Here is a 43,906-nt window from a genome sequence, read left to right as displayed (position 1 = left end):
TTAACTTTTTTTGATAATTACAGCCAGCGGGTTAAATAATATATTTTTTTACCTAAAAGCGTTTGCGAAAGTGAACGCTTTTTTTGTTTAAATCACTTCAATTTTAAAAAGTTAAAAAAAATTATTCGAATTCACATCCTTTTATTTTTTTTATTAAAATTTGGTCTATATTAGCAAAAAAAACAGGCCCCTGTTTTTTTTCAAAAACTCTAAAAACAATTAAACCTACGTAGAATGAAAAGTCTAAAAGCATTACTTTTTATCTTATTTTTTATTACGGTAAAATCGCAAGCACAAGTTCAGGTCGATAAAATTTTATACCGATCAAAAGAGCATTATATCACTACTTCACTTCCCTATCATATCGCGGGAACTTTTTTACCTCCGGACAAAAAAGAACCGAGCACGGTTTTAAATCCAGACGGAACGGGCGTTATACAAAACGAAGATTTAACCAAGCAAAAGATTAACTGGGGAATAGAATGCAACTGGGAAGGGACTCTGGCTTCAAAAGAAGGTTTTAACAGTGCTTCTTATACATTTTGGTACAGAACAAACGACAGTGACGAATGGAATTACAGCCAGTTTTCTATTCATTTTGCCAAGAAGAAAATGTTTTTGATGGGAGAACGAGTTAAAATGTACGAAGATTTCAATGTACAATAGAGTTTAAAATTCCATCATATTAAACATTTATAGCATTTTTTGAAATTTCACAGCAAAAAAGAAAACGTTTTCGTTGAAATTCAATAGTACTTGCAATTTTGCTATAAAATTTTATAAAATTTAAAATAATACCTATTTTTTATTTAATTTGCGGTAAAATTCAACATATTAAATATGGTTTCAATCACACGCCTTTTTGATTTTCCTTATTATCAACAAGAAACTTACAACCTACAGGTTGCCTTAGCTACTAAAAAAAATGGAGCGTGGGAAAAAACATCTACTGAGGAATACATCGCAAAAGCAAATGCTGTCTCAAGAGCGTTATTGCGCATGGGCGTTCAGAAAGATGATAAAATTGCATTAATTACTTCTAATAATAGAACTGAGTGGAGTATCATGGATATTGGTATTCTGCAGACTGGTGCACAAAATGTACCTATTTACCCAACAATTGCCGAAGAAGATTACGAATACATTTTAAATCATAGCGGCAGTATTTACTGTTTTGTTTCTGATGTTGAAGTACTTCAAAAAGTAAATGCGATAAAAGCAAATGTCCCTACTCTTAAAGAAGTTTATTCGTTTGACGAAATTCCGGGTTGTAAACATTGGTCTGACTTACTATTGGCAGGAGAAGACAACAGCAATCAATCTGATGTTGACGCTTTAAAAGCAGGCATTCATGAAAATGATCTTGCTACTATAATTTATACTTCCGGAACTACCGGAAAACCAAAAGGAGTTATGCTTTCGCATAAAAATATCGTATCAAATGTTTTAGACAGCGCACCGCGAATTCCGTTTGATGCAGGAAAAAGCACAGCATTGAGCTTCCTGCCTATCTGCCATATTTTTGAAAGAATGATTTTATACATCTATCAATATTATGGTGTTTCGGTTTATTTTGGTGAGTCTATTGACAAAATCAGTGATAACTTAAAAGAAGTACGTCCAACTGTTATTACAGCTGTTCCAAGACTTTTAGAGAAGGTTTACGATAAGATTTATGCTAAAGGCGGAGAACTAACCGGAATCAAGAAAAAATTATTCTTTTGGGCTATCGATTTAGGTTTAAAATATGAACCTTACGGAGCAAACGGATTTTGGTATGAATTTCAGTTAAAAATTGCCAGAAAACTTATTTTCAGTAAATGGAAAGAAGGTTTAGGGGGAAATTTAGATTTAATGGTTTCTGGAAGCGCTGCGTTACAGCCGCGTTTAACAAGAGTTTTTGCTGCTGCAGAAATTCCGGTTATGGAAGGTTACGGTTTGTCTGAAACATCGCCAGTAATCGCTGTAAACGACCAAAGAAATAAAGGCTTTAAAATTGGAACTGTCGGAAAAGTAATTCGTAATGTTGAAGTTAAGATTGCTCAAGACGGAGAAATTCTTTGCAAAGGACCAAACGTAATGTTAGGTTACTTTAAAGATCCTGAAAAAACAGCCGAAGCTTTGCAAGACGGATATTTTCATACGGGAGATATTGGAGAAATTGACAGCGAAGGTTTCTTAAAAATTACCGATCGTAAGAAAGAAATGTTCAAAACTTCGGGCGGGAAATATATTGCACCTCAATTGATCGAAAATGCAATGAAACAATCTCGTTTTATTGAGCAGATTATGGTTGTTGGCGAAGGCGAAAAAATGCCCTCTGCTTTCATTCAGCCGAACTTTGAATTTGTAAAAGAATGGGCAAAAATCCATAAAATTACTTTAGGAAATTCAACAGCTGAAATCGCTTCTAATCCAGAAGTAATCAAACGTATCGACACTGAAATTGAGGAAATCAACAAAAAATTTGGACACTGGGAACAAATCAAACGTTTTGAGCTGACTCCAGATGTTTGGTCTATCGACGGTGGACAGCTTACGCCTACTTTAAAACTTAAACGTAAAATCATTAAAGAAATTTACAAAGATCTTTACGCTAAAATCTACGGAGAACATTAATAATCCAAAATAATAAACCAAACGAAAAGGGCTGTCTTAATCAAGACAGCCCTTTTTTTTATAACCCGTTATTTCTTTTTTGCTCTGAGTTTAAACTTCAATACATCTTTAATTATTGATTTATTGCTTTTATTAAAATTAATTAATTCTGATGCAACGTTTGGATTCTCTTCTATTTTTTCTGCTGCAATTTCGTACGCAATGTTTCTGGTAAGCTCTTCAAGCTCTCTGCCTTTTTTAAATTCAGTTTTCAACAAATGGAAAAAAACCATATTGTTTTCGCTTGTCACGTCGTGTTTGTACACATGAGCAATAGCCTGCGAGAGTTCTTCATTTGAATCTATGTTGGCAAAATAGTTATTAAGGCACTTCCCTCCATCTTTATTGGTTTTCCATCCGTCCAGCAGCAATTCCTGAGCCTCGGTTACATCTCCAATTTTGTTTTTATAAATTAAAGACGCTTTTACATATTGAAAATTCTTTACGTAATTATCGATTACGATTGTAAAATATTTGTCAGCTTCTTTTTTATTTTTTAAAATCAAATACAAATCTCCTACTTTTTCATCCTCCCCCATTTCTTTATAAAGTGCTATGGCTTCATTGTAGGCATGACCTTTTTCATAACATTCTGCTGCTTTCTTTTTGTCCTGAAGGTATTTTAAATAAATAACTGCAGCTTCACGATACAATTTACCGTCTTCTAAAACTTTAGCCGCTTTATGATTATTCTTTAAAAGCTTTAGATAGATATGCGCCGCTTTCTCGTATTCTTTTTTTACAATGTAATCTACTGCCAGTTTCTCATACCTGCTTTGCAGCGTATTAAACCTGTTGGAATCTATTAAAAAAGAGCCTCCGCCTGCACCTGAAGGACTGCCCCCAGATTTGGATAATAAGGTAACTAGAAAGACTACAAGAAGTACGATACCGACAAAGACTAATATTGGAGTTAAATTTGCTTTTAACTCTGCGCCTTTGCAGCTTCTAAACAAAACGACCAATAATAATACAAAACCGTATCTAAAAAATCCAGTAGAATTATTTCCGTCAGACGAAAGACGATCAAAAAATCTGCGAATCCAGGAAAAATTAAGTCTGCTTCTGACACCTGTATTAAAAGAAAAACTTCCTGTATTGGCGCCTCTTCCAGTTCCAATTGTATCGAGCGGAATTGCCATTCTCATTGCCATTTCGGGATTCTTTTCTAAATAAGCCAAGAATTTATCCATTTCTTTATTGTTACCGCTCAGTAACTTTTTCATGTTAAATGGCAGGTTTTCTGTTATTTCTTCTTCAGAAAGCGGATTTTCGATTTGTTTTAAAAGTTCTTCCTGATCAACTTCAATCCTTAGAGACGAAATCAATTTGGGAATGGCTACACTTTTTCTCGGTTCTAAAATCTCAACGTCTATCAGATTGGGTTTGGTTATAAAATTGGACCAGACTAACTCGTCTTCCAATTCGACAAAACCAATTTCCGGATGCATAAAATGATATTTTTCCGAAAACAACACATTCCATTCCTGAGCTGTCAATTCCGGAAAAACAATTGTGTTTTCCGGAATAAACAACTTATTTTCTACAAGCTGGCAAAAATTATTCTTACCAATATCCTTTACAGACTTAACGCCCGAATTTAGAAAGACAATGCAGCCATAAAGTTCGTTGGCAGTTTTTCCGGGAACCGGGAAAACTTTTACATGTTCCAGCGATAAACCCATATTCTGAATCTCCTGGAGCCAAAATGATATTAAGCTGCTTTTAATAAAAACTCCTTCTTTTGGAAAAGAGTTTTTTGAGTGCATTTTTAATTTTAATTCCATGGTTGCATATTCAAAATAAAAGGTTTTATATACTTCGTGTAAAACAAAGCTTTATCAATACTTTCCTGCGAATGTTCTTCTGATATAAAATAATCATTCCCGGCAAACTCGGTATCACTGACCATCGCCGTCATTATAGCAGTAACAAAAGGAATATAAAAAACCGGAAGCTGTTTGTCACTGCTTTCAAAAACGAGTATGCCGTCTTTGATTAGAATTCTGCTTCCATCTCCAGATTCAAAACACTTGGTTTCGATATAACAGATTGCTCCCATATTCTCTATTATTATTTTTAATTTTTGAGCATCTTCGGGCAAAGCATTTTCCAAAATCAATCCTTGATTTTCATCTACAATACTTTTGGCTTCTGCCAGTGTTTTATTGGTATTTTCTTTAATCAGATTAATGATGGATACCGGCTGTCCGCCTGTATTTTTTAAAACCAGATTTACTCTTGGCTTTAACTCCATAATTTGATCTGATCTATATCTTCCCGCTTTTCTAAATCCGAGATGAGTGGTTACGTCCAGCTTAAAATTATTTATCTCAAATTGATTATTTACAAGAGAAACGCTTTCTAATCTTTTTATTAATGTATATTTTGAAAGATTATTTCCTTTATAATTTCTTACAAAAGCAGATTTTTTGGCAAATTTTTCATCAAAAGCCTTAACAAGCTCATTATCAAAATCAAATTCAATATAACAATTGTGTGCAACCTTCCAAAAATCAAAATTGTTTGTTAAGTAAAACTGATGCTGGTACTCAAAAAAGCTGAGTTTTGTATACTCATCACCATCAGAAAAAACTTTATGGCCTTGGGACTGATTGGTTGCTAAATTTACAATACTAATAATCCGTGATTTATAATCATAGTTCAATAGTAAAAGTTCTCCTTTAGAATTGCTTCTTATCGCAAATTCTCCATTTTTATACGGAAGATTTGAGGCTGTTTTTTTAAATCCTTTCTGAAATCCTTCTTTATGAAACATGAATAAATTTCCGCCTGAATATAAATAATGATTGTTACTATCATTAAAAATAGTCGTATAGTCGCGCTCTGCCGGAAACAGGAGAGGAATACTGTTATCGATAATTACATTAACATTATTCTCCTTTTTTACAGTATTCTTTTTCCATAATTCATCTAGAGGCATTATAATTTGCTGCAACAGTTTTCTACCTTTATTTTGATTTTTAAAAATGCTGATACTTCCTCCTACTTTGGTAACAAAAACATATTTTATGCTGTTAAAATAATCACTCATGGCTTTTTGCATGAGCTGCAGCTTTAGACTTTCGTCTGATGAAATCAGAAAAACTTCCTGCTGTTTTGGATTTATCTGATTTTCTGAGAAAAACAGATCCAATCCTTCAGAACAGCATAATTTACCGCTCAATTCGCTCAAAGCATTGATTACCTGATCTACATTTTCCAAATCTATTTTCTGATACGTATGCCCAACAACAAAAATTTCACATTCAATATCTGTTTTCGGATGTGACGCTATTGCAATTGCCGACGCAAACGCCAGAATTTTAGGATTCCCCCAATTGATCAAGGTTGTATCTATAAGTAAGGTTCTCCGAAATTTATCTGCTTCGGGCGGTACTTCTCTTTGAATATATAAGGCTTCATTGTTGGCAATTCTGGACATAAAAACGTCATCATCGTTGGCAAACTCAGAAATTACAAGTTTATCAAAGTCTCCTTTATTAGTCAAATCCGAGATGCCTCCCAATGGCTGAGCACTGGGCATATTGTGGTGCAGTGGAATATTTAATCCTGACCAAATACGCTTAACGAGACTTCCTACCTGAAATGTTTTTTCTTCTTTTATTAATTCTTCAATAAAATCACCAGGCGTATCGGAGGACTGCACTTCAAAAACATCATCACTTAATTGTTTTTGAATTTCCTGATCAGGCAGATTTTCCATCGCTTCAATAATAGATTGAACCGTTGGAAATTTTACCAGCAGTAATGCTATAGTCCTAAAATCTTTTACAAAATTTGCTGCATTAAAATCGTCTTTAACAGAAGCGCGTACTAAATGATGTCTGCGTTGTTTATATTCTTCGAGAATCTTTTTTGCTTTATCAGATGCCACTCTTTTATGACTGCCGTGAAATATAGTTTGAAAAAGGCGTAAACGTTTTTCTCCAGTTTTGTATTCTTCTGGAAGAGAAGACAATATCTTTAGAAAAGCAAATGCTCCGGCACCTTTAAAAGAATTATCTGCAGGCGTATTTTCGGAACTCAATTTTGTCCCGACAATTTGATTTACGATTTGATTCACCATTTCCAGAGCGTCCCCACTTTCATGATTTGTAGCAATAACTGCCAGCAAAAGCGATCCGAAAGGCGGGAGACTGTCATCTGAAAGAAATTCCAGAATTTCGAACACATATTTCTCGTAAGCAATTGTTTTTCCATTTGGAATGACGATTGCTTCAAAGACTTCATCTTCAGAAAAAAGCTGATTGTCCCATTCCCAAAAATAATTGTGATACGATTGAAAATATCTTTGAAATTCCATTTTGTTTTTATGAAAAAGTTAAGCGAAACGAACTAATAGACAGCGGTTTCATTTTGTTTTTAGCAATTACAATGCTGTTGTTGTTTTTATTCCAGATAATGATGTCTTCTCCCAAAGGATTCAAATCCTGCTGAAGGGTTTTAGACAATGCAGACCATTCAAAATCATAACCGGTTGGAAGCAGAAAATCATCTTTAAGCCAATACGTTTCACCTTTTACAGGCAGTAACGGATTTCCGAAAATCAAAATTTTCTTTTCCAGAATTACCCAGCTCAGCGGTTTTAAACGAAAATCCGGAGCTTTTTCTATATAATTCACCAGCTCACTGTAGTCCGTAAGAAGAGCATAAGGTTCTCTTACGGCTTCCGACGCTTTTAAGTGTATTTCAAGCTTCTGATCGATACCAAAATAATTATGATTGAAACTGGGCAGTGCAACCGGAAGTGCACGCACAATTGGTGTCCACAATAATCCCGAAGGAAGCTTTTTTGTTGGCAGTAAACTTCCTTTTTTAAAAAGCAGATTGTTTTTTAATTCATAAATAACATGAAATGGAATCTGCTGAATTTCTACTGCGCTCAGCTGTTCAAACAAAAAATCTTTTACCCAGACAGACTGCTCATCAAAAGCTGCTTTTACATTGTCCCAGTTTCTGATCGCGCCCAAAAATTCGATATGTTTTTTATTAATTTCTAAAAAATACATTTTAAACGGTTTGAAGTATTTTTTGCCATAAAGCTTCTATTTCTTTCTGAATATACTGCTTCTGATCGTTATTTTTAATCCAATCGCATCGGCTCTGCAGATATCTTAATTTATCTTTAATCACGTTCTGCTCTTCAAAAGAAAGAGATTCGTCCTGCCATCTTTCGGTAAGATGCTGCATTTCCTTCATCACTTCTTCAGGATTTGGTGTTTTATTATACAAAGCCTGAGGATGCTGTGATTCTGAATCGTCTTTTTCGATAATATGATTTATAATTCCTTCCAGAATTTCTATTTGTTCTTCGTTATCCCAGATGTATTTTAAAACCCATAAATCAGACACTACAGCTTCCTGACGCCCGCACATTAAAGCACTTGCCGCAATCAAATTCTGAAGTTTTACCGCACGCCTGTCTGATACTTTTATTCCAGTATTTCTAAGGTTATGCACGATATCTACATATTGTTTACGTATTCCTGTTAAATCTACGGTTCTGCAAAGCGACTGAAGTTCTACAATTTCATCTGCTGTAATTGTCGGCGTTTCATCAGTTCCTCTGCTTTCTATTTTCCAACCGGCCAGAAGTACTTCATGAAGTAAATCCGGATCTACATAATCGCATTTTACGCGAATAAGAAAACGGTCCAGCAATGCATTTAGTGCTTCATCTTCTGGCAGAACGTTGCTCGCGCCAATAAACATTAATGCAGGAAGTTTTTTGGTTTCTCTTCCTCTTCGGAATATCTTTTCGTTTAAAGCCATCAGCAAACTATTCAGAATTGCAGAATTGGCATTAAAGATTTCATCAAGAAAAATCATCGAAGCTTCTGGCATCATACCTTCTGTATTGGTAATCAGCTCCCCTTCTTTTAATTTACGAATATCAAACGGCCCAAAAATTTCATTCGGTTCGGTAAAACGTGTCAAAAGATATTCGAAGTTTTTTCCGCCTTCAATTCCGTTTGACAATGCTCTTACCAAAGCACTTTTTGCAGTTCCCGGAGGTCCTAATAAAAAGGCATTTTCTCTTGCCAGCAATCCAATTCCTAAAAGGTCTATAATTTCGTTTTTACCAACAAAAACATCTTTAATATGCTGTAAAACGACATTTAATTTTTCTGTAGATTTCATTATTTGATATGAGTAATTTTATTTATAACTATCTAATTTTAATTTATAATTCTTTCCAGAAGACCTTTTTATAATCTCCAAATCCAGCCATGAGTTCACTTTTTACGGTATCAATCGCTGCGATTTTTTTTGCTTTTCTTTCTACAACCCGATTTAAGTATAACTGTTTAAGGCTATCATCTGAAAAAACAACATCTAAATTGATTGTTTCAGAAACGAAATCAAATCCTATTGCTGCATAATGAAAATCATCAAAATGTTTTTCTAAAATCGGAATTGCCAGATCGTCTGCGTCCAATCTTTTCATTTCCATTATAACCTGAGGTAAAAACCGCAGACATAAATCGGCAGATAAAATAGCAGAAGCATCTATTTCTCCTTTATAATTGGGTAGAAAAGTATCCAGTTCGCTAATTTCATTTTCTCTAAACAATACCAGCTGCGCGCCAAAATAGATCATTTTGGCTCCCCAGATCGCGGCGTCTTCATTAAATTTTGGAGCTTTATGCGGATAATCCAAACTTTCTTTTTCGTATTCAGTTTCTAAGAATAAAATAGTTTCTTTTTCTTCTTCTTTAGAAATAGCTGCCATTTTATTATATAGAATAACCTGCTCAATCGTTCTGAGATGATAAATTGTTTCTAAAAAAGGCATATTTTTATTGTTCATGCTTTTTATTTACGTTATTCTTTTGGTTATGATTTTCAATTTCTTATACTATTTCTCTTTCCAAAAATAGGTTTTTCTTTTCTATTTATTTTGAATAAAAATGTACTCTTTCTTATTATTTTCAAAATACTATAAACAACTCAAAATGCCAACTCAAAAGAACTGTCTCAAGAAAAACAGTCCTTTCTTGCTGGAGTTTCTAAAATTAAATTCATCACATTAATTACGCAGGCACCAATGCATAATTTTAGCAATATTTTTGGCATCATCGATGCCGCGGTGATGCGTTCCTTCGAGCTTAATTCGCAGTAAATCCAAAGCACCGTTCATTCCTATTGGTTTTTGCAGACCAAATTTTTCGGCAAACCACGTTTTCACATTAATATGATCCTCTCCCATCGGATACGGAATACCAAAAGATTTACATTGGTTTTTGAGCTTGTTTAAATCGTACTGACCGTAACTTGCCCAAGTGTACAAATCAGGCTGATATTCGTCTTTTAACTGATTTATAGCCTGCTCAAAACTTACACCATTCTTATCCAGTAATTCCTGAGTTATGGTAGTGAGTTCGGTACAAAAGAGACTTACTGTTGAGCGTTGCGGCTTTATGAGAATTCCTTTGTTTTTGGTGATTTCACCTGTCTGAGAGTCTAAGACTGCCAATCCGATCTCAATAATTTCATTTTGCTGTCCTTTCGGGACTTCGCCTTGCCAGCAAGTGGCTTCTAAATCGATAATTATAATTTTATCTGTAGTTTTCATTTTTTTCTTTTTTTAATAATTAGTTACTAAACCGCCAGCTTGTTTTCCTGGCGAATTTCTTCATTTAACGAAATCTCTTTCAACTGACCTTCTAACATTCATACTCAGCTAAATCGTGATTACCCCAATTTATCAGCAATTTTACTGCGTATTTCATCTCTTTCAGTTTCCAGAGTATTTCGTTTTCCTTTCAATTTTCAATTTTCAATTATTCTTGTTGAGCAAATATTCAAATCGTATTGCGCAGTTATTCTGCGCAGCAAATATTTTTTTAAAAAGCTCACTTTGTGCAAGAAGGGAGACTCGAACTCCCAAAAAACAGATTCTAGATCTGCTGCGTCTTCCAATTTCGCCATTCCAGCTTTTATTTGTTTGAATTTTAAATATTAAATCAATCAGGAATTGAGTTTAAAAAACCAATTCTTTCATTTGTACAGAAAGAGAGACTCGAACTCTCATAAACCAATTTTAATTTGGCCACGTCACCAATTGCATCATTCCTGTATAGTCTGGGAAGCAGGATTCGAACCTGCGACCTCCCGCGTCCAAGGCGGGTAAACAACCACCGTTATCTTCCCAGTTGTTGTTTTTTTAAGGTTCTAAGATGTTAAGGTTCTAAGACGCTAAGGCTTTTAAAAAACTTAGAATCTTAGTGTCTTAGTACGGCAGCACCTTAAAAAATAAGCGGCTCATACGGGAGTCGAACCCGTTTCTCCCGAGAGACAGTCGGGAAGGTTAGCCAGTAACCCCAATGAGCCAGTTCCTTCTAGAGAACAAAGCGATTCCGGAAGGGATCGAACCTCCAACCTATTGATTAACAATCAAGCGCTCTACCAATTGAGCTGCAAAATCATTTTATTTTTGGACACAAAAAAAGCACCCGATTAAAGGTGCTTCATAACAAATATGATATTTCTATCCTATTGCTTGTATCTATGCACCAGTATATTAAGCCATTCACGATCTGATCTCGGGTTTAGCGGTTGTGTATATATGTTGTTATAATTAAAAGTCATTTTATATGTTGTATTATATTCTAAAATCATTTTTATTTTTTTGCAATTTTTTATTGCGATTTTTCTTCGGCAAAGATAAAGTCTAAAAAATCAATTATCCAAATTTATTTTTGATTTATTTCACTGACAATCAATTACTTACATCGTAATTAAAGACATAGAAATCCCTGTCCGCCTCAGTTCGCAGATCCTTATTTGCATCAAATGACTGTCTCTCATCAGATTACTTTTCAAGATTATATTTCAATATTGGGTTTATGCATTAAACATTTGATTTTTATTTTTTTTAGTTTATTTTAATTAGATATTATTTTTATCATTTTAAACTCTTTTTTCTTTTCAGATTAACCAGAAATGAATGTTATAAAACAAAAAAGCGTCCCGATATCAGGACGCTTTTCTCTATTTATTTTGAATTTGAAACTACAATTTACACTTCAATTCTATAAAATACATACTTCGTCCACAATCCTCAGCAGGATATTCTCCTACCAGACGATCATTTTTTTGTGTTAAAGACGGGTTCATATCTATGTATTTTGTTTTCATTGTGGCAGCAAATGTAATTTATTTCTTTTGATGATAAAAAGTTTTAAAACAAGAAAATACATCCAAACAAAAAATTTATCAAAAACCAGATTATTTTAAAAAGCTAAAATACTGTAATCCAATCGTTAAAAATATCAATATAAAAATATCAAGAAAAAGGAACGTCTATTTTAATTTTTAGTAACATTCAATTAAAACTTTTTTATTATGTTTGTTTTGAGTTTAAGAAATACCTTGCTTTTCTTGTATAAAGAAAATGATGATGTTTCGTCATCGGTGTAAGATTATTTAACATTCAGCACTACTTCTATCTTATGGATGAGAAAGGGTACTATACGTANNTACGTATAGTACCCTTTCTCGGGAGTTGATAGACATAGTCCTTAGAAAATACGAAGGTTTTAAACTTTAAGCCCTATTGTTGCAATAGGGCTTTTTAATGTAAAATAGCGATTGTAATATGTCTGAACAGCTTAGTAAACAACAAATTTATGATAGAATAAAAGCTACCTCAAAAGATAGCTACATATTAGAAGAAATGCAGCGTTTAGGATTTTGGCAGTCTGGAGCCGAACCTACACTTTCTGAAATTCTGATCAATCGGGAAACTACGATTGAAAAAGAATTAAACGAGCTTTTGGCAAAAGACAGAAAGTTTAGCAATCGCGAAGCAATGGTTCTGGAAATGCGTAAAGCAAGAATGAAACTTGCCAAAGAAAAAAGGGTCGAGACCAAATTAAACCAGGAAAAAAAACGTCTGGAAAAGGCTGAAAACTGGACATTACTGCAGCAACATCAAATTCTTTATTTGGGTGAAGAAGTCTCAGGAGGTCTTCATGTTAAAGAAACCAATTCTACTATTTTAGCACAATACAATTTACCTGTTTTTGAAGATGCGCTTGCATTGGCCAAAAGCATGAAAATAGATCTGAAAGCCTTACAATATCTCGCTTACAACAGAAAAGTTTCTAAAATTAACCACTATCATACTTTTGAAGTCGAAAAAAAATCTGGCGGCAAACGTAAAATAGCAGCTCCAAAATCAAAACTAAAAGAGCTTCAAAACTGGGTTTTAGAAAACATACTGCACAAAATACCTTATACCGTTGAGGCGCATGGATTTATAAAAGAACGCTCTATTGTGACCAACGCCCAACCACACGTTAATAAAGACATTGTGGTTAATATCGATTTAAAAGATTTTTCCTACTGTAACTCATAAAAGAGTAAAAGGTTTATTTCATAAAATAGGCTATTCTCAAGAAGTTGCCACCATTTTAAGTTTGCTGTGCACCTACTCTGAGATTAACGAAACTACATTAGACGGCGTTACCTATTATGTGCAATCCGGCGAACGCAAATTACCGCAAGGTTCTCCTGCCAGTCCCGCAATAAGCAATATGATTGTTTATAAATTGGATAAGAAAATCAACGGGCTTGCTAAAAAATTAAATTTCAGCTACACGCGTTATGCAGATGACATGAGTTTTTCTACTAATGAAGAAAACAGTAAAAATGTTTCGCGACTCTTATATTTTACAAAAAAAATAATTGAATCTGAAGGTTTTGTAATTCATCCCGACAAAGTTCATGTGATGCGAAAAGGGATGCAGCAAAAAGTAACCGGAGTTGTTGTCAATAAGAAACTTAATGTTGACAGAATGCAGCTGAGAAAATTTCGCGCCGTACTTCATAATATTGAAAAAAACGGATGGAAGGATCAAAAATGGGGAAAAGCCATTCATTTAATCAATGCTGTAGAAGGTTACATCAATTATGTATATATGGTGAATCCTGAAAAAGGAACTGCATTCAAACAAAATTTAAAAAACATTATCAACAAACACGGTTTACCTACTATAGAAAAAATAATTATTCCTGAAAAAGTGACTCCAGTCGCTATTCCTGTTATTGAGGAGATAAAAGAAGCAACAACGGATCAAAAGCCAGAAAACTGGTGGAATATTTTTTAATTAATAGCCTTTTCAATTATGAAATTAATTAAACAGATAAAACTTTTCTATAAAGAAGGGAATTCAGATAAAGTATACGAAATAGACTTGTGTTCTATTGACGCCAATAACTATGTGGTAAACTTTAGATATGGACGAAGAGGTGCCGTTTTAAAAGACGGAACCAAAACACCAGAATACGTTTCGGCAGAAAAAGCACAAATCATTTTTGATAAACTTGAAAATGAAAAAAAAGTAAAAGGTTATGCTTCAGAAATAGAAACACTAATTGATCTTCCGTCTTTAGAAAGTGTAGAACCTAATTCTATAAATGGTGTCATTCTGCAGCGTTTAGAAGATGCCGTTACAGGCAGACAGACTTTTAATACGCAATGGAAAACCAGTCGTGTAATATGGAAAGCAGGCTTATTAGACATTCAGGAAGCCGTTCCTTATATCATAAAATTAGCCTCAAAAGGAGATGACTTACAAACTTATTCTGCAATTTGGGCGTTAATAAAACTAAAATCTACCGCTGCAACTGATGTTTTTAAATCGAATGCTTTTCAGGCTAAACAAAAAGAATACATAAAAAATCTGGCTCACGAGGGATTATTAGGAATCTTAAAAGAGGAAGAACGACAAAAACATATTGCCGTAATTCTTGAGACACTGCCTCAGGAAGCAAAATATTATATTGACAAAAAAGATTATGATGCGTTAGTTGTTTTTCTTCAGGAAGAATTAGCGAATAATTCGATCAATTATTTGACGGCTTTATATTTAGCTTCGAAGTTTGATGCGAAACTGCATGAAATTGTTGTTTTTTTACTAGAAGCCGTTCCGTTCAGACCTCCTTATTTTAAGCACATCAGAGCGATTTACAAACTAGCTCACATCAGAGTTGATTCTGATGCAATTGCAGTTCTTGCTTATAGATTTGAAGATGAAAACCCAATGTTTACCAGAACCGTTTCATTGGAAGATGAATATTATAACTCGCAATTTATTGCGGTTTTAAACGAAAGGGTAAATATTGGAAAAGAGCTTCGCGCAAAAGACAGTAAAATTGCATTCTCTAATTTTACGAAACTCTATTTTCAAAAAAATAGTCTTCGTTTTTTAAAAGAACTGGACGCTGCCACAGACTCAAAAAAATACCTGAGGTTTGCGGTTTCTATTTTATCAAAATACACGGAAGATAATTATACCAAAGCGGAGAAATCACCAATAAATACTTACGGACAATACAATTATAACGATAGAAAATATTATTATACGGTTGTAGATTATCCGGAGTGTTCTAACTTACTGCTGCTGTCTACCATTTTATTCGGGAATGACAAAAAACGAATTTTAACTTCAAAAATGAAATTCATTTTAAGTCAGGAAATTTTCTCGAGCAGCCATTATTACTATTCAGAAAATGAGGTAACCAAAGTAAGTGACAAAATACCAGCGGCGCAAAATAATACCAATACTGAAAATCAGAATACAGGTTCTGTACTGGATGCTGCTAAAAAAGTGTTTTCTACTTTTTTTGGTAAAAAAGAAGAGAAAAAGCCTCAGAGCCTAATTGTTCCCGAAGCAAAAGAAGAAGAAAAAGTCGCTATCGAGAAGGTCACAAATCGTTTAGAATTGTTTCCGGAACATTGGGACGCTTTTCCAGAAGCTTACATTCAGCTTTTGATGGAAGCGCAAATGAATATCATTCATCAGTTTGCTTATCATAATCTAAAAGCCAGAAACGACTTTGATACTTTGATAAATCGTTTTGATGAAGCCAGTATTTTAAAATTATTAAACAGTGATTTTGCAATACCAAATAATTTAGGATTTGAAACCATAGTTCTAAAAAATGCTACGCTTTCTACTAATGTTAGTTTTATTGGCGATGTACTGAACTCTAAAACCGAATCAGCGAGAAATTGGGCAAAAAACCACATTGCTGCAAATCCGGCATTGTTCCTGAATGATATTGAATGTGTTATAAAATTAATTTTTAATGAAATTCCAGATTTAAAAAACTGGATCTCAAGCACATTAGAAAACTTTGCCTTTACAGAAGATAAAGCCAAAGTAATTACCGGAAAAGTAATTGTAGACCTGCTTACGTTTGAAGAATCTCCGGCAAACAATACTGCCGCGACGCTTGCTATAGAAAGGCTGAAAAAAATAGCAGCATCGCAACTAGAACAATTAAGCTGGGATATTGTCGCGCGCTTAATCTCTTCTGAATTAAAAACAAATAATCTTTTAGCAAGCAGTATTTTAATTTTAAAATCAGAAAAAACAGCTTCAAAAGAAATTCCGTTTTCATTAATTGCGCTTTTCTTAGAAGGTGAAAGTTTTGAAATTAGAAAAAATGGTATTCAGCTCTTAAACAACTATCAGGAAGATTATTTGTTGACTCTTAGTGAGTCTTTATTGGATTTATTAAATGCTGCATATCCAGATGTTCTGGAGGCTGTTGTAGGACGCATTAAACAATTGGGCAGATCAAATGCTGCAATACTTTCTGCTGCGCTTCGAAATACGGTTTATGCCATGATTCGAAAAGAAAAATTTGAAGGAGCGCATCTCGTCTTCAAAAAATTCATTCTTGAAGAAACAACGCAGCTTTGGAATACAGCTTTGGAACCGCGTGATGTAATCAAATTAATTCATGCCCATTACAGAGAAAGTCAGTTGACGGGTTATGAAATATTAAAACAATATACGCGTAAAGATGATTTTACGATCCGCCAGATTATCTCATTAGGAAACCATGAAATTTTAGCCATCAGACAATGGTGCTGGAATTATTTTATGGACAGAAAAGAGCGCATTCGTGCAGAAAGAAATAATGCTTTGGCAATATTAGACACTACCTGGGATGATACAAGAGCATTTGCTTTTCATTTCTTTAAAACCGAATTTGATGAAACCGATTGGGATTTAGAATGTCTGATCAGTATTGTCGATTCTGTACTGCCGGCTGTTGAACAGTTTGGAAAAGAAATCATTACCCGATATTTTAATCCGGATGACGGCGTTACGTATTTAACAAAATTGAGTCAGCACCCGAGCGTAAACATTCAGCTTTTTGTGACCAATTACCTCAACACTTATGCTGTAGATAATCTGCCGAAGATAAAAGAACTGGATTTTTATTTCCGTTCTGTATTAACGCGCGTGCATAAATCAAGAATTGCAAAACAGCGTATTTTTCAGTTTCTGCATGAGGAAGGAAAGAAAAGTGAAGAAGCGGCAATTTTTGTTACCGAAATTATCGATTCAGTTTCCGCTACTGCATCCATACAGGATAAGGCAACTTGTATCGCAATTTTGACTGATTTAAAAACGCTGTACCCGCAATTGCATACCCATTTAATCCTTAAAAACTAAGTTATGTTATTTGATTATAAATACAGTGGCAGCACGATTGTAAATAACACCTCAACGAGTACGGGCATGAGTTTTTCGCCGGATACTTTGAGGGAACCTACTTTTTTTGTTGGAAAACTAAATCAAAAAATAGCGTTTAGAGAAGCTATTTCTGCACTGCACGATGTAGTGATTTCTGATTTACGTTTTTTTCCGAAGGATAAAGAAGAATACAAATTATGGGCTGCAGAACAGGAGAAATTATGGCTGAGCGACTATATGGCCGATTTTCAGATTGAAAATGTCCGCGCACGCATTCAGGAATTGAAAGAAGAATTAAGCGCTGTTCAAAAGGAAAAAAGAACCGTTATGGGACCTTTTAACAAAGCCAAATCTGCTTATTTTGATTATCTCTACAAAAATGATAAAGATGCCTGGTTTGTTCTCGATCCTGTAATTACGGTTCATCCGGACGAAGTCTTTTTTGAATGTTTCAGTAAAGACGAATCGTCTTACGGAAAATTGAGCTGCAACTACAATATATTTACAGAAATCAGCGATTTTAAATGCGGGACAACCAATATTGATTATTCGGAAGGATTGTATAATGAATTCCAGAAAATAAGAAATTATAAGGATACCGAATTTAAAATAGATCCGTCTGGTTTTGAAGCTAAAACTACAAACGAACAAGTTTATAAAGAAGTAAAAATCGATCTGCCGGATTCTTGGGTTAGAGGATTTTTGCAGGTAAGTTCTGCAATGACTTTGCCGGCAACGGTTCTGGATCTGCATCCTATGGATATTTTTAGTTTGTGCCAGTATTTACGCCGTTTTAAAGAAAAGAAAGGACCGAGAGCTTTACGTTTTGTTCTTGAACCAGACAAACCTATTAAAGCCGTTTTTGAACCTTCTTATGACGAAATAACGTTTCATCGCTCGATTTTTCAGGGAAATGAAGCCAAAACCATTCGTATTTGGGGAAGACGTCGCTTACTCATTCTGGAAAGATTAATTCCTATTGCACGCAACTTTAAAGTGGTTTTACTAGGATCTGGACTTCCATCGTTTTTTATAGCCGATTTGGGCGACATGTCGTATACTTTAGGTTTATCAGGATGGACTAAAAATGATTGGAGTACGGCCGGAAATTTTGATTTGATGGCGCCAAGAACCAATGTCGATTTGTTTACGCAGGAAAAAGTTTTTAATGCTTTAAAAGAAAACTGGTTCGAAAGCTCTGATAATTTGGCCAAAAAACTAAATCTTGATCCTTCTGTAGTTTCGGCATCGTTAACCGCTTACACGCAAGCCGGAAGAGTAATTTACGATTTGAATTTAGGTGTATACCGCGTGCGAGAATTAACTCAGGAACCTCTGAATATGAAAGCTTTGCGTTTTGCAAGTCCGCAAGAGGAAGTGGCCAACCAATACATAACCGAAAATCGCGTAAAAATTACTTCGAATGTAAATGGAGATAAATTGCAGATTAAAGGTAAAGTAACCGACAAAAACTATACTTATGATACAATGGCAGTTTTAGACAAAGACAACCGTCTGATTGAAGGCTATTGCGAATGTTCGTTTTATAAATCCAATCAGTTGAAAAAAGGTCCTTGCGAACATATTCTGGCCACCAGAATGGCATTGCATGCTAAAGCAGCAGTATAATTTAAAAAGTCTTTTTAATATAAAAACTGCCCCAAAAAGTTAAACAACTATTTGGGGCAGTTTTTTATTAGATAATTTTAATCAGCAGTATCAAAATCCTCATAGGTAAATTTAATCTCGTACGGAAAGTTTTCATTCGTTTCTTTTATAAGTACTTTTCTTCCTTGTTTATCATAATAATAGGTAAGAGTCATGCTCCTTCCCGGTTCTTTTTCTCCTTTGGGAGATACAATATAACTTCCCGAATAGCTTTCGATGCCTTTTTGCTCATGACTATAATCCCGGCCAATCATTTCATTTTCTTTATTGTAGCTAAAATTCTCGGTTCTAACCATCAACAGTTCTTTATTGCTGTCAAAAGCCGTCCATACTTTTTTTACAAGGTTTTTATTTTGATAATCATATTTGGTATCTTTTAAAACCATCTTTCCATACAGGTATTTCATTTCTTTAAGCTGATGTAACGTATCATAATAAAAATCATACGAATATAGATCGTCTAATTCAATACTTACAGCTGCGCCTTCGCCTTTACTAGGTACCTGCAGCATACGAAGCGTGAGCGGATCGGGTGTTTTAATCAATATCGTTTCGTACGATTTTGAATTAATATCGATACGTTCACTAATGTATTCTATCTTTTTTATCAATCCATCTGCAAAATATTTTACTTTGTAAGTGTCAATATCCGTATTGTCATACAATCTCCTTTTGTAAGCCACAATGCGCTGCTGTTCATCATATTCAAAAGTATAATTTCTACCTTTCCAACTGCCTGCTGTATATTCGATATAGACCTTTTTAGTATTCTTCAAAGTTTTATAATCCGGAATAATATTTTCTTCTACAAACAAGGTTTTAAAAATAACATCATTAGTCTCACCTGCAGCTTCTACTGGAAAAGGAATATGTTCTCCTTCATTTTCGTTAATATCATTTATTTTATTTTTGAAATCCTTTTTAAATTGTCTGTTACTTTTTCTGTCTGCTTTTTTCTCAAACTTATTTACCAGCTTCTGAAAAGCTTCTGTATTTGCAACTCCAAAATAAGCTTTAAATTCAGGCACATACGAATCTTTCAACCCTCTAATGATAACAGGAGCCTCTTTGCCATCGTTAAGAATAACACCGCATTCTGGCATATAAACACTGTCTAATACAAATTCGGCATCTCCGCTTTTAAAACTTACACCACTGCTCGACGTAGTCATCATAGGAAACGAAGCGACAACAGCACCATCAAAACCCGAGAACTTATAAATTTCCTGCTCCAGTTTTTTAAATTTATGGAACAGTTTGTCGTTTTTACCTCTATAATTATTAATAAAAATAGCAGCAGGCGTATCCGTAATGACAAGTCCGTTCTTTTTTTGTTTCTGTATTTTTTTAAGAGCCTTGGGAGACAGCGTTTCTATATTGGGCAGTTTTTCAAAAACAGTCTGCGCCTGCAAAAAGCATATTGGAAATACCAGAAAAAGAATAACACTGTAAAAAGTATTTTTAAAATCGGCTAAAGGATTATACATAAAATCGTTTTTTTTATAGAGGAAAGCGGGGGCAGTAACAGCTTATATAAAAATACACCCAATAGCTGCTTTTTAAAATTTTGCTTCTGCCCCCGTTTTTAAATTATTTAAGCATAGGTTTTATCGATCTGACTTAAAATTGTAGGGTCTTGTATTTCATCATCTTTTGCAAACAATAAAACTTTAGACATTACCTCGGCCGATTTTGGATCATCGTCTGCAAAAGGAAGGAATAAACGTCCTCTGTGCTGCGAATGAATTGGAAGCACCGACAAATATTTACCCGGAAGCTGATGCACCACCGCGCTGCCTAGATGTACACTGTAAGATGCCATTTTACCTGTAATGACTGCATGATTTTCCTTGATCTCTACATTCTTAACTTTAAACAGACGCAGTGTTTCTCTCAGTAAAACTGCTCTCATTTCGATAGAAGAATGACTCGCTTCCGGATCTACTCCTCCAACGTGTGCAACACTTACCACTAAATCAATATCACGCATTACTTCTGAGAAAATCCTCGGATTTACCTCTTCAAAAGCGATGTTTTTATAATCTTTTAAAGAATGAAATTCTATAGTTTCTAAAGTTGGACTTTCTACATCTGCAGGCGAAAACCAATCTGCCATCGCATACATTTTTACCTGATACCCTTCTTTATGAAAAACTTTCTGCAAACCTTCCTCATAATCTACTTTCCAGCCTCTGGTTTTCAATAAAGCCAAAGTTTGGTTTGGCTGAACCTGATGTCCGGCATAACGTCTTGAAATTGATTTTTCTTTTAATTCGTCAGGCGTTGGAATATATAATTCTCTAAAAATCTGTTTAAACGGCTGCTGCACTTTGTTATCAAAACAATATTTTTGAAAATCTGTCCAAACGTTATGTTGATGCAGATCAAAACAATGTGCAATTCTAAACGTTTGTTTTTCATTCAAGGCAATCATTTCTCCTAAAGCAGTGACCAGATTTCCATCCACATAAAAACCAATTTTATCATCGTTTGAGATAAAAACTAATTTCTCCAGATGTTTGGAAATAATCGGATGCTCAAAAAGGTTTTGCATTTCTGCGAATAAAAACTCGTCCCCGCGAATCATACTTTCTTCCAATCCTTTTCTCGAACGTGTCCATTGCTCCCGCATCGTTTTTCTGTAATTGGTCAATTCCAGAATGCCTTTGTCTTTTTTGTATTTTGGCGGAATCGATTTTAATTCCTTATCTCCTTTATAAGTAACTAAATCTGCTTTTCCTTCTTTATTAATCACCAGATTTACAGTAATATCATCTAAAACAACTTCGGTCTCTTTTGATAAAATATTCTGAATTTGTTTAGTTTCCATTGCCCAGGTCAAACGAACGGGATCCGGATAACCCGCATTTCTCGCCAGATTTTCGAGCGCAACACGAATCGCCAAAGCTTCGCTCGCTTGTTTCATAGAGCCAAATTCACGGCTTTCTTTTTTAAATTGCTGTAAGTATTCGTAACGCGACAAAATATCTTTTTCAGGACTAGTTTTGCTCAACGGTACCAATCCGTAAACACGAAGGTAATCCTGGTCGCGTTTGTCTTTTACTTTGGCCGTAACTTCCCTGATTTTCAAATCGCCTGTAATCGTGTCTGCATACAATCTCGCACGTCGGTGTCCGTTTCCGTCGGTTACATATTTTGCCGCTTCATACAAAAGTTCCCATTTGGCTTTTCCCAATTGTTTGTAAGCCGATACAAACCAGTCTTTGTCTACCGCTCCGTCTTTAAAATCTTGTAAATCTATAGACGAAAACTTTGCCATTTCACTTTCTAGTTCCGAATTTACAGCACTGTAACCAGCCGTTTTGGTATGGGCATGAAACCACCAGATTCCTTCGTCCAAACCTTTCCAGTTCAAATAATTACTGATAAACTTTTGCCATTGCGGTGCGTAAACAGCGGTCTGAATTAATCTTTCTTCTGAAATTTTGGCTTTTTTAACCGCTTCATTAAAAACCTCCTGCGTGTCAGAATCCAGCGGGTAACATCTTTTCAGCAAATAACTGAATAGTTTTTGTTTGGTTAATTCGGTGTAACTCCACGAATAAATATAACCTTTGAACAAACTCGATTTGCCCAATGCCGTAATTATTTCGACGAGGCGATTGATACCGAAAATTTTCTGGAAACTTTGTACTAAATGAGTAACAGAAGTATTGGAGTCGCCTCTTTTTACCTCAACATCCAAAAATGCTTCACGAATTTTGGCAATCATATCTACTAAAAACGGAAATCTCTTAATGAGTTCTTCGCTTCCGTAATGTCTGTAATGTTTGGATTCGCTGGTTAAAACCGAAATTCGTTCCGGTTCTAAAATTCCTTCGTACAATTCGCTTTCGGTAATTAGATTTTGCTCAAAAGCAATACCGTACAAATGAATCGGCGGTTTATTGTAAACAATATTTCGTGGTAAACCATTCAATTGACGCCATCTGTGCAGGTTCCAAACTTTTTTGTTTTGCTCTTCTGTCAAATCATCCAAAACGATTTTGTTCAGATAAATATCAAAAAAACCTTGATTTTGCCATCCGTTTCCGCTGTCTGCATTATAATAATATTCATCTTTAGAAGGTTTGTGCTCAAACTCTAAAACCGATTCTGGAAGATTGGCATACAAAGCACTGCAGGCATCAATTAAGAAAGCTGCTTTTTCTTTAAACACATATTTTTCCTGTAAAGCATTTAAAATCTGCAAAATGGCATTGTCCCAATCGTACCCTCTTTTGTTTTGGTGCGGTAATAATTCTTTATAGTAAAAAACATGTTTTTCTAGAAAATCACGCCATATTTTTCGGTCGCAGCTGCTCACAAGTGTCACCAGAAAAAGATCTCTTTCGGTTAATCCAGAATCTTCAAACCAGCCTGACCATACTTCGTACAGCGGATAATTTGCTGCTGCGATTGCAGCATCTTTTTCGTCTTTTAGGTTTTTTAAATGTCTAAACGTATTTCCCAGTAAAACAGTCGTTCTGCTGTTGTCGTAATTTTCGATTTCGTACTCGTAATCTCTGTTTGCTTCGTATAATTTATACAATTTAGAAATTTCGGTTTCTATCTCAGACATCGGTTTTGAGAAACCATATGGTGCGTTTTTAACCGCTTTTGCATACAAAGAATCTTCCTGTACTTCTGGCAGAGCATAAGGCGAAACTTCATTGGGCGTATAAAAACCATATCCGTTTTCGGCACTTAGCACATTTTTCTTTTTTGACGGCTCTAACTGTTCTATAAATTTAGATTCTTTCTCGGTGATTTTTGGTCTTGCCGAATAAGCCGCAACCCAATCATTCACTTTATCAGTCAGTTTATTGTTTTTCTGAAGCTGGAGCATCAAATCCAAAACAGACATACGCTGTTCTAAATCGCCTTTTTCTACAGTCTGTTCTATAAACGAAGTGATCTTTTGATCTTCTTGTTTTAATAAAATGGCCGTTAGGTTTTTCTTTAAATTTGAATTTTTACGTTTGAATAATTCCTGAAAAATTGTCAATTCGTCTTCTGATAAACTCAAATTATATAAAGTAGAAATTGCCGAAGCCACAAGAGATTCTCCTCTGTCTTTTAAGATTCTTAAGGCAAAATTTCTTTGAAAATCGGTTGGTGCTTTTTTCTCTTTTCCGCTGTTGCTTTTAAAACTGTAAAAAGAATAACTGTAGTAATCTCCCAGAATTTGTCTCGTAAGTTTCTCTCTTAAGTTGATCGAAAAACCTTCAAAATGACTTAAAACGGCTTCTAATCTTTCGTTGTTATCGCCCACCAGATTAATCGCTGCAGCATAAAGCGTATCTCTTTCAAACTTAATATTGAGCCAAGAAAAGACCTTTCCTTCAAAAGTTTTTTCCTTTACAGTCACCGTTTGTGCCAGATGATATACTTTGTCAAAAAAGTTAGGATACGCTGCATTTTCAATATAGAATTTCGATTTTACATTCGCTTCCAGCAAAGCGTTCATTCTCGGAACTGCAAAGGCCAAAACCTGCAGGTTTTCATCGTCGGCAGCTTTAAAATAAAGCGGCATTTCGATATAAGGATCGTTGGTTTCTCCGGCAAATTTTAAAGCTAGAGATTTCTTTTCGACCGAACTTTTTTCTAATAATTCCTGCAGATACGGAACTGTTTTTTCTACATCCAGAACACCCTGAACCCAAAGCGCCATATAAACTTCGTTGTTGTTTTTGCTTTGAATGCCCACCGGAATAGTTTCTGGGTTAGCAAAATAACCATACGCCAGATTGATAATGTTTCGAACAGTTGTTTCTTTTTCAGATTCCCAGCCTAAACCTGTCCAAGTATCTATTGCTCTGACTACCGATGAAAAACGGGTCAATTTATGGTCTATAATAACCTTAATCATATATTGGAGCGCGCCAATACTCGTCTCGTCCAACGCTTCTAAAACCGTCTGACGCAGACCTTCCTGACGCTGGGCTGCAAGCAATAACTTTTCTACCAATTCCCAGCTTTCCTTTTTTTCGCTGTTTAAAAGCGCTTTAATAATATTTCTGGAAACTTTTCCTCTCGGATCTTTATTAAAAATAATATCTTCGAATAACTGAAAAAGATTTTCTCTGTTCAAATCTAGGGCAGCCGACCAAACCATAAATTGATTGCTTGAATTAGAAACCTCGGTATCAAAACGAATCTGATCTTCTATATTCAAGTCGTAATAAACACTGCCACCGTCTTGATAACTGTAAATATTAGGCCCGTTGAGCAGCGAACGCAGAAAATTAACCTGATTGACCACCAAATATTTTTTATGGTTTGGCGCTCTAAAAGATCGTCTTGTATAACCACTTTGATACATTTTTTGAGGCAGTCTGCTCCACGCTTCTTTTACGTAAACGGCTTCTTGTTCTCCAAAAAAGAAAACCAGCAGCTCGTAATAATTTTTATCTTCCCAAAGATCGTCCTTAATTAGATTTTCAAATTTATCTGCTTCTTTTGAACCCAGCGAAATATAAGTACTGTAATAATTGTCCTGAAGTTTCAAGAGTTCCAGACCAAACTCTGCCACTTCTTTTTTTAGTTTTGTAGTTGATAGTAATTTCGAAACCAAATTGCTGTTTGCAATTTCTTCGAGTTCTTTTTTAAATCTCTTTATTGGATTTTCAATTACCTTACTTTTCAGAAGATCTTCTATCGTCATAATTTTTATATTTAAGATTTTTATTTTAATTGACAATTAATAATTGATAGTTGATAATTATTCTTTTATCACCTGTTTGGGTTTACTATTTTTAACACATAGCATCATAGATTTTGTAAACTTATAAAGACGTTTCACTGCTATCAACCAACACAGCTATGTGTTAAGAAACTAGTTTCTTTTTTAATTCTTTTTACACCTCTAAAACCTATGTTTCTATGGGTTAAAATACTTTCTTTTGAATTACACTCAACAGTTTTTTATCAATTATAAACCACTCCTTATCAATTATAAATTATTATTCATTATCAATTATCAATTGTAAATTGTAAATTACCAATAGCTTCCCGCCAAAAAGGTCAGCCTGATGAATGTGATGGATTTGTTTTGAGAAAAATCGATTTCCTCTGTTAAGGTTTCGAGTTGGTCTTCGCCATAAAAAACGGCATACAAACCATCTTCAAAAGCCAGTATCGCGTTTTCCTGCGCTGTAACAAGATCTATTTTGTTGTGATTGTAAAGGGCTCCGAAACCTACTTTTCCGGTATCGGTTAGAATAGGAAGGTAATTTTCTTTTGGCAGATGAATCGTGTCTTCGTCTTCCCACTCAAATGAAGAGGCAAGAAACAGCTCAATCTGATGTTTTACAATTAATTCTAAAAAAGTACGAACCGTTACAATGGAGTCCGAAGTATCTAAAGTGATGCTTTTTTCCTGAAGAATAGGATGTTTTTTTCCTAACTGCTTGACGGAGATGCTTATATTCATTTTTTAACGGCTTTTATTTGAACTTGTAAAATAATAAATAAAAAAATAGGATTATACTGAGATAACTTATTTTAATGTTAAAAAATTATTCTGGACAAGGCGAGCATAAAAGTAGTTTTTGATTTCAAAAAAATACCCCTCAAATTGGCATTGGAGGGGTTTGGGTTTTTATTGATACAATTCTTCTCTTATTTTAATTAAAGTCTGAATCGCTTTTTCTTCATCCGGTTTTTCGGGAAGAGTTGATGTTTTATAATGATTTTCGATTGACGCGATTAAATCATCTGCCATTTCCAGTAAATCATCGTATTCTTTGTTTCCGGCTTTTATGTCTAACAATTCGTCGCGATTGGAAACTCTGATATTTAATGTTCCGGTTGACAAAATCTGTTCTGCGGTTTGCAAAAGACGAATCGTGTGCATCATGTTTTTGCTGTCGTAATTTTTGCCGTGCTGTTGGTTGGTGTTGTAGCGCTCTTCGTTGCGTTTGTCGATCCAGCTGAAATATTCGGTGTATTCTTTGCAATATTTAGAATAGCCGTCCTGGTTGCAGGATAAATAACCGATCAGCTTTTCGTTTTTTGGAATCGACGAAACCGAAACTTCGTTGGAGTTTTCTTTCTGAATAATGCCTTTGTAACCTAAAGTTTTATTTTCGTCGCAAAACATCGCAAACATTCCTCTGGAATTTGGCAGATTTACCAAACCTATTTGTTCTTGTTTCAGCTTATTTTCGGCTAAAAAATTAGTTACAGAAACCGTTTCATACCCTTTTAAAACAGAACAAAAATCCAAAAGGCCTTTCTTTTCTTTGGGCATTGGATTTACAATTTTCTTGTTTAAACCCCTCGCCTTTTTGATTTGCGTTACGGCATATCCGGCAAAAGAATCTTTGCAGAGTTTCGAGAGAAAATCTTTTAGTTTAAGATTTTCCATCAACGGATGTTTGTACAAAATACAATCATCGGGCGAAGCCAAAATCTCCAAAATATTAGGATTGTTTTTGATCAATAATTCTACAAAACGCCCAATTTCGTAATATACCTCATCATTGGTTTCATTACTGATCTGCGGAATATAATCTAACCCAAAGAACTTTTCTTTTGGCAGATAATAAACGCCCTTAATATCGGTATCTGATGCTGGTGTATTTAACCCAAAAGATTTACTTCCTGAGATGACTTCGAAAAGGATTAGGTTTTGGGATTTTAGGTTTTGGATGGTCATAGACTATTTATATAACGCAATTATTACTTATTCACACTTAAAATATAAAGAATAGATTTTGGTAAATCGTTATATGTTTTCAAAACAACATAATACCACTTATTTTCAGGAATATCAACTTCAAACAGATCATTCTTTTTATGACCTTTAACTGCATCTTCAAATGTTTTATGCATAACTCCTTCATTAAACCATCCCAAATCTCCTTTGTTACTATTACTATCCATAGTATAAATAGAAGCTAAATCTCCAAATGATTTCCCTTTTTTGTATAATTTAATAATTTGTTCTCTTTGTTTATTAATATCATTAATAGTCAACTTACTGCCATCTAAATAAATATAACTCACTCTCATCGAAACAATAGATTCGGTTTTTACAATTTTATCTTCATTTATCAAATCATTTTCTAGAAATCTATTTTTATAATAATCCAGACTATCAGTACTAATTTCTAAAGTTGTAATTGCAGCCTTCGGATTCAATTTAATAAAATTCTCAGCTTCTTCGATCGAATTAATTTGCTGTAGGTTTTGAGAAGAAACAACAGTAAAATAAAAAAAGCTGACCGCTAAGAGTAAGTATTTAAACATAATAAAATGGTTATTTTAGATTATTTAAATGATGTAAATATAGAATATAAAAGTTTTGATAAACCGACGTTTTCTCAAGAAACAGCAAAAATAACGTTTTTATTAAAGTAAGAAAAAGGATATATGTACAACAGAAAAAAAGCAGTAAAAAAAGTATTTTATCACAAAAAGAGTGTGTTTTACGGATTGCTGTTTTTATTAAAAATTTTAAATACCTTTGAATTATGAGCACAGCAACAAAACCTAAACATATCAGCCGAATAAGAGAGCTTCGCGGCATGAAACAAGAAGCACTTGCGCAGGCTATTGGTTCGAACCAGCAAGCTATTTCGGGAATTGAAGGAAGCGAGGAAGTTGATCCGGCGAAACTTGCTTTAATTGCAAAAGCACTTGGCGTAACGGTTGAAGCACTTGAAATTTTACAGAAGAATCTGTTTTCAATTTCTTTAATAACTTTTATGATAATAGTGCTAATAACGGTCCTCAAGGAAATGGAGATAGTAACACTAATTTCAATTGTACTTTCAATCCTCTTGATAAAGTTGTGGAGCTTTACGAACGTTTAATTCAGGCTGAAAAAGATAAGGTTGAATATTTAGAGAAGTTGTTGGGAGGGAAATAATATTTTTTCTTTTTTGATATAAAATGGAAATGCGCAAATCTTTTTATAAGGGTTTGCGCATTTTTTTTTATTAAAATGTTGATTCTTTCAGTGTGTATATTTCAAATGATTTTTTTTTCAATATTTTTAAATCAAATTTGAAAAGAATTTTTATATGAATAGCATTTTTTTCTAAAGTAAGAATCTCCTCTTTTGAATATGTTACTCCATCTCTTCTTTTCCAATTTTCCTCATTTTCGCTTTCATTCTCAATATTATCAAATTTTGGTTCAGTTACGTCTATAAGAAGTTCACTTTTATACCAATTGTTATCTTGGTATATATTGTATTTTATATCATTAAGATTAATTATAAAAACTAAATTACGATAAGCAGGATTGCTAATTATTGGAATGTTTTTATAACTGGAATTTGAAAATGGAATATTTTTTTTATTATTATAATCTATGACAATACCATCATAATTCAGGATTTCATTTCCTTTCCAATTTGAAAAAATTACAATTTTTGAATGATCTTTTATCCCAGATAGAAAAGTATCTATTTGATTTTTTAAGTTTAGGGCTTTTTTAGTTTCTTTTATTTTTAGCAATTCATTAAAAAAATATTCGTTAACTGAATTTGCTACTTTTGCCCCAAAATCTGTTAAACCATAGACAGACTGGTAATATTCTCCATCAATAAAAGCAAACCGCATTTTTAGAATATTTTGAAAAAAGCCAAAACCATCTTTAGTTTTTTTATTAGGCTTGTAATTTACTGTTTCATAAAACTTTAAAATTGTTGGAATAAAAGAATTTTTATCCCATAAATTTCCAACCCTTTGTTTAAATTCCTCAATTTTTGATGTAGAAAGTGGTATTTGAGATATGGCGGTATACTTTAATATTTCCTGCCTTTTATTTAATTCAGTATATAAATTATTTATTTTTTCTTCTTTAAAATCAAAAATTTCCTCAAAAGTCTTATCATATAAATTAAATGCGATAATTGGTGACCATTTTCCGAAATTTGTTTTAACTAAATTAAGATTAGTTTTAACATCATCAATAATAAATTTGAACCTATCGTTTAAATCTATATTTTCTATTTTAATTCCATAGTTTAAAATATCATATTTTAAAAGTATAATCAAAAAACCAAAATTTAACCATGTATGGCTCGTCAAGGCAAAATAGGCTCCAAATTGAGGTTTTATGAATTCCCAATTATTTACTTCGAGTATACCTTTCTCGGCTTCTCTTTCAAATCTATAAAAGTTATTAACAATTTTTTCTCTATTATCATATAAATCACTTTCAATTGGTTCTTCTAAATATGTAAAATCATAATTCAAAAAATTTATCATATTGTTTTGATGTAAATAAAAACCCCATGAAGTAACACTAAAGAAAAAAGCATGGTGATAATATTCTAGGTCACTTCTTTTTCCAAAATCAAGAGAGCCAGACTCTCTCATTTTTTCAAATATTAAATTAAAACTTTCATAGTCATTCTCATCAAATATTTTCTTAATCAATTGCAGTAACCCCCAATATGTTATTTCTAAATATTTAGAATCATACGATTCATAAAAACTAATGAAAGATATATTTTCTGCAAATCTAATTGTAAATAACTCTATTACTTTTCTTTTATATTCTCGTGAAAGGTACGCATATATCTCAGCAGGAACATTTATAATTTGAGTATAAACCAAGCTATTATTAATCAACGAATCGAATGCTTGATCTCTAAAAAATAATAAAATTTGAGAAAAATTTTTTTCATCATTTTTATTACTTGATTCGATTAAGTTATTCTTAAGCCCATCTAAAATTTTATCTATGTAACTTATACTATTTCGTTTTGATTCTAACAAATATTTTTTTAACATCATAATTAATATTTTCTATAAAACTGTTCCAAAATACTCTTAAAATTTTCCAGATCAGAGCCTACATCTTCTGCTTTTCCACTTTTTATATTTTTTTCAAGTTTTTCCAATACTATTGTCAAGACTTCATCTCTCTGCCTGACTCCCAAAAACTCTTTTTTGCTAAATATAAATTTAGATTTCAAAGATTCTTTGCTTATTTTTTTGTCATTAGTTTTATATGATAGCAATAAAACTTCACTATCATTTACTATTTTAGCATCAAGATTTTGTACAGAATAGAAATGACTTTCGAGATCTACTTTTTCTATTAATGAACTTAAACTTTTGTACTTTAAATCGCGGAAATAATGATTTTCATTAGTCATGAAAGTAATATGAACATTGTCAATCAAATTACTATTAAATGAAGATAGATTTTTTGATGTTTGTGTAAAATTGAGATTTTCAAAAAATCGAATATAACTTTCTAAAAATATATTTTTAAACTTTTCTGTATATAAGTTTAAATCAAACTCATTTTTCAATTCAGTTGAAATAAGTAATTTCCTTTGACCTTTAGTTATAAATTTAAATACCTTGTCATATAAATAAATTAACAAACCAATAAAGATAAAAAAAGAATAAGCCAAAAAAATCAATATATTATTTTTAGAAGATTCTAGATGATTATAAAATAAATTTAAAAGTAAAAGAAAAATAATAATCGAGAAACCAAAATATGTAATAAACCTAAATGGTAATTTTTTATTAATAAACTTTTCCAAATCATCTCTTTCTTCTTTAAGATGAGTCAACAATAAATTAGTTACAAATAAATTCATTGAAACTAAAGTTATTGCACTTGATGTTAATAATTTCAAAAGCTCTTTGAAATCAATTATTATAAAATCAATTATTAGATTAAATTTTTTATTCGAATAAATAATTACAAATATTAATGCACTTATTAAGATCGAGAAAATTGCCCAAAATGAAAACCTTAAAATAATTTGACGCAAATTTAATAATCGAAATTTGCAACTGTTATGTGAATTATATAACTCTTTATTTTCCTCCTTTAATTTTCTTTTTACTTCATATATTATGGAATCTTTCATATATCTTTTTATTTCATAATTTCTCCCCTAAAAAACAAATCCAACTCCTCATTCAACTTCTTTCCGCTTCCCAACTTACTCGCATTTTCCTGATTAAATTGTACTGTTTCCAATAAAAAATCAGTTATTAAAACTTCTTTTGGGTGCAGGTATTTTTCGTCTTGGCTGGCTTTTATATTTTGCAATTCTATTATTTTGTCTTGTATGTTTTGTGGTGCCATTGGCAACAAATCGGCAAAAGCAACGGGCGGAAAAGAATTGTTTTCTATAATCCATTTTCCGGCTAAAGCGGTGCGTAAGGCGTAGAAATAACTTTTTAGTTTTACTTCTTCCATTTCGCATACTTCCATAAAATTCTTTGTCGTTCCTAAATAATGGTGCAAAACCGCTACGGGCGAAAAACATTCTACGGCTAACTCCTGCATTTGTTTTGCAAAAGCATCATTCTGGAAATACACGATTGGCGAAAACAACCACTCGATCAAAGGTGCGTTGGATTTTGCTAATAATTTTATGGATTTCCGTAAATCCCAGCCGGAACCGTCAAGATCGTCTTCGGTCATGAATTCGATTACGTCTGTTTGTTCCCAAAGCGACAAATAATACTCGGGTTTGTGTTTGTAGATAAATCGAATGTCATAATCACTGTCGGGAGAAGCAAATCCCCAGGCGCGGCTTCCCGATTCTGCTGCAAAAAGTATTTCTACATTTTTTAGTTGTTCTATTTCTTTTAATTTTTGGAGTATTTTTTCTTTCATGGCTGGTTTCAAATATAGATAAACGAAAAGCCTTTAAACCCAGTAAAAATACCTGATTTAAGCTGTTGTTTTTGCTGCAAGGGCAACTAGAAATTAAGTTTTGTATGGTGTGCGGGACTCGAACCCGCAGTCTCTTGCGACTAGCAAGTATTCTTCCAGTTGAACTATCACCTATTTTGTTTTTTGCCGCGAAGGCACTATCCCGAAGCTTCGAAACAAGTTTTTTTAAGCTTTGAACCTTTGTCCCTCCGAACCTTTGAACCTTAAAAAAAAGAAAGGTGCGCAGGGACTCGAACCCGCATCCTTTCCCCGTGGTGGGGAACGCTCTTCCAATTGAGCTAACACCTTTTTTAGTTATTTTTTTAATCTCGCAAAGTCGCTAAGACGCAAAGTTTTTTGAGCTTTGTTCCTTTGACCTTTGAACCTTTGTTCCTTTGAACCTTTAAACAAAAAAAAAAGAAAGGTGCGCAAGGACTCGAACCCGCATCCTTTCCCCTTGGTGGGGGAACGCTCTTCCAATTGAGCTAACACCTTTCTAAGTTATTTTTTTTTAATCTCGCAAAAACGCAAAGTTTTTTAAGCTTTGAACCTTTGTCCCTCTGAACCTTTGAATCTTTGAACCTTAAAAAAAAAGAAAGGTGCGCAAGGACTCGAACCCGCATCCTTTCCCCTTGGTGGGGGAACGCTCTTCCAATTGAGCTAACACCTTTCTAAGTTATTTTTTTTTAATCTCGCTAAGTCGCTAAGACGCAAAGTTTTTTGAGCTTTGATCCTTTGAATCTCTGAACCTTTGTTCCTTTGAACCTTTGTTCCTTTGAACCTTTAAACAAAAAAAAAGAAAGGTGCACAGGGACTCGAACCCGCATCCTTTCCCCTTGGTGGGGGAACGCTCTTCCAATTGAGCTAACACCTTTCTAAGTTATTTTTTTCTAATCTCGCAAAGTCGCTAAGACGCAAAGTTTTTTGAGCTTTGAACCTTTGTTCCTCTAAACCTTTGAACCTTCAAACAAAAAAAGAAAGGTGCACAGGGACTCGAACCCGCATCCTCCTGTTTAGCAAACAGACGCTCTTCCAATTGAGCTAACACCTTTCTAAGTTATATTTTAATCTCGCAAAGTCGCCAAGACGCAAAGTTTTTTGAGCTTTGATCCTTTGAACCTTTGTTCCTCTAAACCTCAATCTAACCCTCTTTTTTCACCATTGCGAAACTTTGTAATTTTTCAACAAGACTCCAAATATACTTTTTCCTTTAATTCCCTGTACTATCGGATCGAAAATTCTGCTTGCGCCGTCTACAGAATCTAGAGGCGGAATATATCCTTCTTCAAATTGTTTTTTTCTTAGACTTTCTTTGGCTCCCGTCGAAATCCAGCCGACATCTACGCTGGTCATAAAAATAGAATCGGCGGCAAATTCTTTGGCAGAAGTCAGCGTCATCATATTCAGCGCCGCTTTTGTCATATTGGTATGCGGATGGAAAATGGTTTTGTTGGTGTAACTAAAAATCCCTTCAGACGAGGTGACATTTACAATAAAACGTTCTTCAAAATCTGAATTTAAAAACAAAGGTTTCAATTCTTTTATTAAAAAGTAAGGCGCAATCTGGTTGATCAAATTTACCTCAACCAATTCATACATAGAGATTTCTTCCAGAGTCGAATTCCAGCTTGTTTTATCGCGATTGTCAACAGGCTGTCCAAAACGGGTAAGCGCTACTTCGGTTTTTTCTTCCCGGCCGTATTCCAGTGCTTTTAGCTCTTCGGCAATTGGCGTTTGGTTCCAGATTAAATTCGGATTCGATTTGAATTCTATCAATAATCGGTTTTCTTTTTTAATTAACGGCACATAATATTCGTCCGGATATTTTATGGTTTGTGCGGCATTGTTGATCAGAATATCCAAACTCTGGAATTTTGATTTATAAAACGATACAAAATCATTTATGGCTTTTAGATTTCTCAGGTCTAAACCGTAGATAATCAGGTTTTCTTTCCACTGTTCAAAATCATCTTCCTGACTGAATTGTTCCCAAGCCAAAGCAGGAAAACGCGTTGTCATCACGACATTGGCATTGTTGCGTAATAATTTTAATGCCGTTGCAAATCCTACTTTTACCCTTCCTCCGGTTAAAATTACATTTCGCCCTTTTAAGTCTATATTCTGAAAACGTTTTTCGTAGTTTTCTTCGGCACAAACCGGACAGAGACGCGTGTAGAAACTGTGTGCGAGTTTGTACGACTGATTGCAGCAATAACAGTTTTTGGGCAGGTTTAATGGTGTAAACTGCTGCTCGTTTGGATTTTCTTTTTCCGAAAACAAAGTCTCTCCGTTTAAAGCTTTAGACACCAATTCGGCATTCAGGCTTGTTTGAAGATCTTCCTGCTTTTTTGAAGTATAACTTGTGCTGCGGATATTTTTTTTGGCGTTTTTATGAATTTTCGTAATCAAACCGGCAAACAAATCGTTATCGGGATTTTCAAACGGATCTTCTTTTAAAGTTTTTAAAACCTTAATACACGTTTTCCATTCTTCGTCACTAAAAGCGTAATTTTTATTTTCTTCCATTTTATTCTTCTAAAAAATCTTCTAAAAATCCTATGAACCGTTTTCCGTCTGCAGACCAGCGCATTCCTTGTCCGTTTTCTATTCTAATTTCGTATACCAAATCGTGTTTAAAATGATAGAATATATTCCACCATGTTTTATAACTTAGAAAATGATACGCCAGTTTTTCTACCATTAAGCGTTTCTGGCTTCGGTTTCCTTTTATCTCGCCCAGAATACTAGAACTGTCTTTTTTTCTGCCGACATGTTTTTCCCACGCTCTTTCTACAACTGTGATCTCGTCGTTAAAAGGCAGAAAACAACTTTCAAAAAGCGCTGCGTTTTCTGGAGGAATTCCCGTTTCGTCGCGCCTGCTGGCCGAAGTTAACCGTTGTCCTAAAATAAGCAAAATAATTTCGAAAGGAGTTTCTTCCAGAGCTTTAATAAGATTAGATTTCAATAGATTGGAGTTACTTTCAAAAGCTTCTAAAGTCTTTTTAAAATAAATCATATTCTCTTGTATTGAAACTATCATTTCGTCTTTGAAATATGGCAGTCTCAAAATTTCACTTTTCTGCTTATGAAAGAATATCAGGTTTTCTGAAAAAAGATGCAGGTTTTCGTCTGTTAAAAACAAAGCATATTTCGTTTTCCATTCTTGATTTAAGCCGGGAATTATTGCTTTTATTTCGTTAAAAAAAACAACTGCGTTCATCTTAATATTCTTCCTCTACTCTTGGTTTTTTATTGCGGGTCGTAATTTCCCAATTCTCCGTTTGATACGGATTATCTATTTTATCAATCTGAACTAAAAATCGTAGTTTGTTTTTTCTTTCTTCATTGTTCTGAATTAAAATTCTAAACTCATATCCTTTTACCGTTTTTACATATTCGTCGTCAATAGGTTTCTTAGCATAATAATTTTTCATGACATTAATGGCCTTGGAAAACTGCGTATTTGCTGCCAGAAAATTTAAAAACTTTAGAGAAGTCTCTTTTCTAAATTTGGTATCCTTCATTTTATTCTTGGCAACCTTATATTCGGTGTCAAAACTCAAAGATAAATTATCACAGCCACCCAAACTTGCAGAAACCATTGTATCGCCCTTTTTATAGGTTTCTTCTATCGTTTCGGTATAATTATGCCATTCTATACTTCGCACACGTTTTGATACATCGGGCAGGTCTTTAAAAATGGTTTTAGATTGTAGTTTTGCCATTTTACAGTAAGTCAAATACGATTCTTCGTAGAGATTCCCGTCTTTGTATACAAAAGATAACGAAGTCGATTTTACATCATTGGTACTGTAGGTTCTGAAATTTTGCGAAATCTTGACTTTAAATTTATCGTATTGAAATTTTGCCTCATCAATTATATTATAAGAAAATGGCGCGTAACCCAAAACGGTGTGCTCTTCTTTATAATCAATTTCATCTTTCATTATATAATACACATACCTCTGATTTGTATTGGCATTACCGCCCAGCATTCCTTCTGACGATATATCGACTACATAATCCATAATGCTGTCTTTATTAAAATCACGTTCTTCTACTATAGAATAAGATACAGAATAAGAATCTCCTTCAACAGGAAAATGAACAGAATAAGGCGATTTTTCTGTTTGCAGATGATCGTACTTTTGTTCTCCAATCTCTTCTTTTATTAATTTTTTGAGAAAATTACTTTGGATTTCTTCCAAAACTACGCCTTCTGGTTCTTCCTCAGTCGTTTCTTCGGTTTCGTTAATAGAATCGGTTACTTCTACATCTGTTTCAAATGTTTCTTCAACAGGTTCGATTGTTGCGATTTCGTTTGTGTGCGTTTTTTTGTGCTTCGATTTTTTTTCGTCTTGACAGGAATAAAATAATATCAGGATTGCCGACAGTAGGATTAAGCTGCTTTTTTTGAGGTTCATTTTTATAATTTGTTTTTGAAATTAGGATCGTAATCTAAATATGCTGTGTTATTTTGGGTATTTTATTTTTACGAATGTAATTTCAAATTAACAAATAAAAAACCACAATCCGCGACAATAAATTGATCTAAATATCAATCTTAAATAATTTTAAAAGCATTTAATTTTTTCTATCTTCCCCAAAAAATAATGACAAGTCATTGGTATTATTTTCTTTAACAACACAAAACTGCTTATAAATTAAGTTTTAATTCTCTTACAAATAAACGATGAAAGAATATATTGACGCTATAGACTGGTCTGAAACCTGGGAATTTTTAAAAGAATACATCCTGCCAAATATGGGATGGTTTATATTCTGGATTCTGTTGTTTATCGTAATCGGATTGATCCTAAGCATTGTACTGAATGTATATCTATATAGAAAAAACATTTTTACGCGCGATAGAAAATACTACAACTGGTTTGCCAAACTCTGGATTCCGTATATTGTAGTTGTCTTTATTTATTTTTCCGGAATGTTCGGCTTGTTTTACAGCGGTCATTTTGTGCTCGAAAGAGAAAATAAAAACATTACGTCCAGCCTTTATGCCAAAACAATCGGTCCAAAATTTTCATCAGAACAAAACAAAAAAGAATTTTTGACATCCTTGCAGGAAGTATCAAATGTATCTCAAGAAGCCAGCAAATCTATAGCGCAGTCTTTGGTTGCAAAAATCAAAAACAATAACAGCGGGATGGCAGTTGTTGACAATTTTAAAAATTCGTCCTGCAGCTATCTTTACGAAAAATACGAATCTGAAATTTACAGTGCGAGTATTTACGGCCTAATAAAAGCGGTGGATAAAAAAGCAGGTGTGGCCAGCATTAAAAAAGTAGACTATTCTGATTTTAAACTTCTTTTAACCAAACTCGACAAAGTTGAACCTCAAAAAATCGAACAATCAATTCAAGCCGAAATAAGCCTTAAAATAAAAACAATTCTGGATTACTTTTATAAAGGAATTATGAAACATGAAGCACTATTTTTACTGCTTTTTCTGTCCTTCCCTTTTATTGAATATTTGATTTATTTGAAATTTATAAAAATCAAAAATAATCCTGAATCTGTTCCTGTTTAATTTTACATTCTAAATTCCAAAAAAGCTTTTGGTATTTCTGGTTGTTTCTTCTGCCACTTTATCCAAAGCAATTCCTTTAAACTGCGCGATTGTTCCGGCTACATACGGCAGAAAAGCAGGTTCGCATCGGCGTTCGTGGTATTTCTTCAAGAGGCTGTTCGGCACATTTTTCGGAAGCATAAACGGCGCATCGGTTTCAATCATCATTTTGTCGAGCGGTACGTATTGAATGACTTCTTTTAAATGGGCGAAACGTTTTACATCTGAAACAGCTCCGGTAAAACCGAGATAAAATCCGTTGTCAAGATACGTTTTGGCTTCCTGCAAAGTTCCGGTAAAACAATGCACAACGGCTTTTGGCAGTTTCGGCAGATAGTCTTTTGTGATGTTCATAAAACTATTAAAAGCGGCTCTTTCGTGCAAAAATAAAGGTTTCTGAACTTCTATCGCCAATTCCAGCTGGGCTTTATAACATTCTTCCTGTTTGTTTCTGGGCGAAAAATCACGGTCAAAATCAAGTCCGCATTCGCCAACCGAAATGACCTGTTTCTGCTCTAATAATTTCTTTAATTTTGAAATGCTCTGTGCATCAAAACTCTTCGCATCATGCGGATGAATTCCTGCCGTCGCGTACAATATGCCGGGATACTGCTTCGCGATTTTTGCCGATTCTTCACTGTTTCGTACGCTTGTGCCCGTAAGTATCATTTGCGATACATCTGCATCAACTGCGTCTTGTACGACATCGTCTATGTCGTTTTGGAATTGTTTATTGGTTAAATTAATTCCGATATCTATGTATTTCATTTTGTATAGTTGCAAAGGCTCAAAGAGGCAAAGGTTCAGAGGTTTTCCTCTTTAAGTCTTTTATTAATTTTTGTTTTTTATTTTTTGCCACTAAGGCGCAAAGGTTTTATTTAATCTTTACTCTATTTTCTTTATTCTATTCTCTCTTATCATAAATCACCTCATTTTTAAATTCGCCCTGAATAACTTTTCCGTAAATGATTTTTGTCCAGCCGTTTTCGAAACCGTGATTGTTGGCGATTAGAAAACCTTTGTTTGCATCAATTTTTATAATTTTATGGGCGTCGATGTATCTGCCTTTTACTTTGCAGAAAACAATATCGCCTATTTGGTAATTTTCGCTTTTTTGAAAAGTTAAGAGACTTCCGCTTTTTAAAATGGGCCGCATCGAGTCTCCAAATGCTTTCATCTTTCCATTGCCGACTGTTTCTAATTCTGTTTTCAGTCGTTCATATTTATTCATTTTTTTTAAAGTTGCAAAGGCTCAGAGAGGCAAAGGTTCAGAGGTTTTTTCTCTTTGAGTCTTTATTTTTATTGTTTATTTTAATCTCGCAAATACGCAAAGTTTTTAAGCCTTTGCACCTTTACCTCTCTGAACCTCTGAACCTTCTAAAAAGCTAAAAATCTCCGTAATACACCTGGAAGCAAGGCAGTTTCAAATCATTTCTCCAGGTATCTACTACTTGGTTTCTGTCGTCCAGAACAAATTCTATAAAGTATTTATCTTTTATAAACTCGTTATAGATTTCCGTTTTAATGATGGAATCTTTTCGGCTGTCTTTGGTTTTACGCATGATCAGATCATCGTATTCGATTTCGTGTTTTTGGAGAAATCGTAACGTTGGTTCTTTGTATCGGTCTTCTCTTCCGGAAACCAGCAATATTTCGTATCCTAATTTCTTATAGTTTCTCAAAACATTCGCCACCGGATTATTGATTTCGTCTTCATCGCATTTACTCGCATCAAAAGGATTTCGCCCGTTCATTAAAGCCAGCGTTCCGTCAAGATCACAAATAATCGCTTTCGGGAGATCAGGGTTTTGAGCACAGTATTCCAGGTTTTTGTTCACTTTTTTTATGGGTTTAAAATCAAACTTTTCTTTGGTTTTCTGTAATTGATAATACATGTTTTCGATCACTTTTTTCGGGACTTTTCGGTCTCTTTTTTCATTTCTGATAAAAAGTTCCTGCAACGGTAAATCAAATACTTTGAATTCGATATTGGCCATTTCGGCAAAATCATCGATAGGTTGTTTTATGTAATCCACTTTTACATTACAAGTATCCAGAAGTACATTCCATCCATTCGATAGCAGCGTTTTAATCTGCACATTGATGATTTTAGAAATCATGCTTTCTACCGATTGATCCATCACTTCCTGAAATTGCGAAAACCTGATTTCGTCACGACTGATTCGCATCGTTTTAGCTTCAGTTCTCACTTTCCATTCGGCAAACGTACTTTTCCCTGACGCCGGGCATCCCACTAATATTGTTAATGTTGGTGTCTTTTTCATTATAATATTTTTTTTAAGTCTTAAATTCCAAAGTCTAAAGTCTTAAAGTCCAGCAAAATAAACCAAAACAGTACAAAATTAATATTGGCAATGGCTTTCCATCTTTTGACTTTCTAACTTTCGACTTTATGACTTTTGACTTTATGACTTTATGACTTTATGACTAAATTTTACAATCTTGGATCTAATGTTTTTTCTATTTCTTCGTTATTTATTCTTTTTAAGAGCAATAAACGCATCAAATAATTTTCTTCTTCTAAATCTTTATACGGAATCTGAAGCATCTTCTGATTGATTTCCCAACCGTTTATCGATTGTTCCATCTTCTTTTTTACATTTCTTTTTTCGAAATAATGATCAAAATCCTGATGGAAATTTACTCCGTAAATCATCGTCAGATAATTGTTGTTTCTGACTTTAAAACATGGAGGCAGATTTTTAATGTAATTCTGAACCGGTTTTATCATGATTCCTTCCTCATTTGCTCCGGTCAGTTTTTCAAAAAAAGCATAAATTTCTTTTAGCTTTTCTTCTCTGTTTGAAGCCGTAATTTCTAAATGCAAAAATGCGTCTTCATTTACCAATTCATAAGTCAGATTACTGTTTGGCAATACTTCTTCTCCTGAAATTTTTACCTCTTTTAAAATCGTAAAAGGCTTAAAATAAAGTGCTGCTTCAATTCCAAAAGTATCAATCTGGTTTTTGAAAACATTTAATGATTCTTGTTGTTTTTCTAAATCCGGAATTTTTACAGCCTGCAAAGCATCGTACTGGCGAACAATATGCGATTTATGTTTACTGCCAAACTCTTTTCTGGTAAGCTGTTTTTTATCTGAGATATAAGCTGTAAAAGATTCCTCATTTTTTACCGCAGTCAATTTCTCCAGCAATCCAGAAGTTTTCAGATACGAATTGTGTGTTTGCAAAGCATCATAATAACCGGTGAATTCTTTTTCAATTAATCCTGCTCCCAAAACTTTCCATGGCAATAATTCTGAAGCTAACAAAAGAGTGTCAAAATCCGGAAAAGCAGCTAACATTTTAGCATGCAGCTCCTTCAAACTGTTTATCGCTTTTTCTACATCAATATGATCCATTTTGAAACCATTTCTGGAAACAAAATACGTTTCTTCGAGATTTCTTTTTAAATAAATGGTACAATACGAACCCATGTATTTTTTTTGAACCACAAATGCTGTAACGCCATTTTTTAAATAGTAATCAACCGCTTCTTCTATACTTTCGATTTCGTTTCTTGATTTGCTTTTTGGAGCCGGAGAAATGGTTGGCGAAAAATCATTGATTTTATTTTTGCAAAACCATTCTATTCTATTTCTTACTTTGTAGTCTAACATTTTTTACTTTTTTTGAATGATTACCGCACTTGTCGGATAAACTCCTTTTACACAATCTCCTACTCCGTAGAAATTTTTCGGATTTGGAAAAATCTCCTCGATCAGTTTTACAAATTCTGCATTTGATAATTCGAAATCATGATCGTCGTGCCTGAATTCTTCTGTCAATTCATAATTCACATTAAAATCTTTATCTGGCGTTGTCACAAATAATTGGGTAAAATTGGTATTATCACGAATCCAGATCAACAACGATTTTGCTTCTTCTAGAGAGTTGTGCTCAATAACTTCACTTAAAATAATCTGGTTTTCAAAACCTTTAAGTTCCTCTAGGTTTTTAATCCACACTAAATTGTCTGCTTTTTCTAACGACTGAATTTTATCTGCAACATGCTTAAAATCAACCTCATCATAAGCATAATATTCCTCTGTAAAGCCTCGCTTATTCAGTAATTTAAAATACTGCAATTCACCGCAGCCAAAATCCAAAACAGGTTCCTCAAAATTGATTTTACTGCAGATGAATTCTTTTCTGGATTGGTGTGTATCGGTAAAAACAAATTGCACTTCACTTTTAAAATAGGCTTCTAACTGCGGTTTAAATTTTTCAAACTGAATCGGCGAACGCATAATTCTCTTGATAAAAAGATAAAATACAAAATACGGAATTCCACTAAGATTGGTAAACATCGTAATATGCTTCTGAATGAAATAATCATCGATAAAAGTATATACCGCATATCTGTTGGTAAAATGTGTAAATAATGCTACCAAAGAGAATTTTTGAACCGCTTCTCTTACCGTTGCGCCTTCAATCTTTAATTCGTAATTGTTACCCATTTTATTCACTAAAGTAATTCCGTCAATATATTTAGACAAAAGGTATTTTTCGTTTTTATACCAACTGGAGTCAAGAAAAAAAGTAGGAACTTCGATGGTACATTTTTCGGTATCCACTTCAGCGTAATTTTTATCCAGCCAGGAAATTATTGTCTCGTCTAAAACGCTGTTTTCTTTATACAAATGATTAAAAAACTCAGTTGCAATGTTTAATGCCAGTAACGGACTGCAGTAGCTCTGAAAATCGATTTGATTTCCTTCCTCCGGCAGATAACTGTTTTTACCATCCAAAAAGACACAGTGATATTCGTTTTCGGCAATTACATTTCCAATTAAAATCCCATTTTTCAATTCTTTCAAATACAAACCCTGATCGGTATTTGGGTTCTTGTAAAGAATATCTAAAAAGTATTTATTTTCTGATTTAAGTTTTATAATCATGGCATTTATTTTTGTTTGACAAATATAACTTTGTCACTGCGCAGTCATTTTGCGCAGTTTGAAATTATTTTTATTTTTCAATTTTAACACATAGATTCATAGCTCTTCTTTACGGGTAAAGACGTTTCACTTGTTTCAATGCACATAGCTATGTGTGAAAACTAGTTTTTTCTTTTATCTTTTTTGTTAAAGTCTAAAATCTATGTTTCTATGTGTTAAAAATAATTACTCCAAACAGTTTATTCTTCTTCTCTATTAAACGGTTTTTCAAATTTTGGGCGAATTGTTTTCCAGATAAATTCCGAATAATCTCTGTTATCCAGCATCGCAAATAATATTCTTGAATATTTACAAGTTAAAAAATACGAAGCCGTTTCTTTTCTAGATTCCAAAACTTTAAAATCGATTTTACATTGATTTTCGATTGCTGAATAATGGTTTTCTAAATCGTTTTTGGTTTGTTTTACCCAATCAAAAAATTCATCGGGAACGCGTTCCAGAATTTCTTCAAAGGATTGATTTGCTTTTAAATATTCCCAGATATTCAAATTAGAAACCTGAGTAATGATTCGGTGCAAACGAAAGTATTCATCAAATTTAATTTTTACACGGAAATTGTTCGCGTATTTAATGATAAAACCTTCTTTGTTAGCAAGTTCCATTTCTTTTAAAGTCAGAATATCTTTGATTCCATCGTATTTTTCAACCATAGGAAAACCAACATCTTCAAGAGGAAATTCTTCTCCGGAATCTGTATCGACAACAGCCAGCAAAACCAACTCTTCTGATGCGCCATAATCTAATACAATTCTATTTTCTGGATAAATAATTTCAAACAAATAGGTTTTATTTTTATCCAAAAGTGACCAAGAATTTCTGTATTTCCCCTGCAGCATTTCA

At 33.8% G+C, this 43,906-nt stretch carries 30 protein-coding genes, 11 tRNA genes and 1 pseudogene (1 of these 42 running past the window's edge); 8 read left to right on the top strand and 34 right to left on the bottom strand.

All coding sequences use genetic code 11. The features are described 5' to 3' along the window. Window positions 1-234 precede the first annotated feature (234 nt). The gene (locus tag B0A68_RS19260) at window positions 235-666 is read left to right on the top strand and encodes a hypothetical protein (RefSeq protein ID WP_035682841.1); all 432 of its coding nucleotides are present in this window, start codon (window positions 235-237) and stop codon (window positions 664-666) included. Between the two features lie 174 nt (window positions 667-840). Then, a complete protein-coding gene (locus tag B0A68_RS19255; RefSeq protein ID WP_035682839.1) occupies window positions 841-2,619 on the top strand; it encodes an AMP-dependent synthetase/ligase in 1,779 nt (592 codons plus the stop codon). Window positions 2,620-2,687: 68 nt separating this feature from the next. Here B0A68_RS19255 and B0A68_RS19250 read toward each other — a convergent pair whose 3' ends face one another. From B0A68_RS19250 to B0A68_RS19210, 11 genes are all read right to left on the bottom strand, one after another. Then, entirely contained in the window at window positions 2,688-4,427 is a 1,740-nt protein-coding gene (locus B0A68_RS19250; protein WP_123947528.1) for a hypothetical protein, read from the bottom strand. An 8-nt stretch (window positions 4,428-4,435) separates the two neighbouring features. Next, window positions 4,436-6,985, bottom strand: a complete 2,550-nt coding sequence (locus B0A68_RS19245; RefSeq protein ID WP_035682837.1) for a ribosomal protein L7/L12 — start codon at window positions 6,983-6,985, stop codon at window positions 4,436-4,438. Between the two features lie 7 nt (window positions 6,986-6,992). Further along, a complete protein-coding gene (locus B0A68_RS19240) occupies window positions 6,993-7,691 on the bottom strand; it encodes a hypothetical protein (RefSeq protein ID WP_035682835.1) in 699 nt (232 codons plus the stop codon). Window position 7,692: 1 nt separating this feature from the next. Then, complete coding sequence (locus tag B0A68_RS19235; RefSeq protein WP_035682833.1) at window positions 7,693-8,823, bottom strand: AAA family ATPase; 1,131 nt, start codon at window positions 8,821-8,823, stop codon at window positions 7,693-7,695. A 43-nt stretch (window positions 8,824-8,866) separates the two neighbouring features. Next, the gene (locus B0A68_RS19230) at window positions 8,867-9,493 is read right to left on the bottom strand and encodes a hypothetical protein (RefSeq protein WP_035682831.1); all 627 of its coding nucleotides are present in this window, start codon (window positions 9,491-9,493) and stop codon (window positions 8,867-8,869) included. Window positions 9,494-9,712: 219 nt separating this feature from the next. Beyond that, a complete protein-coding gene (locus B0A68_RS19225) occupies window positions 9,713-10,258 on the bottom strand; it encodes a 3'-5' exonuclease (RefSeq protein WP_035682829.1) in 546 nt (181 codons plus the stop codon). A 288-nt stretch (window positions 10,259-10,546) separates the two neighbouring features. Beyond that, window positions 10,547-10,620, bottom strand: a tRNA-Leu gene (locus tag B0A68_RS19220). A gap of 70 nt (window positions 10,621-10,690) precedes the next feature. Next, window positions 10,691-10,762: transfer RNA gene (locus tag B0A68_RS24525), tRNA-Leu, on the bottom strand. 4 nt (window positions 10,763-10,766) lie between these two features. Then, window positions 10,767-10,838, bottom strand: a tRNA-Pro gene (locus B0A68_RS19215). A 105-nt stretch (window positions 10,839-10,943) separates the two neighbouring features. Further along, window positions 10,944-11,016: transfer RNA gene (locus tag B0A68_RS24520), tRNA-Asp, on the bottom strand. A gap of 21 nt (window positions 11,017-11,037) precedes the next feature. Next, window positions 11,038-11,110: transfer RNA gene (locus tag B0A68_RS19210), tRNA-Asn, on the bottom strand. A 1,173-nt stretch (window positions 11,111-12,283) separates the two neighbouring features. On the opposite strand from B0A68_RS19210, the gene B0A68_RS19205 reads away from it, so the two are divergent. From B0A68_RS19205 to B0A68_RS19190, 4 genes are read left to right on the top strand one after another with little or no spacing between them, the layout of a single operon-like run. Further along, complete coding sequence (locus B0A68_RS19205; RefSeq protein WP_051892485.1) at window positions 12,284-13,045, top strand: RNA-dependent RNA polymerase family protein; 762 nt, start codon at window positions 12,284-12,286, stop codon at window positions 13,043-13,045. Continuing rightward, window positions 13,023-13,796 (top strand): reverse transcriptase family protein, encoded by a 774-nt coding sequence (locus B0A68_RS19200; protein ID WP_084679007.1) that lies wholly within the window; start codon window positions 13,023-13,025, stop codon window positions 13,794-13,796. The genes B0A68_RS19205 and B0A68_RS19200 overlap by 23 nt, the downstream gene beginning before the upstream one ends. 18 nt (window positions 13,797-13,814) lie before the next feature. Then, the gene (locus B0A68_RS19195; protein ID WP_035682828.1) at window positions 13,815-17,162 is read left to right on the top strand and encodes a WGR domain-containing protein; all 3,348 of its coding nucleotides are present in this window, start codon (window positions 13,815-13,817) and stop codon (window positions 17,160-17,162) included. 3 nt (window positions 17,163-17,165) lie between these two features. After that, the gene (locus B0A68_RS19190; protein WP_035682826.1) at window positions 17,166-18,812 is read left to right on the top strand and encodes an SWIM zinc finger-containing protein; all 1,647 of its coding nucleotides are present in this window, start codon (window positions 17,166-17,168) and stop codon (window positions 18,810-18,812) included. A gap of 77 nt (window positions 18,813-18,889) precedes the next feature. Here the strand turns inward: B0A68_RS19190 and B0A68_RS19185 are convergent, their stop codons facing one another. The 5 genes from B0A68_RS19185 to B0A68_RS19165 form a co-directional block, all read right to left on the bottom strand. Beyond that, window positions 18,890-20,338: a hypothetical protein gene (locus tag B0A68_RS19185; RefSeq protein WP_035682824.1), complete on the bottom strand. Its 1,449-nt coding sequence runs from the start codon at window positions 20,336-20,338 to the stop codon at window positions 18,890-18,892. 107 nt (window positions 20,339-20,445) lie between these two features. Further along, window positions 20,446-25,518, bottom strand: a complete 5,073-nt coding sequence (locus B0A68_RS19180; protein WP_035682822.1) for a DUF4132 domain-containing protein — start codon at window positions 25,516-25,518, stop codon at window positions 20,446-20,448. A gap of 333 nt (window positions 25,519-25,851) precedes the next feature. Then, complete coding sequence (locus tag B0A68_RS19175; protein WP_051892482.1) at window positions 25,852-26,286, bottom strand: hypothetical protein; 435 nt, start codon at window positions 26,284-26,286, stop codon at window positions 25,852-25,854. 168 nt (window positions 26,287-26,454) lie between these two features. Beyond that, the gene (locus tag B0A68_RS19170; RefSeq protein WP_035682819.1) at window positions 26,455-27,513 is read right to left on the bottom strand and encodes a nucleotidyltransferase domain-containing protein; all 1,059 of its coding nucleotides are present in this window, start codon (window positions 27,511-27,513) and stop codon (window positions 26,455-26,457) included. Window positions 27,514-27,536: 23 nt separating this feature from the next. Next, window positions 27,537-28,106: a peptidylprolyl isomerase gene (locus tag B0A68_RS19165; RefSeq protein ID WP_035682817.1), complete on the bottom strand. Its 570-nt coding sequence runs from the start codon at window positions 28,104-28,106 to the stop codon at window positions 27,537-27,539. A gap of 224 nt (window positions 28,107-28,330) precedes the next feature. Here B0A68_RS19165 and B0A68_RS19160 point away from each other — a divergent pair. Beyond that, window positions 28,331-28,728: pseudogene (locus tag B0A68_RS19160) on the top strand (helix-turn-helix domain-containing protein). Window positions 28,729-28,798: 70 nt separating this feature from the next. Here B0A68_RS19160 and B0A68_RS19155 read toward each other — a convergent pair. From B0A68_RS19155 to B0A68_RS19105, 12 genes are all read right to left on the bottom strand, one after another. Continuing rightward, window positions 28,799-30,607, bottom strand: a complete 1,809-nt coding sequence (locus B0A68_RS19155; protein ID WP_035682815.1) for a hypothetical protein — start codon at window positions 30,605-30,607, stop codon at window positions 28,799-28,801. A gap of 2 nt (window positions 30,608-30,609) precedes the next feature. Further along, window positions 30,610-31,704, bottom strand: a complete 1,095-nt coding sequence (locus B0A68_RS19150) for a hypothetical protein (RefSeq protein ID WP_035682813.1) — start codon at window positions 31,702-31,704, stop codon at window positions 30,610-30,612. A gap of 8 nt (window positions 31,705-31,712) precedes the next feature. Beyond that, complete coding sequence (locus tag B0A68_RS19145) at window positions 31,713-32,462, bottom strand: nucleotidyltransferase domain-containing protein (RefSeq protein ID WP_035682811.1); 750 nt, start codon at window positions 32,460-32,462, stop codon at window positions 31,713-31,715. A 105-nt stretch (window positions 32,463-32,567) separates the two neighbouring features. Continuing rightward, a tRNA-Thr gene (locus B0A68_RS19140) sits at window positions 32,568-32,628 on the bottom strand. Window positions 32,629-32,736: 108 nt separating this feature from the next. Next, a tRNA-Trp gene (locus B0A68_RS24515) sits at window positions 32,737-32,810 on the bottom strand. A 109-nt stretch (window positions 32,811-32,919) separates the two neighbouring features. Then, window positions 32,920-32,998, bottom strand: a tRNA-Gly gene (locus B0A68_RS19135). Window positions 32,999-33,094: 96 nt separating this feature from the next. Then, window positions 33,095-33,173: transfer RNA gene (locus B0A68_RS19130), tRNA-Gly, on the bottom strand. 125 nt (window positions 33,174-33,298) lie between these two features. After that, window positions 33,299-33,377 (bottom strand) — tRNA-Gly (locus B0A68_RS19125). Window positions 33,378-33,476: 99 nt separating this feature from the next. Beyond that, window positions 33,477-33,554 (bottom strand) — tRNA-Ser (locus B0A68_RS19120). A gap of 102 nt (window positions 33,555-33,656) precedes the next feature. Continuing rightward, window positions 33,657-35,027 carry an SDR family NAD(P)-dependent oxidoreductase gene (locus tag B0A68_RS19115; RefSeq protein ID WP_035682808.1) on the bottom strand — a complete coding sequence of 457 codons (1,371 nt, stop codon included), beginning with the start codon at window positions 35,025-35,027 and terminating at the stop codon, window positions 33,657-33,659. A gap of 1 nt (window position 35,028) precedes the next feature. Further along, a complete protein-coding gene (locus tag B0A68_RS19110; RefSeq protein ID WP_051892481.1) occupies window positions 35,029-35,721 on the bottom strand; it encodes a hypothetical protein in 693 nt (230 codons plus the stop codon). Window position 35,722: 1 nt separating this feature from the next. Then, complete coding sequence (locus tag B0A68_RS19105) at window positions 35,723-36,925, bottom strand: hypothetical protein (RefSeq protein ID WP_035682806.1); 1,203 nt, start codon at window positions 36,923-36,925, stop codon at window positions 35,723-35,725. Window positions 36,926-37,194: 269 nt separating this feature from the next. On the opposite strand from B0A68_RS19105, the gene B0A68_RS19100 reads away from it, so the two are divergent. Next, window positions 37,195-38,046 (top strand): hypothetical protein, encoded by an 852-nt coding sequence (locus B0A68_RS19100; protein WP_035682804.1) that lies wholly within the window; start codon window positions 37,195-37,197, stop codon window positions 38,044-38,046. 9 nt (window positions 38,047-38,055) lie between these two features. Here B0A68_RS19100 and B0A68_RS19095 read toward each other — a convergent pair whose 3' ends face one another. The 6 genes from B0A68_RS19095 to B0A68_RS19070 all read right to left on the bottom strand — a co-directional run. After that, window positions 38,056-38,853: a TatD family hydrolase gene (locus B0A68_RS19095; RefSeq protein ID WP_035682801.1), complete on the bottom strand. Its 798-nt coding sequence runs from the start codon at window positions 38,851-38,853 to the stop codon at window positions 38,056-38,058. A gap of 136 nt (window positions 38,854-38,989) precedes the next feature. Then, a complete protein-coding gene (locus B0A68_RS19090; protein WP_035682799.1) occupies window positions 38,990-39,316 on the bottom strand; it encodes a S24 family peptidase in 327 nt (108 codons plus the stop codon). A gap of 154 nt (window positions 39,317-39,470) precedes the next feature. Then, a complete protein-coding gene (locus tag B0A68_RS19085) occupies window positions 39,471-40,370 on the bottom strand; it encodes a phosphatase domain-containing protein (RefSeq protein ID WP_035682797.1) in 900 nt (299 codons plus the stop codon). A 170-nt stretch (window positions 40,371-40,540) separates the two neighbouring features. Next, on the bottom strand, window positions 40,541-41,725 hold the full coding sequence (locus tag B0A68_RS19080; protein ID WP_035682795.1) for a DNA ligase-like domain-containing protein: 1,185 nt from the start codon (window positions 41,723-41,725) through the stop codon (window positions 40,541-40,543). Between the two features lie 3 nt (window positions 41,726-41,728). Further along, a complete protein-coding gene (locus tag B0A68_RS19075) occupies window positions 41,729-43,006 on the bottom strand; it encodes a class I SAM-dependent methyltransferase (RefSeq protein ID WP_035682793.1) in 1,278 nt (425 codons plus the stop codon). A 239-nt stretch (window positions 43,007-43,245) separates the two neighbouring features. Further along, window positions 43,246-43,906 carry the 3' portion of an RNA ligase gene (locus B0A68_RS19070; RefSeq protein ID WP_051892480.1) on the bottom strand. Its footprint extends 356 nt past the window's final position, so the window shows 661 of its 1,017 coding nt (coding positions 357-1,017); its start codon lies beyond the right edge, outside the window; its stop codon occupies window positions 43,246-43,248.

Source organism: Flavobacterium reichenbachii, assembly GCF_002217435.1.
Lineage (GTDB): Bacteria > Bacteroidota > Bacteroidia > Flavobacteriales > Flavobacteriaceae > Flavobacterium > Flavobacterium reichenbachii.
The sequence above is the reverse complement of the archived record's forward strand: the minus strand, read 5'-3'. Positions and strand labels throughout refer to the sequence as shown.

Coding starts and splice junctions, on each gene's coding strand:
- B0A68_RS19170 (WP_035682819.1), bottom strand. CDS start 27,513: ATGACCATCCAAAACCTAAAATCCCAAAACCTAATCCTTTTCGAAGTC.
- B0A68_RS19230 (WP_035682831.1), bottom strand. CDS start 9,493: ATGAACAATAAAAATATGCCTTTTTTAGAAACAATTTATCATCTCAGA.
- B0A68_RS19190 (WP_035682826.1), top strand. CDS start 17,166: ATGTTATTTGATTATAAATACAGTGGCAGCACGATTGTAAATAACACC.
- B0A68_RS19085 (WP_035682797.1), bottom strand. CDS start 40,370: ATGAAAAAGACACCAACATTAACAATATTAGTGGGATGCCCGGCGTCA.
- B0A68_RS19080 (WP_035682795.1), bottom strand. CDS start 41,725: ATGTTAGACTACAAAGTAAGAAATAGAATAGAATGGTTTTGCAAAAAT.
- B0A68_RS19100 (WP_035682804.1), top strand. CDS start 37,195: ATGAAAGAATATATTGACGCTATAGACTGGTCTGAAACCTGGGAATTT.
- B0A68_RS19240 (WP_035682835.1), bottom strand. CDS start 7,691: ATGTATTTTTTAGAAATTAATAAAAAACATATCGAATTTTTGGGCGCG.
- B0A68_RS19255 (WP_035682839.1), top strand. CDS start 841: ATGGTTTCAATCACACGCCTTTTTGATTTTCCTTATTATCAACAAGAA.
- B0A68_RS19245 (WP_035682837.1), bottom strand. CDS start 6,985: ATGGAATTTCAAAGATATTTTCAATCGTATCACAATTATTTTTGGGAA.
- B0A68_RS19115 (WP_035682808.1), bottom strand. CDS start 35,027: ATGGAAGAAAATAAAAATTACGCTTTTAGTGACGAAGAATGGAAAACG.
- B0A68_RS19110 (WP_051892481.1), bottom strand. CDS start 35,721: ATGAACGCAGTTGTTTTTTTTAACGAAATAAAAGCAATAATTCCCGGC.
- B0A68_RS19180 (WP_035682822.1), bottom strand. CDS start 25,518: ATGACGATAGAAGATCTTCTGAAAAGTAAGGTAATTGAAAATCCAATA.
- B0A68_RS19205 (WP_051892485.1), top strand. CDS start 12,284: ATGTCTGAACAGCTTAGTAAACAACAAATTTATGATAGAATAAAAGCT.
- B0A68_RS19250 (WP_123947528.1), bottom strand. CDS start 4,427: ATGCACTCAAAAAACTCTTTTCCAAAAGAAGGAGTTTTTATTAAAAGC.
- B0A68_RS19185 (WP_035682824.1), bottom strand. CDS start 20,338: ATGTATAATCCTTTAGCCGATTTTAAAAATACTTTTTACAGTGTTATT.
- B0A68_RS19150 (WP_035682813.1), bottom strand. CDS start 31,704: ATGAAAGATTCCATAATATATGAAGTAAAAAGAAAATTAAAGGAGGAA.
- B0A68_RS19195 (WP_035682828.1), top strand. CDS start 13,815: ATGAAATTAATTAAACAGATAAAACTTTTCTATAAAGAAGGGAATTCA.
- B0A68_RS19155 (WP_035682815.1), bottom strand. CDS start 30,607: ATGATGTTAAAAAAATATTTGTTAGAATCAAAACGAAATAGTATAAGT.
- B0A68_RS19165 (WP_035682817.1), bottom strand. CDS start 28,106: ATGTTTAAATACTTACTCTTAGCGGTCAGCTTTTTTTATTTTACTGTT.
- B0A68_RS19260 (WP_035682841.1), top strand. CDS start 235: ATGAAAAGTCTAAAAGCATTACTTTTTATCTTATTTTTTATTACGGTA.
- B0A68_RS19090 (WP_035682799.1), bottom strand. CDS start 39,316: ATGAATAAATATGAACGACTGAAAACAGAATTAGAAACAGTCGGCAAT.
- B0A68_RS19105 (WP_035682806.1), bottom strand. CDS start 36,925: ATGAACCTCAAAAAAAGCAGCTTAATCCTACTGTCGGCAATCCTGATA.
- B0A68_RS19235 (WP_035682833.1), bottom strand. CDS start 8,823: ATGAAATCTACAGAAAAATTAAATGTCGTTTTACAGCATATTAAAGAT.
- B0A68_RS19175 (WP_051892482.1), bottom strand. CDS start 26,286: ATGAATATAAGCATCTCCGTCAAGCAGTTAGGAAAAAAACATCCTATT.
- B0A68_RS19095 (WP_035682801.1), bottom strand. CDS start 38,853: ATGAAATACATAGATATCGGAATTAATTTAACCAATAAACAATTCCAA.
- B0A68_RS19145 (WP_035682811.1), bottom strand. CDS start 32,462: ATGAAAGAAAAAATACTCCAAAAATTAAAAGAAATAGAACAACTAAAA.
- B0A68_RS19075 (WP_035682793.1), bottom strand. CDS start 43,006: ATGATTATAAAACTTAAATCAGAAAATAAATACTTTTTAGATATTCTT.
- B0A68_RS19225 (WP_035682829.1), bottom strand. CDS start 10,258: ATGAAAACTACAGATAAAATTATAATTATCGATTTAGAAGCCACTTGC.